This is a genomic window from Faecalibacillus sp. MSK20_93 (assembly GCF_020589945.1).
Taxonomy (GTDB): domain Bacteria; phylum Bacillota_I; class Bacilli_A; order Erysipelotrichales; family Coprobacillaceae; genus Faecalibacillus; species Faecalibacillus intestinalis.
This window is the reverse complement of record NZ_JAJDKA010000003.1, coordinates 57,672-114,216: the sequence shown is the minus strand read 5'-3', so window position 1 is coordinate 114,216 and position 56,545 is coordinate 57,672. Positions and strand designations below refer to the sequence as shown.

Genomic DNA, 56,545 nt, shown 5'->3' with positions numbered 1-56,545 from the left:
CAATAAACAGCATATGGCTTTTCTGACCAATACGTATGTGATGTTCCATCTGTTCTTGTAACACATGCGCGCATTCCAGCTTTTATTTGTTTAAATGCATCTGCCTGTGAAGAAACATCATCTTGAATATTTGTTTTGAATTTATAAGTTGTGTATCTATTTCCTTCTCCATCACTTTTAAATGATTCAATAAGGAAATGAGGTTGAACTTTTTTACCCATATTAGCAAGGGTACATGTATATTGTGCCAATTGAATTGGAGTATATGTGTCATATTGTCCGATACATGCATCTAATAAATGCCCAGGGGCAGTATCTCTTCCTTTATATCCGTCACTTTCATTTGGAACATCCAATCCAGTTTTAACACCTAAACCTAATTCACCAAAATCCCTTCTGATAGTAGAGAGAGTTTTGACAAAACGATTGAGATCAACATTTAAAGCGCCATGAGGTACATATTCAACACCAGCTAACTTCATAGCAATTCTAAACATATAAACATTTGATGACCAAGCAAGCGCATCTATTTCATTAATGTTTCCCATTGTTTTCCATGATTGTTTAGCTTTTGTAGAACCTTTAAACCAAAGCGGCTCATCTACAAAATAAGTATTAGGAACAATGATATTTTCTTTAAATCCTGTATATAATGTACCCGCTTTTGAAGTAGAACCAATTTCTACCGCTTCTAAAAAGTTACCTGTAGAAATATCTTTGACCTCGCCAGTTTCTTTGTTAATTTCTTTAGCTGACATAACTAAAATTTCTCCATTATTAGGATCCATCATTACAAAATACATTTTATTGAAATAAGTATTAAAGCTATTACATGTCGTTAATTCATTAGTAATAAGTTCATCAGCAAAAGATTGTAACTCTAAATCAATAGATAAGCGAATGTTATCTCCTTTTTCACCATTAACATTGTTTGTGATAATAGGATCACCATTACTATTATATTTAACAGAATATGATGAATTTGATGCTTTTAAAATATCTTCATATTGTTTTTCTAAACCACTTGTACCGACTCGTGAATTACCAGTATACCCTTTTGCAAGTAATTCTGTTTTTAATTCCGTAGGCAATCCTTGTCTTTTAGTTGTTAATTTTCCAATCAATGCGCCAAGTTGACCATTCACCATTGATTGACGAGACCACCCACTACTTATTTGAATACCTTTTAAAATATTTGTATTTTCTCCTATAACACTAGCTTCTTCGACTGTAATCCCTTCTACTAAAGTTACAGAACCTGTTTTACATCGTTTCATTAAATATTCAAAACGTGTTTGTTCTATTTCATCTTGTGTCATATTTTGATATATATATTCCATAGATAATTTAGAAACAATCAAATTGGTTTTTGCCTTAGAATAATCAGCATCATCAGGGTTTTCTGTTTTTAATTTTTTTAACTCTTTGTCACTTAACAAAGATTCTGCTAATTTTTCATGAGCAATAATAAAATAATCTTTTATATTTCTTTCAGTAATGTTATTAACGTTATTTTTAGAAAAGTCAATTGTAATTTTTTCACTTAAAAATTTTGCAATATACGTAATTTCTTTATTTGTAATTTTTTTAGGTGCATAATAATCAACACAAATAACATTTTGATTACCCATGATTTTTGTATAATTACGATCATAGATTTCTCCACGCGGTGCATCATTTGTATATGTTGTACTTCCATAAGTTTCCAGTTTGACTTCTAATGTATCAGCTTGAGTTAATTGTACATAAGCCAATCTAATAATTAAAATAAAAATTAAAACAAGTGTCACAGCAATTAGTTCAATTAATCTTTTAGATACAATTATATCAGATTTACTATTTTGATATTTCTTTTCTTCATTAAATCCATGAAATCTTACAGTAGCAGTTTTTTTGTTAAAAAACTTTGGCATATTTTTCCTCCTTCCTTGAACAATTATATTATACTTTAGATTATTAGTAAATTTGAATTAATCGATAATATAAATTTATTTAACATATTTAACATATTTAAAATAGCAGCGATTGCTGCTATTTATTCATCATCAACTGATAATATTGCCATGAAAGCTTCTTGTGGAATTTCAACACTTCCTACTGCCTTCATTCTCTTTTTACCTTCCTTTTGTTTTTCTAGAAGTTTCTTTTTACGCGAAATATCCCCACCATAACATTTAGCAAGGACGTTTTTACGCATTGCCTTAATTGTAGTTCTTGCAATGATCTTACCTTGTAATGCTGCTTGTACAGGAACTTCAAACATTTGTTTTGGAATAATTTCTTTTAATTTTTCACAAATTACTTTTCCTCTTGAATAAGCAAAATCTTTATGAACAATAGATGATAAAGCATCTACAACATCACCATTTAATAAAATATCCATTTTTTGCAATTTACTTTCTCGATATCCTATTAATTCATAATCAAATGAGGCGTATCCCTTTGTACTAGATTTCAATTTATCAAAGAAATCATAAACAATTTCTGATAAAGGAATATTATAAATAATATTACGACGTGTTTCATCAATATAATCTATATCAACATATTCTCCTCGTTTTGATTGACATAGTTCCATGATAGATCCAATATACTCATTTGGAGTCATAATTGAAGCTTTTACATAAGGCTCTTCAATATAATTTATTACTTGTGGAGATGGCATCATTGCAGGATTGTCAATTTCAACCATTGTTTTATCTGTTAAAAATACTTTATAAATAACAGATGGTGCAGTAGCAATAAGTTCTAAATCAAACTCTCTTTCTAATCTTTCTTGAATAACATCCATGTGTAATAATCCTAAAAAACCGCATCTAAAACCAAATCCCAATGCTTGTGATGTTTCTGGTTCAAAGACAAGAGACGAATCACTAAGTTGTATTTTTTCCAATGCTTCTCGTAAATTTTTATACTTAGAATTATCAACTGGATATAATCCACAATAAACCATAGGATTTAACTTTCTATACCCTGGCAATTGCTCATGACTTTCATTTTCTAAAGTTGTTATTGTATCCCCTACATGAACATTTTGAATAGATTTAATAGAAGCTGATATCCATCCAACTTCCCCACAAACTAATTTATCTTTTTTAACTTCTGCAGGAGTTCTTACACCTAATTCAGTTACTTCGTAAGTAGCTCCTGTAGCCATAAATTTAATTGTATCTCCAACCTTTATAGATCCTTCTTTAATTCTAACGAATACAACAACACCTCTATAGCTATCATAAAATGAATCAAAAATAAGTGCTTGAGTAGGATGATTAATATTCCCACTTGGTGCAGGAACCTCTTTAACAATCATCTCTAACACATCTTCAACGTTTAAGCCACTTTTAGCCGAGATACGAGGTGCATGGTCTGCAGGCAATCCAATAACATCTTCGATTTCTTGAATAACATGTTCAGGGTTTGCACTAGGTAAATCTACCTTATTTATAACTGGTAAAATTTCCAAATCATTATCTAAAGCCAAATAGACATTTGCCAATGTTTGTGCTTCCACACCTTGTGCTGCATCTACAACTAACACTGCTCCTTCACATGCAGCTAATGAACGAGATACTTCATAAGTAAAATCGACATGGCCAGGAGTATCAATAAGATGTAAAAGATAGGTATTTCCATCTTTTGCTTTGTATTGAAGTTGAACAGCATTCAATTTGATTGTAATGCCTCTTTCACGTTCTAACTCCATGCTGTCTAATAGTTGAGCCTTCATCTCTCTATTTGAAACCGCACCGGTCATTTCTAAAATACGATCCGCTAAAGTACTTTTCCCATGATCAATATGCGCTATGATTGAAAAATTTCTTATTTTATCTTGATTAATTGTCATTTATTTTCACCGACTTTCAATAATAGATTTTATCAAAAAACAATATAAATGACAATTTATTTATTTAAAAATATTTGTTTAAAATTTCAATGAGTTCTCCATATATAATCACTTCTTTAAAATCATAATTAGCCATTGTAAATTTATTAGCTATTAAACGCCCTCTAACAGCAATAATCATTCCAATTTGAGTAACATCAGACATCATGTCTTCGAGCCCCTTCCACAAAGCAATAGAAAAAACATCAAATTTTTCTTTTCCTATCTCCTCAGGAAATGGTCTTTTAACCTCAATGTCAATAAAAGCCATGTTTTCAACATGATATACATTTTTTACTATTTTTCCTACTAAAGAAATTGAATTTAACATAAACGATCCTCCTTAGTATTATCATAGTTCTTATAAAAAAATAATCATGCTAAATCGACTAAAAGGTCTATTTAAACGACTAAAAAACAAATAAAAAACATTAATAAATATATCCTAAGATATATTTATTAATGTTTTATTACTCTATACTTTATTGATTAGGGTCATTATTTTCAATAACAACAAAGGCAACTGCATAATGATTTTCATGAGAAATAGAAACATGACAAGGCTCATCTTTAATATAGGGTTTACCATTTTCATCATTTAAACAGCATATCTCCTTAAATGATTTATAACCTGCTGCTTTTACAAATGCCTCTTTGACTGCAAATCTACCACCCACAAATTCTCTTTTTGCTTTATCATTACCTTTTGATAAATACAAAGAAAATTCATCTACATGTAAAATTTTCTTTGCAAGTTGATCCAAATGATTTAATCTTCTTAAATCACAAATATCTACACCAATTCCTTTAATCATCACTAATCCTTAAATTTCTTTTCATACAGACTCATCAATTCATCCAAAGACATATTGTCATCAATTTCATCAATTAAAGAATTTTGTTCCTCTGATTTTTTTTGACCAAAATCAAGTTTAAACTCCCCTGTTCGTTCCTCAATAATTTTAAGTTGATCTTGTTCTTCTTCAACAATTTTAGCAATATTTCTTAAATTATCTTCAACTGTTGGAAGCTTTTCTTCTTCAACGATTTCGGGTTCTATTGTTTTTTCAGCATCAGTATTTGTTTCATCTTGAAAATCTTTTGAATCTTCAACAGCAGTAAGAACAGCTTCACTATCTGTTTCTTCTTTTTCTTCAAAATTACCATAATACGGAGATATTACTTGAACAAGTGAATTATCTTTTTTCTTTGGTTTTTTTACTGAATTTTTCTTAACTGTTTTAACTATTTCTTTTTTTTCTTCATGCATTCCAAACATTGGAGAAATGATATCCATCATTTCATAATTTTTCTTAATTTCGGGTTCTTCTTTCTTTTCTACTTTTTTTTCAACCTTTTTAACATTTTTGGAAGTAGTTTCTTTTGGTACTTGTTGACCTTCACTTTTTTTAGTAACTTCTTCTTTTTTAAATTCTTCGTCATAAATAAGTGGTTTAGAAAACTTTTCATTTCTTCTTTGTTCAACAATTGGGTCTACAGTTTCAAAAATATCATCATCGTTTGATTTTTTAAAAAAATGTTTAAACATAATAACTCCTTCCTTCAATACACTTTATTTTATTGATTGTATAAATGTTTCTATTTCTTCTTGCGTTTTTCTTAATTTACTTACAAAGCGACCTGTCTCTTGTCCATTTTCATAGCTGACAAAAGAAGGTATTCCTAAAATATCTAAATCTTGACATAAATCAATAAAATAATCTCTATTAATACTATAAAATGTAAAATTTGGATATTTTTTTACAACATTACCTATAAAAGGTTTGATAAACATACAATCAGGACACCAAGAAGCTGTAAATAAGATGATTGATTTTGTTTGAATAGCTTTTTCATATTCTTCTAATGAGTTTATTTCAATTAATTGATCCATTTTTTTACTCCTTACAATCACTAATAATCATTTTATAAATAGGTCCATTTACTGAAAATTTTCTTTCATATTCTGTCATAATATTATCACCTGCTTCTGGAGAATTATGTAAATCTAAAGAAACATAATCTAAATGATAATTATTTTCTGTTACTGACTGTAATGAATATTCAAATAGACCTCGATTATCTGTTTTAAATTCAATAACACCATCTTTTTTCAATAATCGACGATAAACATTTAAAAACGCTGAAGACGTTAAACGTCTTTTTGCATGTTTTTTTTTGGGCCAAGGATCACTAAAATTTAAAAATAAATGATCAATTTCACCATTTTCAAAAACATTTTCTAATTCAATTGCATCAAAATGCATTAATTTTAAATTAGGCAATGATTGATTTTTATTAATTTTATTAATTGCTGCTGCTAAGACACTTGGAAATTTTTCAATCCCTATGTAATTGTTTTCTGGATGTTTTAAAGCATTTTGATAAATAAAATCGCCTTTCCCCATTCCAATTTCTATATATAATGGCTGATTTATTTCAAATATATCATGATAATGACCTTTATGTTCTTCAGGCTTTAAGATAACTAAATCAGCATTCTCTTCCATAATTTCATAAGCTTTTGGGTTGTTTCTTAATCTCACAAAAAATCCTCCTTATTTTTTATACAAATAGTATCACAAATCATTCATTAAGTCGACTAATTCATCTTCGGATAATTCTCTAAATTTTCCAATTTGTAAAGAAGTATCTAATTTTAAATTCTTCATCTGTAACCTTTTTAAATAAGTTACTTTTTTACCGACACTTTCTACCATTTTTTTCACTTGATGAAACTTTCCTTCAAAAATTTCAATTAATACTTCAGATGTATTATCTTCAGTTTTTATAATGGATAAATTTGAACTTTGACATCTATAATGATCAATAGTAATTCCTTCTTTAAACTTTAAAATATCATTTTCATCCATTATTCCTTCGACACATGCATAGTACAATTTAGAATGATGTCGACTAGGTGCTAATAACTTATGTGCAAAATCTCCATCATTTGTTAGTAATAATAAACCCTCCGTATCCAAATCTAACCTTCCTACTGGAAATAAATCATACTGTTCATAACCATAAATCAAATCAACAACTGTAGGATGAACATTATCTTTTGTAGCAGAAACATAACCAGCAGGTTTATTAAGCATAATATAGACATATGGTTTATATGTAATAAGCTCACCATCAAAGATAATTTTATCTGTTTCATAATCTACTTTAAAATCATCCTTTTTTATAATACTTCCATTAACAGTAACAAAACCTTTTCTAATATAATTTTTTACTTCTTTTCTAGTTCCGATACCATAATGAGCTAATAATTTATCAAGTCGCATTACCATGTAAAATAATATACCTTTCTATTTGTTTATCCTCTGTGTTATATGTTAAATAGAGCTTAACATCAAATTTGTTTTTGGATGTTGTTCCTGATAAATTGATGCCTTTATAATAACCATTCTTCTTATCAATATAATTAGGCTTTAATGAAAAAGTATCCTTTTCTAATAAACCAATACTCGGAATATTTTTATCCTTTTTATCAATAAATGCGATTGCTTTAATATTTTTCATTTCAATAACAGGATTATTAATGATAATATCATACCGTATTTTTTTATTTGATATTTTATTAGTAACTAATTGAATTGAACAATCATCACAGCTTTCATCAAATGAAGTAGACATCTTTAAACGATTATAATAACTAACATATTCATTATATTGTTTTTTTGAATAAGATGTTGTATTTTTTTGACTTGAACAACCTAATAAAATAAATAAAGATAAAAAAATAATTAATCTATTTTTCATATAATCACCTTTTATATTATAACATAGAGACAATAAAAAAAAATTAAAATAGGAAATAATCCTATTTTAATTTAAAAGTTCCGCACTCTGTTTCTTGCTCATCACATGGTGAACTACAATTACATTTTGAAACTTTAATCTCATTGGCCAAACATTTATTATTAGAATCATGATATGCACATGTCGTAACTGAACATCTTACATCTTTTGCCATATGTTTCACCTCCGTTAATTATTTTAACCAATAATATAAAATCTATGCAAAAATAAAAGTCCTTTTATTTAGGACCTTTATCATCATATTCAATTAAACAACTAAAAGAGTATTCTAATTCAGATGAAAAACACATTGCAACACAATAATGCATCCGTATTATATGATATCCCAGTTTAAGAAAATCATTAATTTCATCTTGTAAGTCTAATTCATGAGTACATTCTATAAGTTTAACTTTCATAAGCAAAGTATAATCTACAAAAGTTAAAAAAATTGTCATTATTGGTTAATTTCTACAGCAAATTCAACTTCAAAATTTTTACCAACAGGTAATTCAACACAACTTTCTTTTTCTTTAAATTCACCATTAAAATCAGTATAGTCAGCATGTCCAACCCATGGTTCAATAGCAATTAATCCACCAACATGTTTTGCGGCCCAAAGTCCAACATGGTCAAAACCATTCATATGAAAAACAATTGATTTATCATGATTTAATGATTTAAGAGCAATATTTTCTGATTTAAAATTTTTAATAACAATTGCATCTGTATTAAAAAGCTCTTGTCTAACAAAAAATCTTTTTTCATTATCAAAGAAAGGTTTTTCAACTCTTGACATACCTCTTTTTTCAACATCAATTATTTTTCGATTACATGTTTCATTTTCTGAAAATTCTAAATAATAATCGTTGCTTGATTCATTTTCCATAAATGGACAAGCAAAAGCAGGATGTCCTCCAACTTGGAAATAAATAGGTTGATGATCCGTATTTTTTACTTCAATATGACATTTTAATTTATTTTCAACAAGTCTATATGTGACATTTAATTCAAATAAGAAAGGATATTGTTTTATAATTTCATCATTAGATCTTAATGAGAATATTACTTCAGTATCACTAACTTGGTTTGTTTCAAATTCATTGTGTCTTGCAAAACCATGTTGCGTCATATGATACTCTTTACCATTAATCACACATGTATCATTTTTTATTGCTCCAACAATTGGAAATAAAATAGGTGCACTGTTTGCCCATTGAGATGCATCTCTTCTCCACATATAATTCAATTGATCTTTTTTTCCTTTAATTGAAATAATTTCTGCTCCTTTTGGATGTAAAGAAACAGTTAATAAATCATTAGATAATTCTACCATAATAATCCTCCTATCAGTATTTTCATTATATCATAAAATAAATTCTAAAAAAAAGAAAAAGATTATTTCTAATCTTTTTCATGTAATGAATTAATAATACTTTCAATTTTATTTCCATATTCTAAAGAAGTATCTAAAACAAAATGTAATTCAGGACACTTTCTTACTTTTAATTTTTTAGCAAGTAAATTACGAATGAATCCTTTAGATCTTTCTAATGCTTCCATTCCTTTTTCTTGATTATAATTTTTTCCTAAAAAAGTAACATACACTTTAGAAATAGATAAATCATTTGTTGTTTCAACAGCAGTAATTGTACACATACGTAAATCTCTATCACGTACTTCATTTTGTAAAATCAAAGAAACTTCTCTTAAAATTTGAGTATTTATTCTATCTGTTTTTAATGACATAAGACTCAACTCCTATTTCTTTTCTACTTCTTCCATAACATAACCTTCAATGATATCGCCTTCTTTAATATCATTATAGTTTTCAATGTTTAAACCACATTCAAAACCAGCATTGACTTCTTTAACATCATCTTTAAAACGTCTAAGTGAAGCAAGTTTTCCTTCGTATATAACAATACCATCACGAATCAAACGAATACCACAGTTTCTTTTAATTGAACCATCGGTAACATAACATCCTGCGATATTTCCTATTTTACTTGCTTTAATAACTTGTCTAATTTCTGCTTGACCAGTAATTACTTCATGATATTCTGGTGCTAACATACCTTTCATTGCAGTTTCAATTTCTTCAACCATTTTATAAATAACATTATGAAGACGAATTTCAACATTTTCTTCTTCTGCTTTATTTCTAACTTTTGCATCTGGTCTTACATTAAAACCATAAATAATTGCTTGAGAGGCACTTGCTAAAATAACATCAGATTCAGAAATTGCACCAACAGTTGAACGAATAACGTTAACACGCACACCATCTACATCGATTTTTTCTAATGAAGCTTTTACAGCTTCTGCAGTTCCTTGTACATCCGCTTTAACAATAATATTTAAATCAATAATTTGACCTTCTTTAATTTGAGAATACAAATCATCAAGAGATAAAGCAGCTCCAGAATTACGATCTTTTTCAATTTTAGCTTTCATACGTGTTTCACCAACACTACGTGCTTGTTTTTCAGTTTCGAAAACCATAAATTTATCACCGGCAACAGGAACTTCATTTAAACCTGTAATTTCTACTGGTGTACCTGGTAATGCTTCTTTAATAACACGTCCTTTATCGTCTAACATTTGTCTTACTCTACCATAAGCAGCACCAACAACGATTGGATCGCTTGCACGTAAAGTTCCGTTTTCAACCAATAATGTTGCAACAGCTCCTCTACCTTTATCAAGTTTACCCTCAACAACACTACCATATGCATAACGATTAGGATTTGCTTTTAAATCAGCTAATTCAGCAACAACCGTTAATGTTTCTAATAACTCTTCAATACCAATTTTCTTTTTAGCAGAGATTTCACAATAAACAGTATCTCCACCCCATTCTTCAGGTAATAATCCTTCTTCAGCCATTTCAGCTTTAATTCTTTCAGGATCAGCACCTTCTTTATCAATCTTATTAATTGCAACAACGATAGGAACTCCTGCAGCTTTTGCATGGTCAATAGCTTCTTTTGTTTGAGGCATCACACCATCATCAGCAGCAACAACGATAATAACAATATCAGTCACTTGTGCTCCACGTGCTCTCATTGCTGTAAAAGCTTCATGACCTGGTGTATCTAAAAATGTAACTTTTTTACCGTTTACTTCTACTTGATAAGCACCAATATGTTGAGTAATACCACCAAATTCACCATCAACAACTGCAGATTTTCTAATAGTATCTAGTAATGTTGTTTTTCCATGATCAACATGTCCCATAATTGTTACAACTGGACATCTTGGTTGTAAATCAGCTTCATCATCCACAACTTCAATATTTTCAAAATTAACTTCATCTACTGGAACATGTTTTTCACATTCACAACCATATTCTAAACAAATTAATTCAACTTGTTCATCATTTAATGATGAATTGATTGTTACCATAGTTCCTAATAAAAATAATACTTTTATAACATTAGCAGGTGTTTGTCCTAGCTTTTCAGCTAGTTCACCAACTGTAATTCCTTCTTCATAGGAAATCACACCATCTTTTATTACTGATGTTTCTTTCTTTGCAGGAAAGTTTGATTGTAATTGTTTCTTCTTTTGAGAACCTTTTTTCTTTTTAAATTGTTTTGCCATAAAATCAACCTCCTATCAATTCTTTTATTTTTTTCGCAAACCCTTGATTTGTAATACCTAATGCAACGCGATTATTTTTTCCAACTGCTTTTGAAATGGTTTCAATATTTTCATCAACAATGAAATAATCAACATGATAAAAATGACATTTATCAGTAATTTTTTTCTTAGTATTAGCACTAGCATCATTTGCAATAACAACAAGTTTTGTTTCATTTGCAGCGATACTTTTTATCAAAGTTTCTCCTGAAACAATTCCCTTTGCAACATTAGCAAGCCCTAATAAATTTAAATATTTTTTATTCATCACAATATTTTTTTAACTCCTCAAAAATTTCATCAGGAATTTCTACTTGTAAAGAACGAGATAAAACTTTTTTCTTTTTAGCAATTTCGATTGCTTCTAAGCTTCTTTTTAAATAAGCACCTCGTCCATTCATTTTACCAGTAGCATCTACAAATACTTGACCTTCTTTATTTCTTACAACACGAATTAATTCTTTTTTAGGTAATTGTTCATTTGTTGCAAGACATTTTCTAAGTGGAATTTTTCTCATTCTATCTCATCCTAATCTTCATCATAATATTTGTCATATTCGTCATAGTCGATATCTTCATCATATTTACTGTATTCATCATCTTCATAATCATCAAAATCTTCATAATCTTCTACATCGGATTCTGAAGTGACTTCTTCAACTTCATTTTCGATATTTTCTTTTTCTTCAACAACAGTTTCTTTTTCTTCTTGGTTATCTAGCATTTCTTGAGCAAATTCATCTTGGAATGTTTCATCAACAGGTAATTCTTCTTTTTGTTGAATTTTTTCCATTAACCCTAATTCAGTTGCTTCAGATAATGATTTAATATCAATTTTCCATCCAGTAAGTCTTACTGCTAAACGAGCATTTTGACCACGTTTACCAATAGCTAATGATAATTGATCATCAGGTACAATAACTAACGCACTATGTTTTTCTTCATCAACAGAAACAGTTAACACATCTGAAGGTGATAATGCATGTGAAATATAAACAACTGGGTCACTTGACCATTCAACGATATCAATCATTTCACCATGTAATTCATCAACAACGTTTTTAACTCTTGAACCCTTAGGTCCAACACAAGAACCAATAGGATCTAATCCTTCAACTGCAGTGTATACAGCAATTTTACTTCTTTCACCAGGTTCACGAGAAACAGATTTAATTTCAACTGTACCATCATAAACTTCAGGAACTTCTAATTCAAATAATCTTCTTACAAATTGTGGTTCTGTTCTGCTTACAACGATATGTGTTCCTTTAGTTCCACGATCAACGTCACTTACATATACTTTGACATGTTGTCCTTCATGTAATGTTTCTCCAGGAATTTGTTGATTTAGTCCTAAAAATGCTCCAGTTTTTCCAATATTGATAATAGCAAATTTAGGTTCAACACGATCAACAATACCTGTAATGATATCATCTTTTTTATCAGCAAATTCATTATATAATGTTTCTTTTTCAGTTTCGCGTATTTTTTGTCTGAAAAGTTGTTTTGTTTGAATTGCTGCTAAACGACCAATATGATCTACATCTGCTTCAGTTTCTACAATATCACCCACTTGATAATTTGGGTTGATATCATGTGCTTCATCTAAAGATACTTCTAAATCTTCATCTTCTAAATCATCAACAACTGTTCTAATTTCAAATAATCTAATTTTTCCAGTTTTTTCATTAATTTCTACACGTACATTTGCTTCTGGAACCATATAATTTTTTTTATAAGCTTTTGCAATTGATTCCTTTAACATTTCTAAAAACACGTCTTTTTCAATACCTTTTTCTTCACATAAAGCATTTAAGGCGCTCATAAATTTTCTGTTACTAGCCACTTTTATTTCCTCCTAAAATTTTACAGCTAATCGTATAAATTGAATGTTATCATAATTGACAACAATTTTTTTCTTTATATTTTTTACAAGATATTCAAATTCTAATTCTTGATTATCAACAGATTTTAAATATCCTTCAACTTCATATAATCCGGCTTTAGGATTTTTAAATTTTGCATAAACATATTCACCAACAGATTTTTGAACTTGTTCAAAAGTTTTTAATGGTTTTTCAATTCCAGGTGAAGAGACTTCTAAAATGTATTCATCTTTAATTGGATCAGTTTCGTCAAGTTTATCACTAATTAACTCACTTACCGCAACACATGTATCCATATCTAGATACCCTTCATTTTTTTCGATATAAATACGTAAATACATTTCATTATTATCTTTTACATATTCAATATCATCTAAATAACAATCATTTTGTTCGATCAAAGGTAAGACCATTTCTTTAATACTTTCCAATAACTCCATTTTTTCACCCCATTCAATAATAAAGAGTGGGTTCCCCCACTCGTTTCTCTTTATGAAACTATAAGTAATATAGCACATTTTTCATTTATAATCAAGTCACTAGAAAAGTGATAATTGATTTTCTTCTTGCATACCATCAAAAACACCCATTTTTGTTAGTTGTTTAATATGCGAATTGTTCAATTTAGTCCTTTTAATCACGTCTTCTTTAGATAAGAAAGAACCATGTTTACGTGCCTCAATAACAGTATTAGCTACCGATTCACCTAATGAATCAACTGAACTAAACGGTGGAAGTAAGCCACTTGGATCATCTGGATCTAAAATGAATTTATTGGCATCAGACTTTTCTAAGTTTAAAGGACTAAAATGGAAGCCTCGATCAATCATTTCTAACGCAATTTCAAACACATCCCACAATCCTTCATCCTTATTTGAAGATTGTCTGTTTTCCCTTAACATTTCAATTTCTTTTCTTCTTGAAAGAATAGCATCTTTACCAGCAACTAATGTTTCAATATCAAAAAAATCACATCTTGTGGAAAAATATACTGCATAATATTCTCTTGGATAATATAATTTCCACCAAGCTACACGAATAGCTGATAAAACATAGGCTACCGCATGTGCTTTAGGGAACATGTATTTAATTTTCTTACATGAATCAATATACCATTGAGGAACATTGTATTCTTTCATTAATTCTTCGTATTTCTTTTCTGGGAAAACTGCAGGTGATTTTCCTTTACGAACACATTCCATGATGTCAAAAGCATCTTTATTAGGAAGGCCTTTTTCAATCAAATAAACCATAATATCATCACGACATCCAATAACTTCTTTTAAGGTACATGTTCCATTTTTAATCAACGTCTCTGCATTACCTAAATAAACATCTGTTCCATGTGAAAGCCCCGAAATGATTACTAAATCATTAAAAGTTTGTGGTTTTGTCTGATCTAACATACTACGTACAAAGGTTGTACCAAATTCAGGTAATCCTAAAGCACCACTCTTGCAATTGATATAGGATAAATCAACACCTAAAGCATCACTCGTTGTAAAAAGTGACATAACTTTTGTATCGTTTGTTGGAATTGTTTTAGGATCAACACCTGTTAAATCTTGTAACATACGAATAACGGTCGGATCAACGTGTCCTAAAATATCGAATTTCAAAACGTTATCATGAATAGCATGGAAATCAAAGTGAGTCGTACGCCATTCAGCAGATAAATCATCTGCTGGATATTGGTAAGGCGTGAAATCAAAAACATCATAATCTCTAGGAATAACAATAATTCCTCCTGGATGTTGGCCGGTCGTACGTTTAACGCCACCACACCCTCGAGCAATTCTTTCAAGTTCAGCACTACGTACTTCATTATCAATTCCTAATGTTTCAGCATATCCTTTTGCATAACCATAAGCTGTTTTTTCAGCAACTGTAGAAATTGTTCCTGCTCTAAAGACATGATCTTCTCCAAAAATAGTTTTAGTAAATGCATGAGCATTTGCTTGATACGCTCCCGAGAAATTTAAGTCGATATCAGGTACTTTATCCGCATTGAAACCTAAGAAAGTTTCGAACGGAATATTATGTCCTTCACCTTTCATTGGTTTACCACATACAGGGCAAATCTTATCAGGTAAATCATAACCATCAGCAGCAACACCTTCTTCTAAAAATTCACTATGACTACAATGAAGACATAGATAATGTGGTGGTAACGGATTTACTTCTGTAATTCCTGACATTGTTGCAACGAATGAAGATCCTACCGAACCTCTGGAACCTACTAGATAACCATCATCATTTGATTTTTTTACTAGTAAGTGGGAAATATAATAAATAACCCCAAACCCATGTTTAATGATATTACTTAATTCTTTTTCTAATCTTTTTTCCACAATTTCGGGTAATTTTTCACCATAAAGTCGATGTGCTGTATCATAACAAATCTTTGTTAAATTTTCATCTGCATTATCAATTGTTGGTGTAAATAATTTATCATGAATTGGTCGAATTTCTTCAACCATATCTGCGATTTTGTTTGTATTTGTTACAACATATTCATATACTTCATCCGCTGGTAGATAATCATAACATATTAACATTTCATCTGTTGTTCTTAAATATTGAGATGGTGTAAATGCACGTGGATTTTTTCGGTCACATAAAGGATGAGCACGATGTCCAATCCCAATTTTGGGTTGTGATATAAAAACATCTCGATAAATTTTATCCTTTTCATCTAAAAAATGGACATCTCCAGTAGCTACAATAAGTTTATTTAATTTTTTTGCTGCTGTAATAAGACGTTTTATTGAAATAATTAAATTTTCTTCAGATTCAATTTGTCCACGATCAATTAAATGATAGTAATCTTGAAAAGGTTGTATTTCCACATAATCATAAAATTCTAACAATTGTTCCAACTTTTCATCCGAAGAATTCAAAGCTGCTTCAAAAACATCTGAACGATAACAGCTAGTCCCATATAGCAATCCTTTACGATAATATTCCAATCTTTCTTTTGGAATACGAGAACCATCATGGAAATAAGTTGTATTTGCTTCAGAAACAATTTTAAACATATTTTTTAAACCTTCTTTGTTCAAAGCAAGTGCTGTCATATGATATGGGAAAACGATTTTATAAGCATCGTCTTTTTGTAATTTATTTAAATCAAGTAAATTATAATTTCCACTTTGCATAATAGAATGTAACATCGTTGTAAATACAGCACCTAAAACTTCAGCATCATAATCAGCTCTATGTGCTACATCATCGTCATAATTTACACGATAAACACGACATACATTTCCTAAACGATAAGATTTCATTGGTTTCATAATAGCTCTTGCTAATGCCAAAGAATCAATAACCGGATTAGTTATAGGTTTTTGATTTAACCTCTTTAAACTTTCATTTAAAAAACCAATGTCAAATTTAGCATTGTGAGCCACTAAAATAGCATCACCAAAGAATTCTAATATTTGTGGTAAAAACTCTTTAATTGTTGGTGCATCAGCAACCATTTCATTTGTAATATTTGTAAGTTGAGAAACACGTGTTCCAATCTTTTTACCAGGATTTACAAAACTTTGTAAGCGATCAATCACTTCACCATTTTTAATTTTAACTGCACCAAATTCTGTAATCCCATCATGGATAACAGAAAAACCAGTTGTTTCCAAGTCAAATGATACATATGTGGCATCTTCAATAGACATATCTTTTTCATTAAAAACAATATTAAAATAAGGTTCTATCATATTTAATTCAACACCATAGATCATCTTAATGCCCGCTTTTAAACTAGCTGCTTGAGCTTCAGGAAATGATTGAACGTTTCCATGATCAGTAACTGCAATTGCTTTGTGTCCCCATTTGGCCACTTGATTAATATAATCCGAAACATTGCCTATTCCATCCATTGCTGACATCTTAGAATGTGTATGAAGTTCAACTCTTTTAACTTCCGCAGTGTCTTGCCTTCTTGCTGGTTCTTTAATAACTTCTATTTGGCGAGCCATCATAACTGTTTCTCTTGCATAATTATCTAAACGAATTTCTCCTGTTGCTTTGATCCACACTTTACCTTTATCTAGTACTTTAATATCCTCTAAAGTATTAGTTGTATTGTTTTCAAAGCGTTTTACCATAATTGAATCCGTATAGTCAGTGATCCATAATGTTTGAATATGTTTTCCTGCACGTGTTTTGATTAATTCAGTTTTAAAGACATACCCTTGAATCGTACAATTATTTTCCATCGTTTGACTGTTAATTTCAGATAACTTTAAAAAAGTTGCGTCACCCTTTGGTTTTCGATAATTATTTTTATAATCTACAGTTGATTTTACTGGTTCCGATTTTTTTATTTCGGACATATCTATTTTCATTGGTTCATAGCTGTCCATTTCTTGTAATAAATTATTTAATTCATCATTATCTTGTTTAACATAAAAACTAAAATCTTTCTCTATTCCAATTTCCACAAAATACTTTTTAATTATTGATTTTAATTGTTTGAATTGTTCCAATTGTATTTCATTTAACAAACCAATCGATATAGTTTGTTTAATTTCAATATCTTCGATTTTCAACGAAGAAAATAATGGTGAAATTTGTTTTAGTTTTTCAATAATATACCCTAAATAAAGTGAAACATCTTTTGACTCAAAATTAAAATCATCATAACAAATTACAAATTCAGCCGGGTAAGGAAAATCAAGACCATGATCAAGTAAGAGTTGATACTCTGTAAATGGAATCAAATCCTTACTCAATATATAAAATGTATAATGGTTATCATGATGTACAATAACTTTTTTCAATGAAGCATGTAATAAAACATTAACATCTTCGATTATATTCAATTGTTTTAATAGTATTATTAATTTGTTCATATTACACCTCAAAAATCTTACCTATTATAACACAAAAAAAGGCTTAAGCCCTTTTTTTAGAAAAATTTTCCAATATCATTTATAGTTACAAAAATCATTAGGCCAAAAACAAGAATTAGTCCTGCCATTTGTAAAGCATATTTCATTTTTGTTGGAATTTCTCGACGAATAATTTTTTCAACTAATGCAAATAATACTTGACTACCATCTAGTCCTGGAATAGGAAGTAAATTAAACATTCCAATATTTGTTGATAGTAAAGCAGTCAATGACAACAATGTACTAATTGAACCAGATTGTGTAACTTGTGCAGTCACTGTATAAATTCCTACTGGGCCAGAAAGTTGTGAAACAGTATGTGTTAAATCTGTAATAAGTTTTCCTAATGTTGTAAAAATCAATAATGCATATTCTATAAATTGATTAATTCCTTGTCTTATAGCCTCAATAAAAGTCAATTTTTTAGTAGCCGCTGTTATTCCAATGACATAAGACTTGGATTCACTATTGTACTTTCCTTCAACTGTTTTTTCAATATTTTGATTCCCTCTTTTAAGGGAAATTTGCATTGTAACTGTATCCGTATCTAATTGCAAATTTTCATTAGATAAGACAGATTGAATATCTGAAAATGACGCAATGATATGTTCTTCACCATTAATTGTGATTTTATTAATGGTGTCTCCAGCTTGAACTCCAGCATTATAAGCACCATTGTTTTTAACAACACTTCCAATTTTAGAAGTATTTGTTTGTACTTCAACAAACGAATAAATACCAATTAATAAAACAAGGGCAAGTACAAAATTCATAAAAACACCAGCTAACATAATAATGCATTTTTTCCATGTTTTAATTCCTTTTAGAGTTCTTTCATAAGGAACATCTTTCATTAATTCGCTGTCTTCTTGATCAGCTTCACCTGCCATTGCAACATAACCACCAATAGGAAGTGCACGAATTTGATAATCTGTTTCTCCTTTTTTCTTAGAAAAAAGTTTAGGACCCATTCCAATAGAAAATTCAGCACAATAAACACCAAATAATTTAGCAGTTAGAAAATGTCCTAATTCATGGATTAATACAATAGCTCCTAGTATTACAAAAAAGACAAGAATATTTATAATCGTCTGCATGTTTCATTTATCTCCTTTAAAACAAAATCTCTCGCCCATTGATCAATATCTAATAATTGATCAATAGTTGGATCTTTAACCAACTCATGAGCATTCATAGCTTTTTCAACTAATTCCTCTATTTGTAAAAATTCAATTTTTCCTTCTCTAAACAAAAGATTAGCCATTTCATTTGCACCATTTAAAACACATGGTAAGCTTCCACCTGTTTTTCCAGCACGATATGCTAAAGAAAGCGCATGAAATCTATTGAAATCTGGCTTTTTAAAAGTAAGCGAACCAAGTTGTGTTAAATCTAAAGATTTACCATTAACTAATTTTTTTCTTTGTGGATAAGTTAACGCATACTGAATAGCCAAACGCATATCAGGTGTTCCCATTTGCCCAATGACAGAAGTATCTTCAAACTCTACAGCAGAATGTAAAATACTTTCTGGATGAATCAAGACTTCAATTTGATCATAATCTACATCAAACAACCATTTTGCTTCCATGACCTCTAATCCCTTATTAAATAAAGTAGCACTATCAATCGTAATTTTAGCCCCCATTGACCAGTTAGGATGATTCAACGCTTCTTTAACAGAAACACCTACAAGTTCTTCTCTTGTTTTGTCTCTAAAACTTCCGCCACTTGCTGTTAATAAAATACGTTTGATTTTATTCATCTCATTTCCTTGAAGCGATTGGAAAATTGCTGAATGTTCACTATCTACTGGTAATAATTTTACACCATGTTCTTTAACTAATTTTGTAATAATATGTCCTGCAACCACAAGTGTTTCTTTATTAGCTAAAGCAATATCTTTTTTAGATTCAATAGCATGAATTGTTGGTAACAAACCTGCAAAACCTACAATTGCATTTAATACAATATCAACTTGATCAATTGTTGCAATTTCATCTAAACCAGCACTACCAAAAACAAAACGAATATGTGGATATTTTTCTTGAAGATAGTTACAATCCTTTTCATCGATAACACAAACAACTTGTGGATTGATTTTTTGAATTGTTGTTTCAAGTAATACAATATTTTTGCCCGCAGACATTGCAACAACATTAAATTCATCTTGATGATGCAAGCAAACATCAACAGTTTGTTGACCAATAGAACCTGTAACACCTAAAATCGTAATATTTTTCATTATCTATAACCCCACAATCATTAAAAAGAAACTAAAAATCAATACATTAAAAGTTAAACTATCAATACGATCTAAAATTCCGCCATGTCCTGGTAATAATTTTGAATAATCTTTAACTTCAAAATATCTTTTAATGGCACTAAAAATCAAATCTCCTATTTGACTTGTCGTTGTCATTACGATAATTGCTGGTACAATAATCCAATGATGTGCCAATATTCCTGTAAAATATGCAAAAACCAATCCTAAAATACTTCCTAGAACAATTCCACCAATTGACCCTTCAATTGTTTTTTTAGGAGATAATCTTGGAATCAACTTATGTTTACCAAAAGCCATACCAGCAAAATAAGCTCCTGTATCACTACCAAAAGTTGCAATTGCTAATAACAATAAATATTCCCAACCATAGGCAACTCTTAAAACAAGTAACGCATGTAATCCAGAACAAACAAGAACACCCATCGTAAAAACATAAGCACTTCTTTCAATATTACATTTATCATCAAAAATCATACATGCTAAAATAACCGCTAAATAAACCAAAATAGAATAGCTAGAAATAAGTAATTGATTTCTGTTAAATAAAAATCCTGTAACAAAAAACAAACCAACAATGATATACATATACATTCCAATACGTGGTCTAGAACAAATATGTAACATTTCATAAACACTAAGAGCCATTGCAACCCCTATAACAATTTTATAAAAAATACCCCCAAAAATGACTGCTGGAACTACAATTGCAATCAAGCACAGTGCAGTAATAATTCTTTCTTTCACTATTTTAAACCTCCATATCTACGCTCCCTATTTTGATAAAGCCAAATTGCTTTATGTAATTCTTTTTCATCAAAATCTGGCCAACAAACAGGAGTAAAGATAAACTCTGCATAAGCAAGTTGCCATAACATAAAATTAGATAATCTTTGTTCTCCACTTGTTCTTACCATTAAATCAACAGCAGGTAAATTCGCAGACATTAATGTTGAACCAAAATAATTTTCATCAATATCCTCAATATCAAGTTTCCCATCTTTTACATCTTGTGCTATTTTTTTAGTTGAACAAACGATTTCATCTCTACTACCATAAATAAAAGCAAAGCAAAGTTTTAGTCCAGTATTATCCTTTGTTCTTTCTATAGCAGTATTGATAATATCTCTTGTTGCCTTTGGAGCTTTTTCTAAATGCCCAATCATACAAATTTGAACATTATTTTCAATTAATTCTTTTAAATAAAGTTCAAAAAATTTTTTGGGTAATTTAAATATAAATTGTACTTCTTCTTCAGGGCGAGAAAAATTTTCTGTAGAAAAAGCATAAACTGTCATTGCTTTAACACCAAGTCTATTAGCCTCTAAAGCAATCTTACGAATTGTCTTTGTCCCTTCGTTATGGCCATAAGTTCTTGGCATCATTCTCTTTTTAGCCCAGCGTCCATTGCCATCCATAATAAAAGCAATATGTGCTGGTATATTATTCATGTCTAATTCATAGTTTTCAATTTGATCATTCATAGAATAATCCTCCTTAAAGTCATGATTGATTATAACATAAAACCATAAAATAAAAAAGCGCCTAATAAGACGCTTCAATAATTATACAGTCATAATATCTTTTTCTTTTACTTTACCAATTTCATCAACTTCTTTGACAAATTTATCAGTTAATTTTTGAACACGATTTTGACCGTCTTTAATTTCATCTTCACTACCATCGCATTTTTTAATTTCATCATTAGCATCACGACGAATATTTCTTATAGCAACTTTAGCATGTTCAGCGAATTTCCAAACATTTTTTGCATATTCTTTACGTCTTTCTTCTGTTAATGCTGGTACAGTAATACGAATAATTTCTCCATCATTTTGAGGAGTTAAACCTAAATCAGCTTCATAAATTCCATGTTCGATATCTTTTAAAGCAGATTTATCATAAGGTTTAATTACTAATTGTCTACCTTCTACAACAGAAACACCAGCCATTTGATTAATTGGTGTTGGTGATCCGTAATAGTTGACCATTACACGGTCTAACATTGCAGGAGTAGCTCTTCCAGTTCTAACTGTTGCTAAATCTCTTTGGTAAGCTTCGATTGCTTTTTGCATTCTATCACTTGCATCATCTAAGATCATATTTATCATATTATTTTCCTCCAGAGATAGTTGTTCCTATTTTTTGTCCATCACAAGCTTTGGCAATATTACCATCTTCTTGCATATTAAATACACATAAATCAATATCGTTATCTTTACATAATGTAATAGCTGTTTGATCCATTACTTTTAAATCTTTTGCTAAAACATCACTATATGAAATTTCATCAAATTTTACTGCAGATTCATCTAATTTAGGATCAGCAGAATAAACACCATCGACCCCATTTTTAGCCATTAAAATAACATCAGCATTGATTTCAGCGGCTCTTAATGCAGCAGTTGTATCAGTTGTAAAATATGGGCTTCCAGTTCCAGCACCAAAAATAACGATTCTACCTTTTTCTAAATGTCTAACAGCACGTCTTCTAATGTATGGTTCTGCAATTTGTCTCATTTCAATTGCTGAAAGTAAACGTGTTTGAACTCCTAGTTGCTCTAAAGCATTTTGAACAGCTAAACCATTCATTACTGTTGCTAACATTCCCATATAATCAGCAGAAGAACGTTCCATACCCATTTGTGCACCAGTAACACCACGCCAAATATTACCACCACCACAAACGATGGCAATTTCAACACCTAAATCTTTAGCTTCTTTGATTTGTCTTGCAATATCGGCTACAGTATTAGCGTTTATACCAAAATGATCGTCACCGGCTAATGCTTCACCACTTAATTTTAATAAAACTCTTTTATATTTCATAAAATGTTCTCCTTTTTTAAAAAAAGGACACACTTGTAGTGTCCTTAAAAATTATTGTTTCATTTGTGCAGCTACTTCTTCAGCAAAGTTTTCTTCTTTCTTTTCGATACCTTCACCAACTTGGAAACGAGCCATTTCTAACACTTTAGCCTTCCCTAAGTATTTAGCAACTGATTCTTTTGGTGTTTTAATGAATTCTTGATCTAATAAACACCATTCAGAGAATACTTTATTTAATTTTCCACGTTTGATACCTTCTAATACTTTTTCAGGTTTGTTAGCTAATTTAGGATCATTAGCCATGATTTCTGTTTGAACTGCATCTTCTCTATCTTTTTCAACTTGTGGAATTTCATCTTGTGAGATATATTTTGGATTGATAGCAGCAACATGCATAGCAATGTCTCTTGCTTTTTCTTCATCACCGTCAGCTAATTTAACGATTGATACCATTTTTCCACCCATATGTGAATAAGCACCAAATACTTCATCATCATTTTTAGTGAAAGTTTTAATTCTTCTTAAAGATAATTTTTCACCAATTTTTCCAGATGCTTCTGCAATTGTAGTTTCAATAGTTTTTCCATCAACTTCAATTGCTTTTGCAGCTTCTAAATCAGCAGGGTTATTTGCAGCAACTGCTTCACATACATTATTTACTAATGCAACGAATTCAGCATTTTTTGCTACGAAGTCAGTTTCAGAGTTAACTTCAACCATAGCAGCTACATTTCCGTTAATAGCGAAAGCAGATAACCCTTCAGCAGCGATTCTATCAGCTTTTTTAGCAGATTTTGCGATTCCTTTTTCTCTTAACCAGTCGAATGATGCTTCGATGTCACCATCACATGCTTCTAATGCTTTTTTACAATCCATCATTCCAGCACCAGTTTTTTCACGTAATTCTTTTACTAATTTTGCACTAATTGCCATTTTCTTTTCCTCCATGAATTTTATTTTATTAAAAAGGGAAAGCTTTGCTTTCCCATCACAACATATTTATGATTTCCAGCCTTGAGATTATTCTTGAGTTGGTCTAGATTCTCTTCTTTGAGCTGGTCTACCAGCTTTATTTCTTGGCCCTCTTCTGTTGTTGTTTTCTACAGAAGATACAGCATCATTCATAGTAACTTCTTTTTCATCTTCATCTTTAACATAAGCAACAGTTAATGGTTCACTTTTAGCTTCACAAATTGCATCTGCCATAGCAGCAACAATTAATTTAACAGCTCTAATAGCATCATCATTTGCTGGGATTACATAATCAACTTCATCAGGATCACAGTTAGTATCAACAATACCAAATACAGGGATTCCTAAGATTCTTGCTTCTGCAACAGCGTTGTGTTCAGCTTTAGGATCTACAACGAATAAAGCACTTGGTAATCTTCTCATTTCTTTAATACCACCTAAGTTCTTTTCTAACTTAGCAGCTTCTTTTTTTAGTAAGATAACTTCTTTTTTAGGTAATAAATCGAAAGTACCATCTTTTTCCATTTTTTCTAATTCAACTAATCTTCTAATTCTTTTTTGGATTGTTTTGAAGTTAGTTAAAGTTCCACCTAACCAACGTGAGTTAACATAGAAACTTCCAGAACGGATTGCTTCTTCTTTAACAGCTTCTTGAGCTTGTTTTTTAGTTCCTACAAATAAAACTTTTCCACCTTTTTCGGCAATTTCATTCATTGCTTTATAAGCTTCATCGATTTTTTTAGATGATTTTTGTAAATCAATAATGTAAATTCCGTTTCTTGATGTAAAAATGTATGGAGCCATTTTAGGATTCCATCTTTTTGTTTGATGTCCGAAATGAACACCTACTTCTAATAATTTTTTCATTGAAATTACTGACATGTGTAATTTCCTCCTTTTCGTTTTTTTCCTCCATTATTTCAAACATTTACCACCATTAGGCACTAGATAAATGAATTCATAATGTGTGTATTTTTTAATACCTGAAACATAATAGCATAAGATTTAAAACAAAACAACCCTTTTTTATGCTTTATTTCGAGGATGTGCTTTTAAATAAACATTTTTCAAATGTTCTTTTGTAACATGGGTATAAATTTGTGTTGTCGAAAGGTTTTCATGACCCAATAATTCCTGTACAGTTCTTATATCTGCTCCCGCATTCAATAAATGTGTGGCAAAGGAATGTCTGAAAGTATGTGGATGTATTTTCTTGGTTGCATCATATTCTCTTCCAATACGCTTTACAATATCCTGTATTCCTCTATTGGTCATTTGTTCTCCTCTTTTATTAACAAAAACATATGGATGATCTTCTGAATTTACAAGTTTTCCCCTTACTTCTTCTATATATTTTAATAACCATTCACTAGCAAATTCATGGAAAGGAACATAACGGTCTTTGTTCCCTTTACCATGAATCAATAAAACTCGATTGTGAAAATCTATACAATCCAAGGTTAAATTTACTACTTCAGAACATCTTAACCCAGAAGCATACATGATTTCTAGCATCGCTTTATTACGAATTCCTAAATCATCTTGTGTATCAATACCATCCAATAAATCCATCATTTCTTCAGGAAACAAAAAATCAGGATTACGCTTTGCGGTTTTAATATTTTCAACAAGAATCATTGGATTATTTTCAGCCAATTCTTCTTTTACTAGATATTTATAAAATGATCGTAAACAACTGATTCGATTATTAATTGAACTCTTTGACAATTTTTTTTCATTTAAATAAGTTAAATATCCTCTTATATTTGTATACTTGACATCGTTAAAGTGAGAAATACTTTCACTTTTTAAAAAACCAATAAATTCATTTAAACTTCGTTGATAAGATTCAACTGTATTGATTGAGTAATGTTTTTGAAATTGAAGATATTTTATAAATTCTTCTTTATCTTGATTATAACTCATTGATAAATTGATCCATTACTTCTATTGCTCTGTTAGCATAAGCTTCTTTTCTTAGTTTCTTTTTAACGCGTACAGGTAAATCTGGTAGAATTCCAAAATTAGCTTTCATTGGTTGGAAATTACTTTCATCACAATGCGTAATATAATATGCAAGTGCCCCCATGATTGTTTCTTGTGGAAAAATAACAGGTTCTTGTTTATTTAAATAACGAACCATGTTCATTCCGGCAACGATTCCACTTTGAGCTGATTCAACATATCCTTCAACTCCTGTCATTTGTCCAGCAAAATAAATTCCAGAATGATTTTTTAAACTGTAATCTTGATTTAAAAATTTTGGAGAACAAATAAACGAATTTCGATGCATGACACCGTATCTTACAAATGTTGCATTTTCTAATCCCGGAATTAAATGAATAATTCTTCTTTGTTCAGGCCATGTAAGATGTGTTTGAAAACCAACAATATTATATAAACTAGCTTGTACGTTATCTTGTCTTAACTGTACGACTGCATATGGTTTTGTACCATCAGGTTTTGTTAACCCAACCGGTTTCATAGGCCCAAACAATAAAGTTTGTTTTCCTCTTCTTGCCATTTCTTCAAAAGGCATACATCCTTCAAAAAATTTTTCTTCAAAATCTTTTGGTTTAACAACCTCTGCTTTCATTAATTCATCATAAAATACATTAAATTGCTCCTCATTCATTGGACAATTTATATATTCATTTTCTCCTTTGTCATATCTTGATTTATAATAAGCAATATTAAAATCAATACTATCTTTTTCAACAATTGGAGCCGCCGCATCAAAAAAATAAAAATATTCTTCTCCTAATAATTCTTTGATTTTCGTAGACAAAGCATCACTTGTTAAAGGTCCACTTGCAATAATTGTTGGTGCTTGGGGAATTTCTGTAACTTCTTCATGAATCACTTCGATATTTGGATGATTTGTTATAAACTCAGTAACATCCGCAGAAAACTTTTCACGATCCACTGCAAGTGCTCCACCAGCAGGAACACTATTTTTTCTAGCAAATCGAATAATAACACTATCTAGTTTTTCCATTTCATTTTTTAATACACCTACGGCATTATTGAAATTATCTCCTCTTAACGAATTAGAACAAACAAGTTCAGCAAATGATGATGTATGATGTGCCGGTGTCATTTTAACAGGTCTCATTTCATATAACTTTACTTTAATATTATTTTTTGCTAATTGATAAGCCGCCTCAACTCCAGCAAGACCAGCTCCAATTACATTGACTATTTTTTCACTTTCCATATTTTCTCCTTTTTAAAAAAGTAGAACAAATGTTCTACTTAATAATTGTTTTACATTTTGGATAATTTGAACATGCTTTAAATTCTCCCCAACGTCCCTTTTTAATAACCACTGGAGAACCACAGTTAGGACAAACTTCATCTGTCATAACAGGTTCTGCTTTCTTTTTAGAATTCTTAATATATTTACATTGTGGATAATTTGAACATGCTTCAAATTTACCATATCTTCCGGTTTTAAAAACCATTGGGCTTCCACACTTAGGACAGTTTTCTCCTGTAAATTCAGGTTCAACTTTTTCCTTTTTGATATATTTACATTCAGGATAATTTTCACAAGCTATAAATTTACCATAACGCCCATGTCTTTCAACAAGATCATGTCCACATTCAGGACATTTCTCTCCTGTTTTTTTAGGTGAAATGACTTCCATTTTTTCATTTGCTTCATCCAATAAAGGTTGGAATTTTTTAATAAATGTATCTATAGCATCAAAATAATCATCTTGTCCTTCTGCAATATCATCTAGTTCTTTTTCCATTTGTGCAGTATATTCGACATTAATAATATCATTAAAAAATTGTGTTAGTCGATCACTTGTTAAAATTCCACTTTCAGTAGGTTTAAATGTTTTATCAACAAGTTCCACATACCCTCTAGTTTGAATCGTATCAATAATCATCGCATAAGTACTTGGTCTACCAATTCCAAGTTCTTCCATTTCTTTAATTAGTTTTGCTTCACTATAACGAGCAGGTGGTTTTGTAAAATGTTGTGTTTTTTCAATATTTTGACTTTCTAAAATTTCTTGTTCAGTTAATTCAGGTAAAATTTCATCTTTTTGTTTTTCATATGGGCTATATAAACGTAAATAACCATCAAATTTTAATACTGAACCACTTGCGTTAAAATAATAGTTATTATTTTCTAATACTACACTTGTTGCATCAAAACGAGATGGTGCCATTAATGACGCTAATGCTCTGGCATAAATTAAAGAATACAATTTAAATTCATCCGCACTTAAATATTCTTTAACAGACTCAGGTGTACGCATTGCACTTGTTGGACGAATTCCTTCGTGAGCATCTTGTACATTTTCTTTCTTTTTACTTACTTTTACTTTTCCAACATAATTTTGACCATATTTTTCTTTAATATATTCTGTAGCACTTTCTACAAATAAATCTGACAATCTTGTCGAATCTGTACGCATATAAGTAATAAGCCCTACTGTTTCATCTTCTAAAGCAATTCCTTCATATAGCTTTTGAGCAATCATCATTGTCTTTCTTGCTTTAAAGCCTAATTTAGAAGACGCTTCTTGTTGTAATGTTGAAGTAATAAATGGTGGTTTTGATTCTCTTTTCTTACTTGATTTTTTTACACTATCAATAACAAATTCTTTAGAAAGTGCATTAAAGATTTCCAAAGCTTCTTGTTCATTTGAAATTTTTAACTTCTTTGTTCCTTTTTTATTAAGTTCACCTGTAAATTCAATTTCATCTTTTTCAAATTGTGCTTTGATTTTCCAGTATTCTTCTGGAACAAAGGCTTCGATTTCACGTTCTTTTTCAACAATTAATCTTAAAGCAACCGATTGAACTCGACCAGCTGATTTAGATTTAATTTTCCTTTGTAATAATTTAGATAATTTAAATCCAATAATTCTATCCAATACTCTTCTTGTTTCTTGAGATTTTACAAGATTTTGATCAATTTTACGAGGATGATTCAATGCATCAACAACTGCATCTTTTGTTACCTCATTAAAAACAATACGATTATCATCATCCATATCTAAACCTAAAACATCTGCTAAATGCCATGAAATTGCTTCCCCTTCACGGTCAGGGTCGGTAGCAAGATAAACTGTTTTTGCCTCTTTAACAGCTGCTTTCAATTCCTTAACGACATCTTTTTTATCCTTAGAAATAACATATTTTGGCTTATAATGATCTTCTTGATCAATCCCTAGCCCTTCTTTACCAGATGTTGATAAATCTCTAATATGCCCTTTAGAAGAAGTCACATGATATTCCTTCCCTAAATAATTTTCTATTGTTTTTGATTTAGAAGGAGATTCCACAATGACTAATTTATCATACATAATATAACCCCCTTATCGCAAAAACTATTATTATTGTTTTTTTTCACTTTGTCAACTCCATTTCATTAATCTTCAATAATATCATTTACAGTCAATACTAACTTGGCCCCTTGTTGAATCAATAAATTACACCCCATTGGATCCCCAATTCTTGATGGAATACAATAGATATCTTTTCCTTGATCTAATGCATATCCTACAGTAATCATTGTTCCTGAACGTTTTTCAGCTTCTGTAACAACTACAGATTCACTTAAGCCAGCAATTAACCGATTCCTACTTGGAAAATCCTTAGCCTGTGGTACATAATCACCAGGTTTTTCACTAATAATAAGATGATTACTTTTTAATTGAGCATATAAATCTTGATTTCTTTTTGGATAACAATAATTAATTCCACTTCCCAATACTGCAACTGTTTTCCCTTTGTTTTTTAATGCACTTCTATGAGCGAGAGTATCAATTCCTAATGCCATACCACTTACAATCGTATATTCATTTTTTACTAAATCACATACAATTTTATCCGTAATATTTGATCCATATTCACTAGGAACACGTTTACCAATAACACCTATGCATTTACCATTTAAAATATTCAAATTTCCATGATAAAACAATACAAATGGTGGACAAGATATTTCTTTTAAAGCATCTGGATAATCACTTGAAATAATCGTTGTATATTTTGAATTTACTTTAGCAACTGCTTCCCTCCTTTCTTCTTGAGAAACTTTTTCTTTTGCTTGCAATGCTTTTAAAATACTTTGAAAATCACCTTGATACTTCAAAGCAAAAAATAGTAAGATTTCTTCCATATTTATCACCTCACTATTTATATAGACATTTAATTTTGTTTTTTCTTCTTTTTTTATAAAAAAAGAACTAAATATCTAAATTTAAAGATATTTGTTCTTTCATTACTTCTTGTACTGGTTTAAAAGATTTCCTATGAATAGGGCATGGACCATATTTACTAAGTGCCTCTTTATGTGCCTTGGTTACATAGCCCTTATGTTTTTCAAAACCATATTGTGGATATTTTTTTGCATAATCTATCATCAAATGATCCCTTGTTACCTTAGCTAATATACTTGCTGCTGCAATAGACATAGAAAGGGTATCTCCTTTAATAATAGATAAATGTTCAATATCATGTAAAGGCATCGCATCTGTTAAAGCAAACATTTTTTCTCTCTTTAAAATTTGACAACATTTTTCCATTCCTTTTTGACTTGCGCTATATACATTTAATTGATCAACATCTTCAACAGAAATAACTTCAATGTGATAGGCTAATGCATTTTCTATAATTATTTGATACATCGCCTCTCTTTTTTTTGCTGTTAATTGTTTTGAATCAAAAATACGTTCATCATAAAATCCTTTAGGAAAAATGACTCCTGCAACAACTAATTCGCCAGCCATTGGTCCTCTTCCAGCTTCATCAAGACCAATAATATAATCATAACCTAAATCATAATATCTATTTTCATATTCTAATAAATTACTCATTTGGAAGCTCCCATGTTATTTTTGTAATAACACCATCAAATAAATCAGTAAAAAACATATCCATGACACGCTCATAATCAGTAATCCCTCTTACTGGTTTTATTTTTTTATTAAATGCGATATCATCATAACATTTTTCAACCCAATCACTTTGTAAATCAACGGCTATTTGATAACGATTTTCTAAAGTTCCAGGGTAATTTTTAACTAAATATTCAACTGCATAAATAAATAAATCTTCCCTTGGTAATATTTGCTGTTTAATAGAGCCAATAAGAGCAATATTTCTAGCAATATCCTCACTTTCGAATTTAGGCCATAAAACACCCGGTGTATCAAATAATTCAAAATCTTTATCTACCTTAATAATTTGTTGAGCTTTCGTTACACCTGGTTTATTCCCCGTAACAGTTGCTTTTCTTTTTGCTAAGCGATTGATGAAAGTAGATTTTCCAACATTAGGAATACCTAAAACCATTGCTCGCATTGCACGAGGTTTTAATCCCTTCTTTGCTTCTCGTGCCATTTTATCTTTCAAAATTTCTTTGCAAACTTGTATGATCTTTTTATATTCATTAAATTGCTTAAGATTAACACTTATAGCATAATAACCTTTACTTTTGTAAAAATCTATCCATTTTTGTGTTAGTTTATCATCTGCTAAATCTTCTTTTGTCATTACAATTAATCTTGGCTTATTATTAACAACACTATTAAATAATGGATTTTTACTTGAATATGGAGCTCTAGCATCCACCAATTCAACAACAATATCTATTAATTTTATTTTATCAGCGATTTCTCTTTTTGCCTTAGCCATATGGCCAGGAAACCATTGTATTTGTGCCATATTAGTTCATTCCTTTCATATGATTAAAAGGAAATAGTATAATTCCTTTTTTTGATAAAACATCTTCAATTTTAAAACATCCTAATTCTCTTGAATCAAGTGAATTTACTCTATTATCACCTAAAACGAAAATTTCATTTTCACCAACTGAAATTTCAAAATCATCAGTAAAATAAGAAATATTATATCGACTCTTTACATCTTTTATATGTGATTTATTAAGATAATTTTCTTTAATATACTTTCCATTAACATACAAACAATCATTTTTGTAAACAATTTTTTCTCCAGGTAACCCTATAACTCTTTTAATAATTACATTGTCTAATTGTTTACAGCCTATTGTGACAATATCAAATCTTTTAATTTGTTTTGAATTCAAATCAAGCCGAGACATAAAGGCAAGATCTCCGTCATGTAATGTTGGATACATTGAAGAACCATCAACTTTGACCGGCATAATTATGCCTTTAAAAACAAAAACAATTGCTAAACAAACAACAATAAATTCTAATATTGCCATCATTGTTTTTTTACTATATTTCATAGACATCACCTATCTTTATCTTATAGACGTGTTCTATTATACAACAATTAATGGTAGAAAAAAAGAAATGGTTACCCATTTCTTATTTTCTAATTTCTTTGATTCTAGCAGCTTTACCAGATAAACCACGTAAGTAATTTAATTTAGCTCTACGTACTTTACCAACTTTAGCAACTTCGATTCTATCGATGATTGGTGAATGAACTGGGAAAGTTCTTTCTACACCAACTTGGTAAGAAATTTTTCTAACTGTGAAAGTTTCAGCAATTCCTTTACCTTGTCTTGCGATACAAACCCCTTCAAATAATTGGATACGGTATTTATTACCTTCTTTAATTTTTACATAAACTTTTAAAGTGTCTCCAGCTTTGAAAACAGGGATATCAGATTTTAATTGTTTTTTAGTAATTTGTTCTACTAATGTTAAATTCATCTTTCTTCTCCTTTTCATTTATAGTCTTGTATGTTCATTCGATTAACCAGCGGAACATATGCAGTCACATTGACCTATGCTATTATAACATCGTTCGAAAAAATATCAACTCTTTTTTTTAATTTTTGTCAACATATTTGCCGATTCTTCATCAAATTCATAATTTTCTAATAAATCTGGTCTCTTTAAATAGGTTTTCTTTAGAGATTGGTATTTTCTCCATTTACGAATATTTTCATGATGACCAGAGACCAATACGTCAGGCACTCTATTTCCATCATATTCTATTGGTCTTGTATATTGTGGGTATTCTAATAATCCATCTGCAAATGAATCATCTTCATGGCTTTCTTGACGAATAGCTCCTTCAAGTAATCTTATTACCGCATCACAAGTAACCATACTTCCTAGTTCACCACCAGTTAGTACATAATCACCAATAGACAATTCTAAATCAACATAATCACGAATTCTTTCATCAAATCCTTCATAATGCCCACAAATAATAATAAGATGCTTTTCTAATGAAAGCTTTTGTGCTACTTGATGCTTTAAAGTAATCCCTTGAGGAGACATTAAAATAACAAGTGAATCATCCGTTGTTAATGTTTTTAAGCAATCAATGATTGGCTGACACATCAACACCATTCCCTGTCCTCCTCCATAAGGATAATCATCTACATGTTTATGCTTATCTTGAGTGAATTCTCTAAAATTATGAATCTTAATATCAACAACTTCTTTATCTATAGCTCTTTTGATAATTGAGGTATTTAAAAAGCCTTCAAACATTTCTGGAAATAGTGATAAAATATCAATCTTCATCATACATTCCCTTAATCAAATGAACAAATATTTTTTTATTTTCAATATCTTCATTTTCAATAAATGCATCAACATATGGAATAGCAATCTTTTTATTTGCTGTTTGTACAGTTAAAACATCATGTGCACCATTAAAATAAACAGATTCTACTTTTCCAATTTCTTGATCATTATTAATGATCTGACAACCAATTAAATCATCGTAAAAATATTCATCATCATCTAATTCAACATCTTCTTTTAAACCATAAACATTATAACCAACATATTTTTCTACTAGATTAATATCTTGTAATCCCTCAAAACTGATTAAATAATTTCCTTTATGAACTCTTACAGTTTTGATGATAAAAGGGTCTACAATTTCATTTAAGTAAAGCTTATGTCCCACAACAAATCTTTGATCATTGAAATCACTAAAAGAACGTATTTTAAGTTCTCCTTTAAGTGCATGCGTTCCAACAATTTTTCCAATTTTTAATTTTTCCATATAACCTCCAAAAAAAATAGATGTGTTTTACACATCTATTCATATGATTCGAATTTAATATCTAATTTTTTATCAGAAAGACGTCCTGCAACAGACATTAATTGACGAATAGAATTAGCCATAACACCTTTACGACCGATTAATTTTGCAATGTCATTTTTTGCTGAATAAACATGTAAAACAACAACATTCTCATCTAAAGAAGGCATTTGTCTTACTTCTAAATGTTCTTTATCCTCAACTAATTCAATCGCTATATCTTTTAGTGTTTTTACATAATCCATAATTATTTACCTTGTTTTGAATCAGCAAATTTTTTCATGATACCTTGTTTAGATAATAAGTTTCTAACTGTATCAGATGGTTGAGCACCATTGTTTAACCATTTTAAGATTTCTTCTTCTTTTAAGTTAACTTGAGCTGGATTAGTACATGGATTATATGTACCTAATAATTCAATAAATCTACCATCTCTTGGTGATCTTGAATCAGCTGCTACGATTCTATAGAAAGGTCTTTTTTTAGCACCCATTCTTGTCATTCTTAATTTTACTGCCATTTATATTTCCTCCTTGTTTTCTTATTGCTTGTATAATTTAACATAGATAGAAACAGGTGTCAAGCATTTTTGCTTGACACCTTTCATTATTTTTTCTTTTTCTTTTTATGACGTACTTTTTTACGATTTGGACCACCTACAAAGTGACCTCCTCCCATTTTTGGAAGTCCTGTTGCCATATCCATATTTGACATTTGTTTCATCATTTGTTTAGATTGTTCAAATTGTTTTAATAATCTATTAATAGCTGCTAAATCTTTACCACATCCTTTAGCAATACGTTGTTTTCTAGATAATGTAATAATACTTGGATCACGACGTTCTTCTAAAGTCATAGAATAAATAATAGACTCTGTTTCTTTCATTCTCTTATCTGTTGTTTCATCGTTTAAATTAGGCATAGATGGCATACCAGGAATCATTTTCAAAATTCCTGAAAGTGGACCTAACTTCTTTAATTGATGCATTTGATCAAGCATATCATCCAATCCAAAACGTCCAGATTGCATTTTTTTCATAGCTTTCATTGTTTCTTTTTCATCATAGACATCTTGAACTTTTTCAACTAAAGAGACTACATCACCCATTCCTAAGATACGATCTGCCATACGATCTGGGTAGAATAAATCAATAGCATCTAATTTTTCACCTGTACCAATAAATTTAATTGGAACATGCGTAATATGTCTAATAGAAAGTGCTCCCCCACCACGAGAATCACCATCTAATTTAGTAAGCACAGCTCCTGTAATACTTAATTTTTCATTAAATGAAGCAGCTACATTGACAATATCCTGACCTGTCAATGAATCTACAACAAGTAAAATTTCATCAGGTTTTGCAATTTCTTTAACATTTGCTAGTTCTTGCATTAAAGGTTCATCAATGTGCAAACGTCCTGCCGTATCAATAATAATAACATCATTATTATTTAAAGCCGCATAATTCATAGCACCTTTAACAATATTTTCAGCACTTTCAGATGTTCCTTTTTCATAAACAGGCACATCTAATTGCTTTCCTAATGTTACCAATTGATCAACGGCTGCTGGACGATAAATATCTCCTGCAACCAATAATGGTTTTTTAGCATATTTTGTCTTAATTAATTTAGCAATCTTCCCAGAAGTTGTTGTTTTCCCAGAACCTTGTAACCCTACCATCATAATAACTGTTGGTTTTTTACTAAAATCAACTTCTGAAACCTCATCACCTAATAAATGTACTAATTCATCATGTACAATTTTAACTAAAACTTGTCCAGGTTTTAATGAACCTACGACATCTGCACCAATTGCTTTTTCTTTTGTTGATGCAATGAACTCTTTTACAACTTGATAGTTGACATCAGCTTCAAGTAAAGCAAGTCGAATTTCTGTCAACATCTCTTCCATATTACTTTCAGTCAACTGACCTTGTCCAGATACCTTTTTTAAAGTTGACTGCAATCTTTCAGATAACGAATCAAACGCCATATATACCTCCTATAAATCTCTTAACATTTGTAAATGTTCATCAATATTTTTATGTTCTTCTTTTATATCTTTTTCTAAATCATCTATAATTTCAAGTCTTTTTTGATGTTTTTCTAATAAATTTAATTTTTCTTCATAATTTTCTAAATGTAAACAAGCTTTTTTTAAATTGTCAAAAACTGCATTTTTAGAAACATTTTTAATCAAAGATATCTCTGACAAAGACAAATCCTCATGATAATACAAATCTAAATACTCTCTTTGTTTTTCAGTTAATAAATCTTCATATAAATCCATCAAAAGATTTACTCTTTGCTTTTTTTCTAAACTATTTTCCATTATGCTTCCTCAACTAACCCTTTACATAATCCATAAATATATTGTTCTAAGTCAAATTCTTGTAAATCATCAACTTGTTCACCTAAACCAATAAATTTTACAGGAATATTTAATTGATCTTTAATAGATAAAACAATTCCACCTTTAGCAGTACCATCCATTTTTGTAAGAACAATCCCTGTAATATCAGTAATCTTAGAAAATTCAATAGCTTGTGAAACACCATTTTGTCCTGTTGTTGCATCTACAACAAGAAGTGTTTCATGTGGTCCTTCAGGAACAACACGCTTAATAATACGATTCATTTTTTCCAATTCGTTCATTAAATTCACTTTATTTTGTAAACGACCTGCTGTATCACAAATTAAAACATCCGCTCCTGTTTCTTTAGCTTTATTTAAAGCATCAAAAACAACGGCCGAAGGATCTCCTCCTTCTTTTCCTTTAACGATATCCACACCAACTCTTTCTGCCCAAACTGCCAACTGATCAATTGCTCCTGCTCTAAATGTATCACCCGCAGCAACAACGACTTTTTTACCTTCATCATGAACAATACGATGAGCAAGTTTCCCAATCGTTGTTGTTTTTCCAGCACCATTGACACCAACCATTAAAATAACAGTTAACCCTTCTGCTGCGTAATTGATTTTAGTTGACATAACACTTTCATTAGCATAAATAACGAACATTTTATCAACAATAATATCATTAATTTCTCTTGGATCAGTTATATTTCTGATTCTTACTTCTGTTTTAATTTCAGATACAATCTTCATGACCATCGAAACACCAACATCAGCCATAATTAAAATATTTTCTAATTCTTCAAAATACTCATCATTGATTTCTCTAAATCGGGCAGCTAATTCATTAATACGATCTGAAAATGTTTCAGAAGATTTATCTAAACCAACAACATATTTTTCATTTTGCTTAGTTGACTTTCCAACTAATTTTTCTTTTATTTGTGTAAAAAATCCCATCTAAATACCTCCCTTACGATTTTCATTAGAAAAATCTATTGCCTCTTCAAGTTTGACACTTACAAGTTTTGTAACACCTTTTTGTTGCATCGTCGCACCATATAACAAATCACATTCTTCCATCGTTCCCTCACGATGTGTTACTACAATAAATTGTGTTTGTTTAGAAAATTCTCTTAAGAATTTTGCAAATCTTTCAACATTAGCCATATCCAATGCTGCTTCAACTTCATCTAAGATACACATTGGCACAGGTCTTACTTTTAAAATAGCAAATAAACATGAAATTGCAATCAACGCTTTTTCTCCACCAGAAAATAATGTAATATTCGACACAGCTTTTCCTGGTGGTTGTACATCTATATCAATTCCCGTTTCTAAAATATTATCTGGATCAGTATATTTGATTTGTGCTCTTCCCCCACCAAATAATTCTCTAAAAACATTATTAAATTCTTTATTGATCTTTTCAAATGTTGTTGAAAATTTCTCAATCATAATTTGATCCATTTCATCAATTGCCTGTAATATTTTATCCTGAGCTTGTATTAAGTCAAGTCGTTGACTATTCATATTTTCGTAACGCGATGAAACTTCTTTATATTCTTCGATAGCATCAACATTAACATGACCAAGTGCTACTATTTCATTTCTAAGTGTAGCAACCTCTCCTCTAGCAAATTCAATATCTACTTCATCATGATAATTTTCACTTGCATACTCATAAGTCATGGAATATTCATTAGATAATCGACTTAAATAATTATTTAATGATCCTTCATATTTAGTAGATAAAATAGCTTTTTCATTAATTTGTCCTTGAATGTCTTTAAGCATCTTTCTTAAATCTTTCAATTTTGATTCTAATTGCTCATTTTCATTAACATAGGACATTCTTAATTCTCTTTTTGATTTTATTTTTTCTGTTAATTCATCTCGATGCTTGATGGCTTCATTTAATTGTAAAACAAGTTGATTATCAATTTTACCACTTTTAAACTCATCCAATTCAACGCTTTGATGCGATAAACTTTCATATTCACCTTTAGCAACTACAAGTTCTTCCTTTTTTCCTTGAACAACAACTTCTAACTTAGCATATGACATTTGTTTTTGTAGAAGTGTATGTGCCAATTCTTTAGCATCGTTTTCAAGTTTAAGTAATTCATTCTTTTCACGTACAAGTTTTTGTTCTAATTCATCCAATTTTTCTTTAACTTTTTCTAGTTCTCTTTTTTGAAGAATGGATGATTGTTGACGATTAACTGTTCCACCTGTAAGTGAACCTCCAACATTAACAATATTTCCATCCAAAGTAACAACTTTATATCGAGCATATGTTGCCTTTGATATTTCATAAGCATGATCAATATCATCAGCTAAAATAACATTTCCCAATTGATTCAAAATAACATTATCTATATTTTTAGAACTTGAAACAAAATCACTTAATACACCTAAATAACCTTCTAAAGCTGGACATAAAATAGCATGTTCTTCTCTTAAAGAACGTGGTTCCATATCCGCTAAAGGTAAAAAAGTAGCACGTCCTGCCTTATTATCTTTTAAAAACTTAATTGCTAATCTAGCTTGTAAATTATCTTTCGTAACAATAAATTGCAAAGCACTTCCTAAAGCAACAGAAACCGCTAAATCATACTTCGAATCATTTTCTAGTAAATCTCCAAAAACACCAATAATATCCGGATTATCATGAGCAAGTTCCATAATAGCCTTGACACCATGATGATAATTGGATTTATTTTCTACTAAATCCACTAATATTTCTTGTCTATTTTTATTTTTCGTAATTTCTTGATTAAGATCATTAATAGATTGATGTTTATGATTGATTTTGGATGTTAAAACCGTTTGTTCTTGAGATAAATCTTCAAGAGATTTTTCTGTTGTTTTTAATCGTTCAACACGGTCATTATATTCTTCAATCAAATCCGTCAAAATAGCTTTTAAGTTATCTAATTTCTTCTTTATATCATCACTGTTTTGAGACTGTAAAGCATGTTTTCTTTTTTGATCAACCTCTATTTTACTTGTTTCTAGTCTTGAAACTTCAGACATCGATTCTAATAATTGACTTTGTAGAGAGTTTATTTCATTATCTAAAACAAACATTTTCTTTTTTATCTCATCATCAGCACTTTCTTTCAATAAAATTTCTGCATCTAATGAACTGTGTCGTTCATTAAGGTCTTTTAATTGTAAAGATAGCGTATCTAGTTGATGTTTTAATTCCGAAACTTCATGAACAAGTACATTTACTTCAATTGAAGTAAGTTTTTCCTTCAACGTTAAAAATACTTCTGCTTTTTCTTTTTGTTTTTTTAATGGTGCTATTTGTTTTTCTAATTCATAAACAATATCTTTTATACGATTTAAATTATCCGTTGTTCTCTCTAATTTTCTAATAGCCTCAATTTTTCTTTTTTTATATTTAGAAACTCCTGCAGCTTCTTCAAAAATAACTCGTCTTTCTTCAGGACGACTATCAGCAAAATTAGAAATATTTCCTTGAGAAATAATAGAAAGCGAATCTCTTCCAAGTCCCGTATCTAAAAGCAAATCTGTAATATCTTTTAAACGACATTGTTGCCGATTTAAAAGATATTCAGCCTCATTTCCTTGTCGATAAAGACGTCTAGTAATTTCAACTTCATTATAGTCATAATTGAGCATACGATCACTATTATCAAATATTAAAGTAACTTCAGCTAAATTTTGTGCCCGACGATCTTGAGAACCAGCAAAAATAACATCTGCCATATTACTTCCACGTAAAGATTTTACAGATTGTTCACCTAATACCCATCTAACTGCATCCGAAATATTAGATTTTCCACATCCATTAGGCCCTACAATTCCTGTTATTCCCGGCTGAAATTCTATATTAACTTTATCTGCAAATGATTTAAATCCATGTAATTCTATTTTTTTTAAATACATAGATGCTCCTTTCTAGCCTATTTGAAAACTATTTTACCATTTTCAAACGATTCAATAATCGCAAGCGATTCTACTCTATAACCTAAATCAACTAATTTTTGATGTCCTTTTTGAAATCCTTTTTCAATAATGATACCGCATCCAACAATATGTGCTTTTGCTTGATTACACATATCGACTAATCCAAGCATTGCATTTCCATCAGCTAAGAAATCATCTACAAGTATCACATTTTCATTTTCATTTAAATATTTCTTTTTAACGCAAGCAATATATCTTGTTCCTTTAGTATATGAATATACTTCACTTGTATATAAATCATCATTAACTGTTTTAGATGTTCCTTTTTTAGCAAAAACAACAGGAATATCATTTAATTCATAGCTAAGTGCTAATCCCAGTGCAATTCCTGATGCTTCAATTGTTAAAATCTTATCGATTTTTTCCCCTGCAAATCTTCTTTTAATTTCTTTAGCAATTGATCTATAAGTTTTTGGATCAATTTGATGATTAATAAAACTATCTACTTTTAAAATATCTGGTTCAATAATTTCTCCATCACTTAAAATCTTTTCTTTTAATTCTAACATACTAATCCCCTTACCTTTTCAATCTTTCAATTAATTTTTGTTTTTCAATTGGCAGTCTTACAATAAAATTTGTACCCACATCTACTTGAGATAAAATATCTATCTTCCCATGATGTAAATCAACAATAGATTTTACAATTGCTAAGCCGAGTCCATTTCCTTCAACGTTTCTTGCTTTATCTTCTCTATAAAATCTTTCAAAAATATGAGAAACGACTTCTTTAGACATTCCAATACCCGTGTCTTCTATAGAAATTTCTATATCTTTAGAATTTTTTTTCATCGTAATTGTAATGAGTCCACCTTCATTTGTATACTTTATAGCATTTGAAATAATATTGGTCCAAACTTGTTCTAAACGTTGTTCGTCTCCTTCTATAAATATTTCTTTTTTAGGCATCTCAAAGACAATTTCTATATTTTTTTCCATTGCTTGATTTTCTTGAGTAGAAATAACTCGATTCATTTGTTCAACTAATGAATAATTTGTTAACTCTAATTCAATCTCTTCTCTATCAAGCAAGGTCAATTGTAACATATTTTTTGCTAGAGAAGATAATCTTTTACTATTATATAAAATAATATTCGCATATTTTACTCTTTGTTCTTTTGGCAAGTCTTCTTCTTTTAAAATATTGGCAAATCCTTGAATAGACGTCAATGGTGTTTGAAATTCATGAGAAATATCTGAAATAAACTTTTGCCTTGTTTCATCTTGTTTTGCAAGTTGCCTCGCCATTTGATTAAATCCTTGATTTAATTTAGAAATTTCATCTTGTCCAACATTATCAACACGAACATTATAATTTCCATTGCTCAGTTCTTTGATTGCATTTGTTAAACGTGTTAAAGGTTTAACAATAATATCGGCAATTACTAAAAAGACAATGCTTCCTGTTAAAAAAACACACCCCAAAATCAAAATTGCTGAATTAGCAATTGCACTTTTTTGACCACTGGTATCTTTTTGAACATAGATATAATACTCTTGCCCATTGATCATATTCTTTGTACCATACGCTAGCACTTCATTATGATGCTTAAAGGAAAGCTCATTGTTTGTACTTTTAAACATTGCCATCATCTGTTCAGGTGTTGGATTATATTTTTTGTTTCCATAAGCAACATAGCCTTCACTGCTTGAATAACATGTTATGGCCATTTCACTACTTTTTGCATATAAATCAATAATATCATCCCTATTTTCAATATTAATATTTGAAATCACTTTAGAAACATAATCATTTGTTGTAATCAAATCTTCTTCTACTGTGGATTCAATTTGTTGGTCATTTAATCTTAAAGATACAAAACCTGCTACTGAAAAGGAAGCTACGATTGTAATAAAAAAGCCAAAAATCAATTTTGAATAAATAGATTTCATCTACTCTACCTCAACTTTGTATCCTAATCCTCTAACTGTTACAACATTAAAACCTGGTAAATGCCCGATATTTTCTCTAATTCTTTTAATATGGACATCTACTGTACGATCAAACCCATCGTAATCCATACCCCAAATCTTTTCAATCAACTGTTCCCTTGAAAAAATTTGGTTAGGATGTTTAGCAAGTTCAAATAATAATTCAAATTGTTTTAGTGGCAAATGAATACATTCATCTTTATATCTGATTTCATATTTATCCCCATCCAATTCAACTTCATTTAAACGTACAATATGCGATGTATTAATATCATATCTTTTCATAATTGCTTTAACTCTAGCCATTAATTCATTAGGATCAAAAGGTTTAACAACATAGTCATCAACCCCTGAAGAAAAGCCACGTAACTTATCCTTGCTTTCCCCCTTGGCAGTAAGCATAATACAAGGAACATCTTTAAATTCTTTCATACTTTCAACAAGTTCAAAGCCATCCATTTTAGGCATCATGACATCGATAATTCCTAAATCAATATATTCATTTTCAAAAATGGTCAATGCTTCTTCACCATTGGCCGCTTCAATCACTTCATAGCCTTCTTTATTTAAATAAAATTTAAGCAACTCTCTAATATCTTGTTCATCATCAACAACTAAAATCCTTGGTTTCATCTTATACACCTCAATTCAATTCAAAATTATATCATAAAACAATAAAATAATACAATCTACTAGGATTTACTTTCTAAGAAGTTTGTCGATAAAGATACACAAAAAAAATATTTATTGTATAATATATCAGGATTAAAGGAGATGTAAAAATGATATTAGAAAAAATAGACCAAGATTTATTAGCTTTAGCTAAACAATCAGATAATGATTTAAAAGACATTTATGCCCAAGTAGATGAACTTTGCCTTGTTAATTCAAATAAAGTTTTATCTGCTTTTATAGAAAATCAAGTTTCTTATAGTGATTTTACCGATATTAATGGTTATGGTAACTATGATGAAGGAAGAGATAAACTAGAAAGAATTTTTGCTTCTATTTTAGGATGTGAAGATGCTTTAGTAAGACCTCAAATCATGTCAGGAACAAATGCATTATATTTAACTCTTTCTGCTTTATTAAAACATGGTGATACCATGATTTCTATAAGTGGTGAACCTTATGATTCTTTACAAGAAATGATTGGTATAAGTGGTGATTCAAATCAATCATTAAAAGCCTATGGTGTAAATTACGAACAAATCGATTTAATTGATAATGAATTTGATGAAGAAAGTATTGTTGAAAGACTCCAACAAAAAAATGTAAAACTTGTTGAAATTCAACGTTCTCGTGGATATAGTCAACGTTTATCACTTACAATCGATAAAATAGAATCAATTATTCATAAAATTAGAGAAGTTAATCAAGAAGTCATCATTATGGTTGATAACTGTTATGGTGAACTTGTAGAAACAAAAGAACCTGGAGATATTGGCGCTGATATTGTTGTAGGATCATTAATGAAAAACTTAGGTGGTGGAATTGCTCCAACAGGTGGTTATGTTGCCGGTAAAAAAGATTTAGTTTACGAAGTCGCACAAAGACTTACTGCCCCTGGTATTGGTAAAGACTTAGGCGCTAACTTTAATCTTAACAATGCTTTCTTTAAAGGTGTATTCATGGCTCCTAATGCTGTAAAAAATGCTTTAAAAACAGCTATTTTTACTTCATACATGTTAGAAAAATTAGGATATGAACATGTATCACCATGTTATAACGAAAAAAGAACAGACCTTATCCAAACATTAGATTTACATAGTAAGGAAAAATTAGTGAATTTCACTCAAGGAATCCAATCATCAAGTCCAATTGATTCCTTTGTACGTGTTCTTCCTGCCCCAATGCCTGGTTATCCTTTTGATGAAGTTATGGCTAGTGGAAGTTTTACTCAAGGAAGTACTATTGAATTAAGCGCGGATGCCCCTGTAAAAGAACCTTATACTTTATATATGCAAGGTGGTTTATCAATCGAATATGGTAAGCTTTCTATTTTACTTGCCTTAACGCAAATGAAAAACAAATAAAAAAAAGACTCAACTGTTGAATCAACAATTGAGTCTTTTTTACATACTTCCTATTTGTCCACCATCAATTCGAATAATCGAATTATTGATAAAATTAGCTTCATCACTAATCAAAAACTTCACTAAATAAGCCACTTCTTCAGGTTTGCCATAGCGTTTAACCATAATTTTTTCTTGTTCTTCTTTTAAAAATTCTTCATCATAGCCATCAAGTTCATTTTCTGTACCAAGAAATCCTGGAGCAATACAATTTACATGAATATAGGGTCCAAACTCAAACGCCAAATTGTGTGTTAAAGAAATAAGCGCCGCTTTAGAAGCATCATAATCAATACACATAGGATAATATGTATTCATGCCATTTGTCGAGGAAATATTGATAATACGTCCATAGTCTTGTTTAAGCATATGTGCTGAAACACTTTTACTACAATTATAAGCCCCCACAACATTAACATCTAAAGTCTTTCTAAATTCATCCGCCGTTTTTAAATGAAACAAATTAGATAAATCAATTCCTGCATTATTGATTAAAATATCAACACCACCTAATCGTTCATCAATTTCTTGAATCATTTTTTCAACTTGATCTTCTTTAGAAACATCTGCTTTTAAAGCCAAACAACGTACATGATATTGTTGAATAATATGTTCTTTTAAACATTCTGCTTCTTGATTTGACGTTAAATAATTAATAACAATATCATATCGATTCTTCGCTAACTCTAAAGCAATGGCTCTACCAATACCTTTGGCCCCACCTGTAATTAATACAACTTTACCCATGATAAAAAAGAGCTTTATTAAGCTCTTCCTGCGTATTTTCCATCAGCTGAAAAAACAACGATTTTTTCACCTTGTTCGATAAATTGAGGAACTCTAAGAGTTAAACCTGTTTCAGTTTTAGCGTCTTTTGTTTGGTTAGATGGTGCCCCTTTAATAGCTGGATCTGTTTCTACAATAGTTAATTCTACTTTTTCAGAAACAGAAACGTTTAATAATAATCCTTCAAAGAATACTAAATAAACTTCAGTTCCTTCGACAATAAAGTATTTATTATAACCAACTTGTTCTTCAGATAATTCATATGTATCATATGTTTCCATATCCATGAAGTAGAAAGTATTGTCTGCTTCATAAGAAAATTGAGCTGCTTTTTTAGAAATATTAGCTTGATCAAATTTAGTTGAAGCATTGAAGTTCTTTTCTTGAATAGCTCCTGTTTTCAAGTTTCTCATTTTAGTTTTTAAAATAGCTGCTCCTTTACCAGGTTTAACATGTTGGAAATCCAACACTTGGCAAGGATCACCATCAATAATTAAAGTTAATCCTGTTCTAAAATCTCCTGCACTAATTGCCATACATTATCTCTCCTATTAATAATTTTTTACACGTCCTATTGTAACAGTTTCAATCAACATTCTCAAGTACTCCTGAAAAACTCTTAGTACTTTGAAAATATTTTATTTTAAATTAATTTTTTAAAACAAAGATACTTTTTCTTTATTTTGATGTTCTTTGATATATCTACTCCATTTAATATATCCATAAGTTGTATTTGTAAAATAACCCAGTTTTAAAGGAAGTAAAACATATTGTCCTGACATTATGTTAATAATTGCTTCTAAAAATGCACATATATACCAAGCAATCCATTGTTCTCTTAATCTAAAGAAAATAAAGAGACCGTTGGCGATTCCAACTGCTGATGCACAAGCGTCAATATAAATAATAGCCGTTTCTAATGTTTTATTGTTATAAAAATCAGTAGCGATATCTAAACCACTAATAAAATAACCTACAACAACTGTCCAAACAATAATACCAATAATAACTAAAACTTCTTGATATCCTTTTAGTTTTCTTACCATTGTAAGTTCATCTTCTTCATCATCGCGATGTTTAGACCAGTTAATATAACTAATAATATCAATAGGTAACCAGAAAAATAAAGTTGTTGCCATTGTTGCAAAACGATACATTAAAACAACACAAGAAACAATTTCCACAATTTCTACCAAGACAGAAACCAAGAAATTATACCTTGATTGTTTAGATATCAGTAGTTCACATAAAATATTTAAGAATGTATCTAATAAATAAAGAATCATAATGATAATACCGTTTACACCATTGGCACTATCTTCTGGGAATAACACAGATAAAATCGTAGCTAACACCATAATTGAGATAAACCATGATTTTTCATATGTTGTAAATTGTTTAGAGAATAACATCATAATCGCAACAGATAACATTAAAATAAATGTTGCACTCGCTAAATTGAAAACAGATAATGTTTCTTCTGCCATCATTTCTTTATAAGTATGACTTGCTTCTTGACGACTTACATCTTTATGATCAAAATAAAGATTTTGTCCATTTTCTGTTTTGAATTCATATGCTTTGATTGAATTTTTATTTAATTTAACATAATCTTCATAATCATAAGATACCACAAGTTTTTGATCACCTTTTCGATAAATGACATCACAAACTTTGTTATCCGAATCATAATCTTCTTCATCTTTATCTCTATCCATCATGACAGATTGAACATATTGCAGATCTCCTACGTCTTTATGAATTTGCATCAAACCATAAAAAACTGAACCAATTGAAGTAAAAACAAGTAAACATAAAACAATTATTTCAAATGTTCTTAGTTTTTTATTAGATTCGATATTTTTTTTGAAAAATTGAATCATTATTTAAACCTCTCCCTTATCTTAAAATGCTTTATCATTATAATAAATATTTATAAAAAATACACTCTTTTTTTTCTATTTATTATAATTATTTCATAAAATTGCAAAAAATAGGAATAACTCGTATTCCTATTTTAAATTATTTAGCTTTAAATTGACTAATAACCACACTTTGATGTTCATTCGAAATAAATTGAATTTCAACTTCATCGCCAGCTTGTACAAGCGGTAACGAATTAGAAAGGGACAGATCCGCAATATAAATATGATCATCACCCTCTAGTTTAAAATAATAGACACTATTGCCTTCTTTAACAGCACTATTAATTGAAGAAATTTTGCCAGTTAAAGTATTTTCTTCAAATTCTTCATGACTTTTACCATTTTGAGATAAAACCTCATAATAAGCTTTTTCAGCCTCAGATACACTACTTCCTGTTGCTACAATTTGATAATTTTTAACACTGACAAAAGCATACATCTTAACAAGATTACTACTATCTTTTAAAGAAAGGAAATAAGTAGGCTCTCCTCCTGCATTGACTAAAATTGGAAATGTTGCTTTATATTTTAAGTTTTGTACCTTTCCTTCTGCCGAAGACATTGCCGAATATTCTTCTGCTCCAGAAATATGATAATATTTGCCTTCTTTTGTACGTAAATTAATTAATGCAAATCCAACATTACTTGCATCTTTAGAAACACTTGTAAGACCTGTGTACAAATAAACATCATCATCAATAACAATATAATTATATCCATCTGTTGATTGTAACACACCTTTTTGTGAGAAAACAGAATTAATATAACCATGTGTATATTTTCCATAATTTTCTAACTGTTGAATAATTAAATCTGCTGGATAAACACGATCTACCCAATTAGGAATATCTTTAATATCATAATATTTATGCTTACCATCAACAGCATTTACTAAAACTGCTCCTACAATATCTTTTCCACCAAAAGGACCTATTTTATATTCAAATACAGGAGCAATCCAATAAGGAATACCTTCATCGTTAATTTCAAAAGCTAATTCTTCAAACATTTTCGTAGGATAATTCATCCTTAAATGACGATTAATATTTCTACCAAAATGTTCAGATTTTGAATATTTCATGCCTTCTTTCAATTCAACAACTTCAGACTCTTGACTTACCATATTCACTTTAACATAAGCTGGTAAGCCTTCTTTTCGATTTGTTATCCATTTAATTAAATCACTATATTCTAATGGTGTAACTCGATAAGGAGTATCTTGATAATTAATTTGTTCATAAGATTCATCTACTTCAAACTGTGAAACATAATCTATCATTTGTCCCATTTTTCGATCACCTAGTTTAATAGCACTTTCACGATCTACAACAGGAATTGATTGATAAGAAATCGTCTCATTATCTTTATAAAAATCAGCTTTTTTATTTAATTGTAATTGATTTTGATATGTTTTTGCATGAAAAATAGGCAAACTATATACCGAACCAACACCTATATAAACAAATAAGGCAACGACTACAAACATTAAATATTTAGATGTTTTATCAAATGTACCTAATAATATCGCATGTAAAATAACAAAGATAACAATTAAAAAAATCAAATGGAAAATAAATGTTTGAGATTGATAATGAATTGGTAGTAATAAAACATACTCTCCTATAGTACCTAAAAGACAAACGACAATCAATGGAATTAAATAGCTCCATTTTTTAGTTGTTTGTATTTTAGATGAAGAAAAATGTCTTTTTATTTCATCAATGATACTTTGTATAAAATTATTCATTTATTCTCTCCTTGATATCATTTAATAATAAAGGTAATTCATCTAAAGATAAAAGTGTTGCCCCCGAAGCAAACGCATGTCCGCCACCTCGATATTTATTCGCAATTTCATTAACAGGAATATGTCTCGATCTCATTGAAACACGCCAATTATGATCTTTTGTATTTTCTGTTATAGCTAACCATACTTTATATTCATCAACTGAACTTAATAAGTTAACAAAATCAGAGCCTCTTTCTCTTGAAATATTTAAATGTTTTAAATCTTCATCTTTTAAAACATAGTAAGCAACACCCTCATCTTCAATATAATGATTTAGGATAAAAGCATTCACTTTTAAATCTTTCACATGTTTCATATACATTCTTTCATAAAGTGCTTGCATATCAAAATCATAATTATATAAATACATTGCCGCTTCAAAAGTACGCTCATCAGTAGCTGAATACATAAATCTATTTGTATCCCCTATAATTCCCATATAAAGAGCCGCAGCTCCAAAGCTTGAAAGTTTTACACGTTTATTTTTTAAAAACAAAGCCACTATTTGACTACATGAAGAAGCTGTACTATCTTCTAAATTTAAATTTCCATAAGAATCAACAACAATATGGTGATCAATTTTTATAATTTCTTTACATAAACTAATATTACCATCAATTCTTTCTTGATTAGCTGTATCTAAAACAATTCCTAAAGTTGGTTTTTCAAAATTCGGTTCATTTATTTCTCCATTAAATTGATATTTAGCCACTAAATCAGAAGAAAAATCACCTGCAAAATAGACTTCTTTATTTTCAAAAGTATTTTGAATTAAATCATACATTCCAAATTGACTCCCAAAAGCATCATAATCCGGATTAACATGACGATATAAACAAATACATTCATATTCATCTATTTTATTTAAAATCTTTTCTATCATAATTTTCACCCTATTTTATAATAACATACCTTAGACAAAGAAAAAACCTGTTTGCACAGGTTTATAAATCTAACAAACGAACTGTATCTCTTGCAATCATGACTTCTTCATTTGTTGGAATGACCATCACTTTAATTTGAGAATACTGATGTGAAATCACACGATTTTCATCACTTCTAATGCTGTTGAGCTCTTCATCTAAGAAAACACCAAATGCTCTTGAGACATTGTCAATAATTAAACGTCTTAAATAAGCAGCGTTTTCACCAACTCCCGCTGTAAAGCAAATAGCGTCACAACCACCTAATTCAGCGTAATATTGTCCAATATATTTTGAAACAATACGTGCATATAATAAACCAGTTAATAAAGCACGTTCATTTCCTTCGTTAAATAAGGCATTTTCAATATCTCTAGAATCAGAAGAAATGCCTGAAATTCCTAACATTCCAGATTTTTTATTATAGATTTCTAAAACTTCATCTGCTGTTTTATTTAATTTTTTACATAAATAAGGCATAACTGAAGGATCAACATCTCCAGAACGTGTTCCCATCATTACACCTGCAAGTGGTGTAAATCCCATAGATGTATCAATACATTTACCATCTTGAACAGCTGAAACACTTGCTCCATTTCCTAAATGACAAACGATAATTCTTGATTCTTTAGGATTTCCTAACATTTCAATAGCTTGTTGAGAAACATATTTATGACTTGTCCCATGTGCTCCATATTTTCTTACTTTTAAATCTGTATAATATTCAAGTGGTAAAGGATATAAATATCTTTCTTTATCTAATGTTTGATGGAATGCCGTATCAAAAACAAAAACATGTCCTACATGATCAGGCAAAGCTTCTTTAAATGCTTTATAACCAATGATATTTGCTGGATTATGTAAAGGAGCTAACTCTGCTAAATCTGCAACTTTTTTTACTGCTTCTTCGTCAACGACTACAGAATCATCAAAATCTTCTCCTCCATGTACAACACGATGTCCCACTGCATCTATTTCTTCCAAACTTTCAACAATATGATGATCAACAAGAGCATTTAATAATAAGTCAACTGCCACTTGATGATCAGGAATTGGTGTTTGTGTTTGTATTTTTTCTCCATTTACTTTAATTACAAAATTTCCAACTTCTTGTCCAATTCTTTCAACTAATCCCGAAGTGATAACTTCTTCACTTGGCATATTAATCAATTGGAATTTTAAAGAGGAACTTCCTGCGTTTACCGCCATTACTTTTACCATAATTTACCTCCTAGCAATATAACTATATTGTACATAATTTAGTACACAAAAACAATATTTCTAGTGAAATTATCAAAAAAATGTAAGCTCTTTCAACACTCATAAAAAAAGAATAGTCCTCTTTTATTAAGAAAACTATTCCCATATTACTATTTGTTATTATATGAAGAACGAGACATTTGTTCTTGTCCCATTTTAACTAATCTTTTAGTAATTTCTCCACCAACAGAGCCATTCGCTCTAGCAGTTGTATCAGGACCTAAATTAACACCAAATTCATTTGCAATTTCATATTTCATTTGGTCAATCGCATTTTGAGCTCCTGGTACAACTAATCTATTGCTATTATTACTTTGTGCCATGTTGTGTCACCTCCTGACACTTTTATTTTGCATCAGGAATAAAAAACTATACGCTTTTTTTAAAAAATATCTTCATCATTTTTATAATTTGCATCAACAACAATTGTTTCAACATTTTCTACACATTCATTAACATATGTTTCATAATCAAAAGTTACTTCAAAAGCTTCAGCCTTATAACTTTTTGGTTTTGTAGCAGGTGCTTTAGGTGTGAAAATTGTACAACAATCCTCATGTGGTCTAATAGAAATATCATAAGTATCTATTTTTTGAGCAATATCAATAATTTCTAATTTATCAAGACATAACACAGGTCTTAATACCGGAATTGAAATAACTTGATTGATTACATTCATACTATCTAATGTTTGTGAAGCCACTTGTCCAATACTTTCACCGTTAACAAGTGCTAAACAATGATTTTTTATAGCAAGTTTTTCTCCAATACGATACATCATTCTACGCATAACTGTCATGGCATAACTTTCATCACAATGATCATAAACTGCAAGTTGTAATTTTGTAAAATTAACAACATGAACTGTAATTTGACCATGTGTATAATGTCTTAATTTATCTACTAAATCAAAAACTTTTTCTCTAGCAAATTCATTTGTGTATGGTGGCGCTGCAAAGTGAACACATTCAATATCGACACCACGTTTTAAAGTTAAGTATCCTGCTACAGGAGAATCAATTCCACCCGATAACATTAACAATGCCTTTCCACCAATACCAACAGGATATCCACCTGCACCTTTGATAATATTTGTCATAACGTAAATAGCGTCATGTCTAATCTCAACTGTAACCAACATTTCTGGATGATGAACATCTACTTTTAACTGTCTATCTACATGATGAAAAACATGTCCTGCAATTTCTCTATTAATGTCTTGTGACTTTTTAGGAAATGTTTTATCACTACGTTTTGTGTTGATTTTAAATGTTGTTTTGGTATCTTCGTTGATCATTTTAGCAATTGCATCTTTAACAACATCTAGATCTTTTTCAAATTTATAGGCATTTGAAAAAGAATGAATACCAAAAACTGTTTTTAATTTTTCATTGACTAACAAATGATTTGCACCATTTAGATAAATGTATAAACGATCATATTGTAATTGATATTGTAATTGTGGAAATTCAAAAAGAATTTCTTTTGTGTTTTTTAATAATTTTTGTGTAAATAATTTTCTATTTTTACCTTTTGTTGTAAGTTCTCCAAAACGAACGACAATATAATTTGCTTCCATATCTTACCTCTGTTTTTTTATTGAATCTAATACTTCTTTCAAACAATAAATAAATTTATCAATTTCTTCTTCTTTTGTCAAATCACTTATACTTACTCTCAAAGCACTTTTTGCAACTTCATCAGGCAAATGCAATTGTTGCATCACCCTGGAAACATCACTTGTTTTAGAACTACACGCACTTCTTGTAGAAATAAGAATATCTTTTTCCTCCAAAGCATGCAAAATAACTTCTGGTTTATAACCAATACATGAAAAATTAACAATATGACTTGACACTTTACCTCCAGTGTTAATAATAACATCTGGAATTGTCTGTAATTCTTTTATTAAATATTTACTTAATTTCGAAACATATTTTTCTTTTTGATCAAAATTTTCTAATGCTAATCTTAAAGTTTTAGCAAGAACAATATACGTACAAGCATTACTAGTTCCTCCACGTAAACCAAACTCTTGCTGTCCTCCATTAATAAGTGGTACTAAAGTAGTAGATTTTCTTTTAAAAAGCAATCCGCTCCCCTTTAAACCATTTATTTTATGTGCAGAAAACGATGCACAGTCGATACCTTTTAAATCTATCTTTATCTTACCTAAAGCTTGCACCATATCAACATGAAACTTAACAAGCGGATGATCTTGGAGCACATTTTTTGTTTCCTCAATGGGTTGAATAGATCCAACTTCATTATTAATACACATGACACTCACTAAAATCGTATCATTTCGAATACTTTTCTTTAAATCATCAATTTGAATATGTCCCGTATGATCAACAGGTAAATAAGTTACTTCAAATCCAAATACTTCTTCTAATTCTTTACATGTTTCATACACTGAAGAATGTTCTATCGAAGTTGTGATAATATGTTTCCCTCTATTTTGATATTGAAAAGCAATTCCTTTAATAGCCATATTGTTTGCTTCACTTCCACAACTTGTAAAAATCATTTCTTCTTCATCAACATCTAACATTTTAGCAAGTAAACCTCTCGATTTTTCTAATAAGCGATTCACTTCAATTCCTTGACTATAAATACTATCAGCATTATAAAAATATTTTTCTAACAATTGTGTATATGTTTTTAAAACATCCTTATTATAAGGTGTTGTCGCAGCATAATCTAGATATACCATATTTCCCTCCATATTTTATTTTTATTCAATTTTCGATAACATATGACCCTCATGAAAAAAGTCCTATTCAGCCTTAGGACTTTTTTTATTAACCAACATTTCATAAGAATCCGGTTTTATTTTTTCAATAATATCAACAGCTGTTGATAATGCTTTAGTATATTCCCCATTTCTATAAAGTAATTCCGCTTTTGTAAGCTCTGTATTAACTTCTAAAAATGAAGAACGATATCTATTTCCAAAAACAATTGCATCCTCTACCATTTCAGCAGTAACAATCAAATTATGCACATTATCATACAATTTATAAATAACATCTCTTGCAGCATCTACTTGAAGTGATAAACTCTTTAAATCAATTGGTCTTTTTCTAATAAAATTTAAGATGGAATCTGCTTTTTGATAAGAGTCATCAATATAATCTTGATAAGATTCACTAATCATTGGTAAATGTTTATTTCTAATTTCAGATTTAATTTCTAATAAAACAATATTAATATTGTCTAACTCATCCAAAGCTCTCTTTTCTTGAATACGTAATGTTTCTGCTAATTCAATATGTTTAATCAAAGAATCATTATATGGTTTACTTTGTTCAACAATTCTTGAAAAATCATCAATCATTTCTATATAAGAAAAATCTTTAGTTTCAATAATCTTTGTAATTTCCGCTAAATCATCAACAATTGATTGAAATTGATTATAATCATCTTCTATTGTAATCGTATAATCATCTAAAATATAGTTTTTTTCTAACTCATGAATACTTTCTTTAGCCTCTAAAAGTCCGCTTTCTATCTTATTAACGAATTTATAACATTCATTTCGTTTTTCTTCGTAGAGTGCATATGCATTCTTTTCTTTTTCAAAATCAGAATACAATAGATTTAACTCATCCGTCATGACTTCTATATTTTGTCCAACGTTTTCCAATTTTAAATTCTTTATATTTTTTTCTGTCTCGTGTAAATCATTATCAATCTTAGAAATACGGATCGTAGCATTCATTCTTTCAACAGCAAAATCTTTTTCTTGCATATCTTGCATAATTGACTTTAGTTCATTTAAGCGTTTTGGTAAATATTGACGAACAACAGAAATATATGTAGGTAAATCACTTAACTGTTGATCTAAAGCATCGATATATTTTGAAATATCTTCTGTATATGTCTTAGCTTCTTCAAATTGTTGATTATTCATATAATTTTCTAATTCAACAAAGCGTTCATCAATATCATGAAATACATCTTGTACTTTAGGAACGTAGTCTTCAACTTTAAAACGAATCTGTGCATAGTTATCATTTGTAGCACGATATTTTTCTTTAACTTTGATAATTTCTAATCTTTGAATATTTTCAATTTCTGTAATAACTTCTATATCTTTTAAAAGTTGTTTTGATTCCTTTGCATAATGAATCACTTTTTCCTCTAAAGAGTTCATCTTTTTTTGAACACCTCGTAATTTTCGATAATAAAGTGCTTCATCAATATCATTAACAAGCGGAATGATTTCATCATTTTGAAGATCTGTTAATTCAGCAAATTTTGCATCATAAGTTTCATATTTTTCTTGCAATTCTGGCATATTTTTAGCAATTCCTTTTACCCTTCCTAGTCGATATTGAATAGGTAAGGATTTAATTGCATTCATTTTATTTTCTAAATCAACAATTTCATTACGATAATGTTTTAATTTTAACAAGCGATATGTCAAAATAACCAATATCAAAACTAAAATACTTACCGAAATAATAATAATTGTTTTCATTCCTAATACATTTATAATTTCATTTAAATATTTCATGTTAACAACCTCTTTTAATCACATTTCTACATATAAGTATATCATGAAGTCATATACTTGTCTAAATCTAATTTTCTTTCTTTGAGATAAAATAAAACGAAGCTGTAAAAATCACTATAAATCCAATTAAAACAAAAAAATCAAATTTTTCTTTTAATAAAATCAAAGAGAAAAAATAGGTAAAAGCAGGACTAAATGCCATAAAAAAACTTGTTTTTAAAGGACCTATTGAATGAATTGATAAAAAATAAACACATTGAATATAGGCATATCCAATTCCAGAAGTTAAAATAAATAACCATAAAGAAAAAGTGTTTACTGTTTTAAATAAATCATTCTTTTGAAACAACAAAATAACAATAAATTCAAAAAAAGCTATTAATAACATATATAAGTTATAAATGAATGTATTATGTGTAATATCTTTTAATCGATAATTACCAAAATTGTAAATAAACAATGCCGTTATTAAAAAAAAGATTCCCTTTCCTATATTAAAAAGTCGAAAATGAATGGCTATTAAAAATCCTAAAAAACTTATCATAAATGAGATCAGAATTTTCCAATTCCATTTGCACAAAGAAACAGATACAATAAACATCATAACTGGTGCTAAACAATTAATCGTTGCTGTCATCGTCCCTTCTACATATTGCATACCATAATATGTCAACAAAAAATTAATAACATTAATTAAATTTGTTTGCACTATTAATTTTTTTATAGATACTTTTTCAAAAGAAA

Annotated in this window: 58 protein-coding genes (1 of these 58 running past the window's edge); 1 reads left to right on the top strand and 57 read right to left on the bottom strand. The window is 29.6% G+C overall.

The features are described 5' to 3' along the window. The 46 genes from LJD34_RS02070 to LJD34_RS01845 all read right to left on the bottom strand — a co-directional run. Nucleotides 1-1,913 (bottom strand): penicillin-binding transpeptidase domain-containing protein (locus LJD34_RS02070; RefSeq protein WP_227359069.1); only part of this gene is annotated, 1,913 nt, incomplete at its 3' end. Nucleotides 1,914-2,035: 122 nt separating this feature from the next. Next, the gene (lepA, locus tag LJD34_RS02065; RefSeq protein WP_032090078.1) at nt 2,036-3,844 is read right to left on the bottom strand and encodes a translation elongation factor 4; all 1,809 of its coding nucleotides are present in this window, start codon (nt 3,842-3,844) and stop codon (nt 2,036-2,038) included. A 64-nt stretch (nt 3,845-3,908) separates the two neighbouring features. Continuing rightward, nucleotides 3,909-4,214: a hypothetical protein gene (locus LJD34_RS02060; RefSeq protein ID WP_032090079.1), complete on the bottom strand. Its 306-nt coding sequence runs from the start codon at nt 4,212-4,214 to the stop codon at nt 3,909-3,911. A 151-nt stretch (nt 4,215-4,365) separates the two neighbouring features. Further along, a complete protein-coding gene (gene acpS, locus LJD34_RS02055; protein WP_119363397.1) occupies nt 4,366-4,698 on the bottom strand; it encodes a holo-ACP synthase in 333 nt (110 codons plus the stop codon). Between the two features lie 2 nt (nt 4,699-4,700). Further along, the gene (locus LJD34_RS02050) at nt 4,701-5,432 is read right to left on the bottom strand and encodes a hypothetical protein (protein WP_227359068.1); all 732 of its coding nucleotides are present in this window, start codon (nt 5,430-5,432) and stop codon (nt 4,701-4,703) included. 24 nt (nt 5,433-5,456) lie between these two features. Then, on the bottom strand, nt 5,457-5,777 hold the full coding sequence (locus LJD34_RS02045; protein WP_147580250.1) for a thioredoxin family protein: 321 nt from the start codon (nt 5,775-5,777) through the stop codon (nt 5,457-5,459). Between the two features lie 4 nt (nt 5,778-5,781). After that, nucleotides 5,782-6,429, bottom strand: a complete 648-nt coding sequence (trmB, locus tag LJD34_RS02040; protein WP_227359067.1) for a tRNA (guanosine(46)-N7)-methyltransferase TrmB — start codon at nt 6,427-6,429, stop codon at nt 5,782-5,784. Between the two features lie 33 nt (nt 6,430-6,462). Further along, nucleotides 6,463-7,179, bottom strand: a complete 717-nt coding sequence (locus tag LJD34_RS02035; RefSeq protein WP_081918920.1) for a pseudouridine synthase — start codon at nt 7,177-7,179, stop codon at nt 6,463-6,465. Next, nucleotides 7,163-7,651: a hypothetical protein gene (locus LJD34_RS02030; protein WP_119363400.1), complete on the bottom strand. Its 489-nt coding sequence runs from the start codon at nt 7,649-7,651 to the stop codon at nt 7,163-7,165. Before LJD34_RS02030 ends, LJD34_RS02035 begins: the two co-directional genes overlap by 17 nt. Before the next feature lie 61 nt (nt 7,652-7,712). Beyond that, on the bottom strand, nt 7,713-7,865 hold the full coding sequence (locus LJD34_RS02025; protein WP_022001540.1) for a DUF1540 domain-containing protein: 153 nt from the start codon (nt 7,863-7,865) through the stop codon (nt 7,713-7,715). Between the two features lie 64 nt (nt 7,866-7,929). Further along, nucleotides 7,930-8,148, bottom strand: coding sequence for a sporulation protein Cse60 (locus tag LJD34_RS02020; RefSeq protein ID WP_227359066.1), 219 nt, complete (start codon nt 8,146-8,148; stop codon nt 7,930-7,932). Then, on the bottom strand, nt 8,148-9,026 hold the full coding sequence (locus tag LJD34_RS02015) for an aldose 1-epimerase family protein (RefSeq protein WP_227359065.1): 879 nt from the start codon (nt 9,024-9,026) through the stop codon (nt 8,148-8,150). Before LJD34_RS02015 ends, LJD34_RS02020 begins: the two co-directional genes overlap by 1 nt. A 68-nt stretch (nt 9,027-9,094) precedes the next feature. Beyond that, on the bottom strand, nt 9,095-9,439 hold the full coding sequence (gene rbfA, locus LJD34_RS02010) for a 30S ribosome-binding factor RbfA (RefSeq protein ID WP_022001537.1): 345 nt from the start codon (nt 9,437-9,439) through the stop codon (nt 9,095-9,097). Between the two features lie 12 nt (nt 9,440-9,451). After that, a complete protein-coding gene (infB, locus tag LJD34_RS02005) occupies nt 9,452-11,296 on the bottom strand; it encodes a translation initiation factor IF-2 (RefSeq protein ID WP_227359064.1) in 1,845 nt (614 codons plus the stop codon). Between the two features lie 4 nt (nt 11,297-11,300). Continuing rightward, the gene (locus LJD34_RS02000) at nt 11,301-11,603 is read right to left on the bottom strand and encodes a L7Ae/L30e/S12e/Gadd45 family ribosomal protein (protein ID WP_032090086.1); all 303 of its coding nucleotides are present in this window, start codon (nt 11,601-11,603) and stop codon (nt 11,301-11,303) included. Further along, entirely contained in the window at nt 11,596-11,853 is a 258-nt protein-coding gene (gene rnpM, locus LJD34_RS01995) for an RNase P modulator RnpM (protein ID WP_022001534.1), read from the bottom strand. Before rnpM ends, LJD34_RS02000 begins: the two co-directional genes overlap by 8 nt. Nucleotides 11,854-11,864: 11 nt before the next feature. Then, on the bottom strand, nt 11,865-13,160 hold the full coding sequence (nusA, locus tag LJD34_RS01990; RefSeq protein WP_227359073.1) for a transcription termination factor NusA: 1,296 nt from the start codon (nt 13,158-13,160) through the stop codon (nt 11,865-11,867). Between the two features lie 33 nt (nt 13,161-13,193). Then, a complete protein-coding gene (gene rimP, locus LJD34_RS01985; RefSeq protein ID WP_032090087.1) occupies nt 13,194-13,661 on the bottom strand; it encodes a ribosome maturation factor RimP in 468 nt (155 codons plus the stop codon). A gap of 99 nt (nt 13,662-13,760) precedes the next feature. Further along, complete coding sequence (locus tag LJD34_RS01980; RefSeq protein ID WP_227359063.1) at nt 13,761-18,077, bottom strand: PolC-type DNA polymerase III; 4,317 nt, start codon at nt 18,075-18,077, stop codon at nt 13,761-13,763. A 56-nt stretch (nt 18,078-18,133) separates the two neighbouring features. After that, nucleotides 18,134-19,213: a M50 family metallopeptidase gene (locus LJD34_RS01975; protein ID WP_227359062.1), complete on the bottom strand. Its 1,080-nt coding sequence runs from the start codon at nt 19,211-19,213 to the stop codon at nt 18,134-18,136. Further along, nucleotides 19,198-20,361, bottom strand: coding sequence for a 1-deoxy-D-xylulose-5-phosphate reductoisomerase (locus LJD34_RS01970; RefSeq protein WP_119363406.1), 1,164 nt, complete (start codon nt 20,359-20,361; stop codon nt 19,198-19,200). The genes LJD34_RS01975 and LJD34_RS01970 overlap by 16 nt, the downstream gene beginning before the upstream one ends. A 3-nt stretch (nt 20,362-20,364) precedes the next feature. Beyond that, on the bottom strand, nt 20,365-21,147 hold the full coding sequence (locus LJD34_RS01965; protein WP_147580246.1) for a phosphatidate cytidylyltransferase: 783 nt from the start codon (nt 21,145-21,147) through the stop codon (nt 20,365-20,367). After that, nucleotides 21,147-21,884 carry an isoprenyl transferase gene (locus tag LJD34_RS01960; protein WP_147580245.1) on the bottom strand — a complete coding sequence of 246 codons (738 nt, stop codon included), beginning with the start codon at nt 21,882-21,884 and terminating at the stop codon, nt 21,147-21,149. Before LJD34_RS01960 ends, LJD34_RS01965 begins: the two co-directional genes overlap by 1 nt. Before the next feature lie 81 nt (nt 21,885-21,965). After that, a complete protein-coding gene (frr, locus tag LJD34_RS01955) occupies nt 21,966-22,511 on the bottom strand; it encodes a ribosome recycling factor (protein ID WP_022001526.1) in 546 nt (181 codons plus the stop codon). Between the two features lies 1 nt (nt 22,512). Next, nucleotides 22,513-23,229: a UMP kinase gene (gene pyrH / locus LJD34_RS01950; protein ID WP_032090093.1), complete on the bottom strand. Its 717-nt coding sequence runs from the start codon at nt 23,227-23,229 to the stop codon at nt 22,513-22,515. A 51-nt stretch (nt 23,230-23,280) separates the two neighbouring features. After that, nucleotides 23,281-24,162 (bottom strand): translation elongation factor Ts, encoded by an 882-nt coding sequence (gene tsf, locus LJD34_RS01945; protein WP_022001524.1) that lies wholly within the window; start codon nt 24,160-24,162, stop codon nt 23,281-23,283. A gap of 87 nt (nt 24,163-24,249) precedes the next feature. After that, on the bottom strand, nt 24,250-25,083 hold the full coding sequence (gene rpsB / locus LJD34_RS01940) for a 30S ribosomal protein S2 (RefSeq protein WP_022001523.1): 834 nt from the start codon (nt 25,081-25,083) through the stop codon (nt 24,250-24,252). A 144-nt stretch (nt 25,084-25,227) separates the two neighbouring features. Further along, the gene (gene xerC, locus LJD34_RS01935) at nt 25,228-26,127 is read right to left on the bottom strand and encodes a tyrosine recombinase XerC (RefSeq protein ID WP_147580244.1); all 900 of its coding nucleotides are present in this window, start codon (nt 26,125-26,127) and stop codon (nt 25,228-25,230) included. Further along, nucleotides 26,117-27,418 carry a methylenetetrahydrofolate--tRNA-(uracil(54)-C(5))-methyltransferase (FADH(2)-oxidizing) TrmFO gene (trmFO, locus tag LJD34_RS01930; RefSeq protein ID WP_032090096.1) on the bottom strand — a complete coding sequence of 434 codons (1,302 nt, stop codon included), beginning with the start codon at nt 27,416-27,418 and terminating at the stop codon, nt 26,117-26,119. The genes xerC and trmFO overlap by 11 nt, the downstream gene beginning before the upstream one ends. A gap of 34 nt (nt 27,419-27,452) precedes the next feature. Further along, entirely contained in the window at nt 27,453-29,528 is a 2,076-nt protein-coding gene (topA, locus tag LJD34_RS01925; protein ID WP_117870872.1) for a type I DNA topoisomerase, read from the bottom strand. A 65-nt stretch (nt 29,529-29,593) separates the two neighbouring features. Next, the gene (gene dprA / locus LJD34_RS01920) at nt 29,594-30,346 is read right to left on the bottom strand and encodes a DNA-processing protein DprA (RefSeq protein WP_107029456.1); all 753 of its coding nucleotides are present in this window, start codon (nt 30,344-30,346) and stop codon (nt 29,594-29,596) included. Between the two features lie 67 nt (nt 30,347-30,413). Continuing rightward, the gene (locus LJD34_RS01915; RefSeq protein WP_032090099.1) at nt 30,414-31,043 is read right to left on the bottom strand and encodes a ribonuclease HII; all 630 of its coding nucleotides are present in this window, start codon (nt 31,041-31,043) and stop codon (nt 30,414-30,416) included. Then, complete coding sequence (gene ylqF / locus LJD34_RS01910) at nt 31,036-31,893, bottom strand: ribosome biogenesis GTPase YlqF (protein ID WP_032090100.1); 858 nt, start codon at nt 31,891-31,893, stop codon at nt 31,036-31,038. Before ylqF ends, LJD34_RS01915 begins: the two co-directional genes overlap by 8 nt. A gap of 1 nt (nt 31,894) precedes the next feature. Continuing rightward, nucleotides 31,895-32,440 carry a signal peptidase I gene (gene lepB, locus LJD34_RS01905; RefSeq protein ID WP_032090101.1) on the bottom strand — a complete coding sequence of 182 codons (546 nt, stop codon included), beginning with the start codon at nt 32,438-32,440 and terminating at the stop codon, nt 31,895-31,897. Nucleotides 32,441-32,522: 82 nt separating this feature from the next. Then, nucleotides 32,523-32,873, bottom strand: a complete 351-nt coding sequence (rplS, locus tag LJD34_RS01900; protein ID WP_022001515.1) for a 50S ribosomal protein L19 — start codon at nt 32,871-32,873, stop codon at nt 32,523-32,525. Nucleotides 32,874-32,978: 105 nt separating this feature from the next. After that, nucleotides 32,979-33,698, bottom strand: coding sequence for a tRNA (guanosine(37)-N1)-methyltransferase TrmD (gene trmD / locus LJD34_RS01895; protein WP_022001514.1), 720 nt, complete (start codon nt 33,696-33,698; stop codon nt 32,979-32,981). Beyond that, on the bottom strand, nt 33,688-34,188 hold the full coding sequence (rimM, locus tag LJD34_RS01890) for a ribosome maturation factor RimM (RefSeq protein WP_147580241.1): 501 nt from the start codon (nt 34,186-34,188) through the stop codon (nt 33,688-33,690). The genes trmD and rimM overlap by 11 nt, the downstream gene beginning before the upstream one ends. A gap of 35 nt (nt 34,189-34,223) precedes the next feature. After that, the gene (locus LJD34_RS01885; RefSeq protein WP_022001512.1) at nt 34,224-34,472 is read right to left on the bottom strand and encodes a KH domain-containing protein; all 249 of its coding nucleotides are present in this window, start codon (nt 34,470-34,472) and stop codon (nt 34,224-34,226) included. A gap of 2 nt (nt 34,473-34,474) precedes the next feature. Then, the gene (rpsP, locus tag LJD34_RS01880) at nt 34,475-34,747 is read right to left on the bottom strand and encodes a 30S ribosomal protein S16 (RefSeq protein ID WP_022001511.1); all 273 of its coding nucleotides are present in this window, start codon (nt 34,745-34,747) and stop codon (nt 34,475-34,477) included. 86 nt (nt 34,748-34,833) lie between these two features. Continuing rightward, nucleotides 34,834-36,222, bottom strand: coding sequence for a signal recognition particle protein (gene ffh, locus LJD34_RS01875; RefSeq protein ID WP_032090102.1), 1,389 nt, complete (start codon nt 36,220-36,222; stop codon nt 34,834-34,836). Nucleotides 36,223-36,231: 9 nt separating this feature from the next. Beyond that, the gene (gene ylxM, locus LJD34_RS01870; protein WP_022001509.1) at nt 36,232-36,561 is read right to left on the bottom strand and encodes a YlxM family DNA-binding protein; all 330 of its coding nucleotides are present in this window, start codon (nt 36,559-36,561) and stop codon (nt 36,232-36,234) included. Next, on the bottom strand, nt 36,561-37,547 hold the full coding sequence (ftsY, locus tag LJD34_RS01865) for a signal recognition particle-docking protein FtsY (RefSeq protein WP_032090103.1): 987 nt from the start codon (nt 37,545-37,547) through the stop codon (nt 36,561-36,563). The genes ylxM and ftsY overlap by 1 nt, the downstream gene beginning before the upstream one ends. Continuing rightward, entirely contained in the window at nt 37,548-40,508 is a 2,961-nt protein-coding gene (locus tag LJD34_RS01860; protein WP_227359061.1) for a chromosome segregation protein SMC, read from the bottom strand. A 17-nt stretch (nt 40,509-40,525) separates the two neighbouring features. Next, nucleotides 40,526-41,098 (bottom strand): xanthine phosphoribosyltransferase, encoded by a 573-nt coding sequence (locus tag LJD34_RS01855; RefSeq protein WP_032090105.1) that lies wholly within the window; start codon nt 41,096-41,098, stop codon nt 40,526-40,528. Nucleotides 41,099-41,108: 10 nt separating this feature from the next. Further along, the gene (locus tag LJD34_RS01850; protein ID WP_032090106.1) at nt 41,109-42,482 is read right to left on the bottom strand and encodes a sensor histidine kinase; all 1,374 of its coding nucleotides are present in this window, start codon (nt 42,480-42,482) and stop codon (nt 41,109-41,111) included. Then, nucleotides 42,483-43,154, bottom strand: a complete 672-nt coding sequence (locus LJD34_RS01845; protein WP_032090107.1) for a response regulator transcription factor — start codon at nt 43,152-43,154, stop codon at nt 42,483-42,485. A gap of 149 nt (nt 43,155-43,303) precedes the next feature. Between LJD34_RS01845 and LJD34_RS01840 the strand changes: the two genes are divergently transcribed. Continuing rightward, on the top strand, nt 43,304-44,557 hold the full coding sequence (locus LJD34_RS01840) for an aminotransferase class I/II-fold pyridoxal phosphate-dependent enzyme (RefSeq protein WP_117346877.1): 1,254 nt from the start codon (nt 43,304-43,306) through the stop codon (nt 44,555-44,557). A 39-nt stretch (nt 44,558-44,596) separates the two neighbouring features. Here LJD34_RS01840 and LJD34_RS01835 read toward each other — a convergent pair whose 3' ends face one another. From LJD34_RS01835 to LJD34_RS01785, 11 genes are all read right to left on the bottom strand, one after another. Continuing rightward, the gene (locus LJD34_RS01835; protein ID WP_227359060.1) at nt 44,597-45,343 is read right to left on the bottom strand and encodes an SDR family NAD(P)-dependent oxidoreductase; all 747 of its coding nucleotides are present in this window, start codon (nt 45,341-45,343) and stop codon (nt 44,597-44,599) included. Nucleotides 45,344-45,360: 17 nt separating this feature from the next. Then, nucleotides 45,361-45,918 carry an elongation factor P gene (gene efp, locus LJD34_RS01830; RefSeq protein WP_022001501.1) on the bottom strand — a complete coding sequence of 186 codons (558 nt, stop codon included), beginning with the start codon at nt 45,916-45,918 and terminating at the stop codon, nt 45,361-45,363. A gap of 120 nt (nt 45,919-46,038) precedes the next feature. Continuing rightward, the gene (gene pnuC, locus LJD34_RS01825; RefSeq protein ID WP_227359059.1) at nt 46,039-47,265 is read right to left on the bottom strand and encodes a nicotinamide riboside transporter PnuC; all 1,227 of its coding nucleotides are present in this window, start codon (nt 47,263-47,265) and stop codon (nt 46,039-46,041) included. 139 nt (nt 47,266-47,404) lie between these two features. Further along, complete coding sequence (locus tag LJD34_RS01820) at nt 47,405-49,054, bottom strand: CPBP family intramembrane glutamic endopeptidase (protein ID WP_227359058.1); 1,650 nt, start codon at nt 49,052-49,054, stop codon at nt 47,405-47,407. Further along, nucleotides 49,047-49,979: a DHH family phosphoesterase gene (locus LJD34_RS01815; protein ID WP_227359057.1), complete on the bottom strand. Its 933-nt coding sequence runs from the start codon at nt 49,977-49,979 to the stop codon at nt 49,047-49,049. Before LJD34_RS01815 ends, LJD34_RS01820 begins: the two co-directional genes overlap by 8 nt. Before the next feature lie 61 nt (nt 49,980-50,040). After that, complete coding sequence (locus LJD34_RS01810; RefSeq protein WP_022001497.1) at nt 50,041-51,240, bottom strand: acetate/propionate family kinase; 1,200 nt, start codon at nt 51,238-51,240, stop codon at nt 50,041-50,043. Between the two features lie 149 nt (nt 51,241-51,389). After that, nucleotides 51,390-51,602, bottom strand: coding sequence for an alpha/beta-type small acid-soluble spore protein (locus tag LJD34_RS01805; protein WP_022001496.1), 213 nt, complete (start codon nt 51,600-51,602; stop codon nt 51,390-51,392). A gap of 59 nt (nt 51,603-51,661) precedes the next feature. Then, nucleotides 51,662-52,858: a tRNA uracil 4-sulfurtransferase ThiI gene (gene thiI, locus LJD34_RS01800; RefSeq protein ID WP_119363426.1), complete on the bottom strand. Its 1,197-nt coding sequence runs from the start codon at nt 52,856-52,858 to the stop codon at nt 51,662-51,664. A gap of 3 nt (nt 52,859-52,861) precedes the next feature. Next, entirely contained in the window at nt 52,862-53,995 is a 1,134-nt protein-coding gene (locus LJD34_RS01795) for a cysteine desulfurase family protein (RefSeq protein WP_227359056.1), read from the bottom strand. Nucleotides 53,996-54,058: 63 nt separating this feature from the next. Then, entirely contained in the window at nt 54,059-55,801 is a 1,743-nt protein-coding gene (locus LJD34_RS01790; protein WP_032090115.1) for a septation ring formation regulator EzrA, read from the bottom strand. Nucleotides 55,802-55,868: 67 nt separating this feature from the next. After that, nucleotides 55,869-56,545: the 3' portion of a DMT family transporter gene (locus tag LJD34_RS01785; protein WP_227359055.1), read on the bottom strand. Its footprint extends 157 nt past the window's final position; the window shows 677 of its 834 coding nt (coding positions 158-834); its start codon lies off the right edge, out of view; the stop codon is at nt 55,869-55,871.

Coding starts and splice junctions, on each gene's coding strand:
- lepA (WP_032090078.1), bottom strand. CDS start 3,844: ATGACAATTAATCAAGATAAAATAAGAAATTTTTCAATCATAGCGCAT.
- LJD34_RS02060 (WP_032090079.1), bottom strand. CDS start 4,214: ATGTTAAATTCAATTTCTTTAGTAGGAAAAATAGTAAAAAATGTATAT.
- acpS (WP_119363397.1), bottom strand. CDS start 4,698: ATGATTAAAGGAATTGGTGTAGATATTTGTGATTTAAGAAGATTAAAT.
- LJD34_RS02050 (WP_227359068.1), bottom strand. CDS start 5,432: ATGTTTAAACATTTTTTTAAAAAATCAAACGATGATGATATTTTTGAA.
- LJD34_RS02045 (WP_147580250.1), bottom strand. CDS start 5,777: ATGGATCAATTAATTGAAATAAACTCATTAGAAGAATATGAAAAAGCT.
- LJD34_RS02035 (WP_081918920.1), bottom strand. CDS start 7,179: ATGGTAATGCGACTTGATAAATTATTAGCTCATTATGGTATCGGAACT.
- LJD34_RS02030 (WP_119363400.1), bottom strand. CDS start 7,651: ATGAAAAATAGATTAATTATTTTTTTATCTTTATTTATTTTATTAGGT.
- LJD34_RS02025 (WP_022001540.1), bottom strand. CDS start 7,865: ATGGCAAAAGATGTAAGATGTTCAGTTACGACATGTGCATATCATGAT.
- LJD34_RS02020 (WP_227359066.1), bottom strand. CDS start 8,148: ATGACAATTTTTTTAACTTTTGTAGATTATACTTTGCTTATGAAAGTT.
- LJD34_RS02015 (WP_227359065.1), bottom strand. CDS start 9,026: ATGGTAGAATTATCTAATGATTTATTAACTGTTTCTTTACATCCAAAA.
- rbfA (WP_022001537.1), bottom strand. CDS start 9,439: ATGTCATTAAAAACAGATAGAATAAATACTCAAATTTTAAGAGAAGTT.
- infB (WP_227359064.1), bottom strand. CDS start 11,296: ATGGCAAAACAATTTAAAAAGAAAAAAGGTTCTCAAAAGAAGAAACAA.
- LJD34_RS02000 (WP_032090086.1), bottom strand. CDS start 11,603: ATGAATAAAAAATATTTAAATTTATTAGGGCTTGCTAATGTTGCAAAG.
- rnpM (WP_022001534.1), bottom strand. CDS start 11,853: ATGAGAAAAATTCCACTTAGAAAATGTCTTGCAACAAATGAACAATTA.
- nusA (WP_227359073.1), bottom strand. CDS start 13,160: ATGAGCGCCTTAAATGCTTTATGTGAAGAAAAAGGTATTGAAAAAGAC.
- rimP (WP_032090087.1), bottom strand. CDS start 13,661: ATGGAGTTATTGGAAAGTATTAAAGAAATGGTCTTACCTTTGATCGAA.
- LJD34_RS01980 (WP_227359063.1), bottom strand. CDS start 18,077: ATGAACAAATTAATAATACTATTAAAACAATTGAATATAATCGAAGAT.
- LJD34_RS01975 (WP_227359062.1), bottom strand. CDS start 19,213: ATGCAGACGATTATAAATATTCTTGTCTTTTTTGTAATACTAGGAGCT.
- LJD34_RS01970 (WP_119363406.1), bottom strand. CDS start 20,361: ATGAAAAATATTACGATTTTAGGTGTTACAGGTTCTATTGGTCAACAA.
- LJD34_RS01960 (WP_147580245.1), bottom strand. CDS start 21,884: ATGAATGATCAAATTGAAAACTATGAATTAGACATGAATAATATACCA.
- frr (WP_022001526.1), bottom strand. CDS start 22,511: ATGATAAATATGATCTTAGATGATGCAAGTGATAGAATGCAAAAAGCA.
- pyrH (WP_032090093.1), bottom strand. CDS start 23,229: ATGAAATATAAAAGAGTTTTATTAAAATTAAGTGGTGAAGCATTAGCC.
- tsf (WP_022001524.1), bottom strand. CDS start 24,162: ATGGCAATTAGTGCAAAATTAGTAAAAGAATTACGTGAAAAAACTGGT.
- rpsB (WP_022001523.1), bottom strand. CDS start 25,083: ATGTCAGTAATTTCAATGAAAAAATTATTAGAAGTAGGTGTTCATTTC.
- xerC (WP_147580244.1), bottom strand. CDS start 26,127: ATGAGTTATAATCAAGATAAAGAAGAATTTATAAAATATCTTCAATTT.
- trmFO (WP_032090096.1), bottom strand. CDS start 27,418: ATGGAAAGTGAAAAAATAGTCAATGTAATTGGAGCTGGTCTTGCTGGA.
- topA (WP_117870872.1), bottom strand. CDS start 29,528: ATGTATGATAAATTAGTCATTGTGGAATCTCCTTCTAAATCAAAAACA.
- dprA (WP_107029456.1), bottom strand. CDS start 30,346: ATGGAAGAAATCTTACTATTTTTTGCTTTGAAGTATCAAGGTGATTTT.
- LJD34_RS01915 (WP_032090099.1), bottom strand. CDS start 31,043: ATGAGTAATTTATTAGAATATGAAAATAGATATTATGATTTAGGTTAT.
- ylqF (WP_032090100.1), bottom strand. CDS start 31,893: ATGGCACAAATACAATGGTTTCCTGGCCATATGGCTAAGGCAAAAAGA.
- lepB (WP_032090101.1), bottom strand. CDS start 32,440: ATGAAATATAGTAAAAAAACAATGATGGCAATATTAGAATTTATTGTT.
- rplS (WP_022001515.1), bottom strand. CDS start 32,873: ATGAATTTAACATTAGTAGAACAAATTACTAAAAAACAATTAAAATCT.
- trmD (WP_022001514.1), bottom strand. CDS start 33,698: ATGAAGATTGATATTTTATCACTATTTCCAGAAATGTTTGAAGGCTTT.
- rimM (WP_147580241.1), bottom strand. CDS start 34,188: ATGGAAAAATTAAAAATTGGAAAAATTGTTGGAACGCATGCACTTAAA.
- LJD34_RS01885 (WP_022001512.1), bottom strand. CDS start 34,472: ATGGATTATGTAAAAACACTAAAAGATATAGCGATTGAATTAGTTGAG.
- rpsP (WP_022001511.1), bottom strand. CDS start 34,747: ATGGCAGTAAAATTAAGAATGACAAGAATGGGTGCTAAAAAAAGACCT.
- ffh (WP_032090102.1), bottom strand. CDS start 36,222: ATGGCGTTTGATTCGTTATCTGAAAGATTGCAGTCAACTTTAAAAAAG.
- ylxM (WP_022001509.1), bottom strand. CDS start 36,561: ATGGAAAATAGTTTAGAAAAAAAGCAAAGAGTAAATCTTTTGATGGAT.
- ftsY (WP_032090103.1), bottom strand. CDS start 37,547: ATGGGATTTTTTACACAAATAAAAGAAAAATTAGTTGGAAAGTCAACT.
- LJD34_RS01860 (WP_227359061.1), bottom strand. CDS start 40,508: ATGTATTTAAAAAAAATAGAATTACATGGATTTAAATCATTTGCAGAT.
- LJD34_RS01855 (WP_032090105.1), bottom strand. CDS start 41,098: ATGTTAGAATTAAAAGAAAAGATTTTAAGTGATGGAGAAATTATTGAA.
- LJD34_RS01850 (WP_032090106.1), bottom strand. CDS start 42,482: ATGAAATCTATTTATTCAAAATTGATTTTTGGCTTTTTTATTACAATC.
- LJD34_RS01845 (WP_032090107.1), bottom strand. CDS start 43,154: ATGAAACCAAGGATTTTAGTTGTTGATGATGAACAAGATATTAGAGAG.
- LJD34_RS01840 (WP_117346877.1), top strand. CDS start 43,304: ATGATATTAGAAAAAATAGACCAAGATTTATTAGCTTTAGCTAAACAA.
- LJD34_RS01835 (WP_227359060.1), bottom strand. CDS start 45,343: ATGGGTAAAGTTGTATTAATTACAGGTGGGGCCAAAGGTATTGGTAGA.
- efp (WP_022001501.1), bottom strand. CDS start 45,918: ATGGCAATTAGTGCAGGAGATTTTAGAACAGGATTAACTTTAATTATT.
- pnuC (WP_227359059.1), bottom strand. CDS start 47,265: ATGATTCAATTTTTCAAAAAAAATATCGAATCTAATAAAAAACTAAGA.
- LJD34_RS01820 (WP_227359058.1), bottom strand. CDS start 49,054: ATGAATAATTTTATACAAAGTATCATTGATGAAATAAAAAGACATTTT.
- LJD34_RS01815 (WP_227359057.1), bottom strand. CDS start 49,979: ATGATAGAAAAGATTTTAAATAAAATAGATGAATATGAATGTATTTGT.
- LJD34_RS01810 (WP_022001497.1), bottom strand. CDS start 51,240: ATGGTAAAAGTAATGGCGGTAAACGCAGGAAGTTCCTCTTTAAAATTC.
- LJD34_RS01805 (WP_022001496.1), bottom strand. CDS start 51,602: ATGGCACAAAGTAATAATAGCAATAGATTAGTTGTACCAGGAGCTCAA.
- thiI (WP_119363426.1), bottom strand. CDS start 52,858: ATGGAAGCAAATTATATTGTCGTTCGTTTTGGAGAACTTACAACAAAA.
- LJD34_RS01795 (WP_227359056.1), bottom strand. CDS start 53,995: ATGGTATATCTAGATTATGCTGCGACAACACCTTATAATAAGGATGTT.
- LJD34_RS01790 (WP_032090115.1), bottom strand. CDS start 55,801: ATGAAATATTTAAATGAAATTATAAATGTATTAGGAATGAAAACAATT.